The organism is Streptomyces sp. NPDC051576, from assembly GCF_040681835.1.
Classification (GTDB): Bacteria; Actinomycetota; Actinomycetes; order Streptomycetales; family Streptomycetaceae; genus Streptomyces.
This window is the reverse complement of the sequence record NZ_JBFAZO010000001.1, coordinates 675142-731156: the sequence shown is the minus strand read 5'-3', so window position 1 is coordinate 731156 and position 56015 is coordinate 675142. Positions and strand designations below refer to the sequence as shown.

At 69.7% G+C, this 56015-nt stretch carries 55 protein-coding genes (2 of these 55 only partly in view); 17 read left to right on the top strand and 38 right to left on the bottom strand.

All coding sequences use genetic code 11. The annotated features are described in order from the left end of the window. Positions 1-406: the 5' portion of a glycoside hydrolase domain-containing protein gene (locus AB0M63_RS03555; RefSeq protein WP_366018226.1), read on the bottom strand. 1997 nt of this gene lie to the left of the window's left edge; the window shows 406 of its 2403 coding nt (coding positions 1-406); it begins with the start codon at positions 404-406; the stop codon falls past the left edge of the window. 384 nt (positions 407-790) lie between these two features. Then, positions 791-3100, bottom strand: a complete 2310-nt coding sequence (locus tag AB0M63_RS03550) for a transglycosylase domain-containing protein (protein WP_366018225.1) — start codon at positions 3098-3100, stop codon at positions 791-793. A gap of 312 nt (positions 3101-3412) precedes the next feature. On the opposite strand from AB0M63_RS03550, the gene AB0M63_RS03545 reads away from it, so the two are divergent. From AB0M63_RS03545 to AB0M63_RS03535, 3 genes are read left to right on the top strand one after another with little or no spacing between them, the layout of a single operon-like run. Continuing rightward, positions 3413-3937 carry a PadR family transcriptional regulator gene (locus tag AB0M63_RS03545; protein ID WP_355903568.1) on the top strand — a complete coding sequence of 175 codons (525 nt, stop codon included), beginning with the start codon at positions 3413-3415 and terminating at the stop codon, positions 3935-3937. Next, positions 3934-4626, top strand: coding sequence for an ABC transporter ATP-binding protein (locus AB0M63_RS03540; protein WP_355903565.1), 693 nt, complete (start codon positions 3934-3936; stop codon positions 4624-4626). Before AB0M63_RS03545 ends, AB0M63_RS03540 begins: the two co-directional genes overlap by 4 nt. Beyond that, the gene (locus AB0M63_RS03535) at positions 4623-6962 is read left to right on the top strand and encodes an FtsX-like permease family protein (RefSeq protein ID WP_366018224.1); all 2340 of its coding nucleotides are present in this window, start codon (positions 4623-4625) and stop codon (positions 6960-6962) included. Before AB0M63_RS03540 ends, AB0M63_RS03535 begins: the two co-directional genes overlap by 4 nt. A gap of 32 nt (positions 6963-6994) precedes the next feature. On the opposite strand, the gene AB0M63_RS03530 is transcribed toward AB0M63_RS03535, so the two are convergent. The 7 genes from AB0M63_RS03530 to AB0M63_RS03500 form a co-directional block, all read right to left on the bottom strand. After that, positions 6995-7423 (bottom strand): hypothetical protein, encoded by a 429-nt coding sequence (locus AB0M63_RS03530; protein ID WP_019072752.1) that lies wholly within the window; start codon positions 7421-7423, stop codon positions 6995-6997. A 4-nt stretch (positions 7424-7427) separates the two neighbouring features. After that, positions 7428-7787 (bottom strand): roadblock/LC7 domain-containing protein, encoded by a 360-nt coding sequence (locus AB0M63_RS03525; protein ID WP_355903729.1) that lies wholly within the window; start codon positions 7785-7787, stop codon positions 7428-7430. A gap of 86 nt (positions 7788-7873) precedes the next feature. Continuing rightward, a complete protein-coding gene (locus tag AB0M63_RS03520) occupies positions 7874-8779 on the bottom strand; it encodes a MarR family transcriptional regulator (RefSeq protein ID WP_366018531.1) in 906 nt (301 codons plus the stop codon). Positions 8780-8957: 178 nt separating this feature from the next. After that, positions 8958-10301 (bottom strand): AI-2E family transporter, encoded by a 1344-nt coding sequence (locus tag AB0M63_RS03515; RefSeq protein ID WP_366018223.1) that lies wholly within the window; start codon positions 10299-10301, stop codon positions 8958-8960. Between the two features lie 137 nt (positions 10302-10438). Next, positions 10439-11137 carry a lytic transglycosylase domain-containing protein gene (locus AB0M63_RS03510; RefSeq protein ID WP_355903555.1) on the bottom strand — a complete coding sequence of 233 codons (699 nt, stop codon included), beginning with the start codon at positions 11135-11137 and terminating at the stop codon, positions 10439-10441. A 399-nt stretch (positions 11138-11536) separates the two neighbouring features. Beyond that, positions 11537-12862: a PhoH family protein gene (locus AB0M63_RS03505; RefSeq protein WP_355903552.1), complete on the bottom strand. Its 1326-nt coding sequence runs from the start codon at positions 12860-12862 to the stop codon at positions 11537-11539. 310 nt (positions 12863-13172) lie between these two features. Beyond that, positions 13173-13946 carry an isoprenyl transferase gene (locus AB0M63_RS03500; protein WP_355903549.1) on the bottom strand — a complete coding sequence of 258 codons (774 nt, stop codon included), beginning with the start codon at positions 13944-13946 and terminating at the stop codon, positions 13173-13175. A gap of 634 nt (positions 13947-14580) precedes the next feature. On the opposite strand from AB0M63_RS03500, the gene AB0M63_RS03495 reads away from it, so the two are divergent. Further along, positions 14581-15741 carry a winged helix DNA-binding domain-containing protein gene (locus tag AB0M63_RS03495; protein ID WP_366018222.1) on the top strand — a complete coding sequence of 387 codons (1161 nt, stop codon included), beginning with the start codon at positions 14581-14583 and terminating at the stop codon, positions 15739-15741. Between the two features lies 1 nt (position 15742). Here the strand turns inward: AB0M63_RS03495 and AB0M63_RS03490 are convergent, their stop codons facing one another. Beyond that, positions 15743-16525: a methyltransferase domain-containing protein gene (locus tag AB0M63_RS03490; RefSeq protein ID WP_366018221.1), complete on the bottom strand. Its 783-nt coding sequence runs from the start codon at positions 16523-16525 to the stop codon at positions 15743-15745. Positions 16526-16599: 74 nt separating this feature from the next. Between AB0M63_RS03490 and AB0M63_RS03485 the strand changes: the two genes are divergently transcribed. Then, positions 16600-17094 carry a DinB family protein gene (locus AB0M63_RS03485; RefSeq protein WP_355903723.1) on the top strand — a complete coding sequence of 165 codons (495 nt, stop codon included), beginning with the start codon at positions 16600-16602 and terminating at the stop codon, positions 17092-17094. 8 nt (positions 17095-17102) lie between these two features. Here the strand turns inward: AB0M63_RS03485 and AB0M63_RS03480 are convergent, their stop codons facing one another. From AB0M63_RS03480 to AB0M63_RS03470, 3 genes are all read right to left on the bottom strand, one after another. Further along, entirely contained in the window at positions 17103-17975 is an 873-nt protein-coding gene (locus AB0M63_RS03480) for an LLM class flavin-dependent oxidoreductase (protein ID WP_366018220.1), read from the bottom strand. Positions 17976-18011: 36 nt separating this feature from the next. Then, entirely contained in the window at positions 18012-18593 is a 582-nt protein-coding gene (locus AB0M63_RS03475; protein ID WP_366018219.1) for a dihydrofolate reductase family protein, read from the bottom strand. Positions 18594-18655: 62 nt separating this feature from the next. After that, a complete protein-coding gene (locus AB0M63_RS03470) occupies positions 18656-19387 on the bottom strand; it encodes a prepilin peptidase (RefSeq protein WP_355903537.1) in 732 nt (243 codons plus the stop codon). A 123-nt stretch (positions 19388-19510) separates the two neighbouring features. Here AB0M63_RS03470 and AB0M63_RS03465 point away from each other — a divergent pair, with 123 nt between their 5' ends. Then, positions 19511-19876 carry a DUF192 domain-containing protein gene (locus tag AB0M63_RS03465; RefSeq protein ID WP_366018218.1) on the top strand — a complete coding sequence of 122 codons (366 nt, stop codon included), beginning with the start codon at positions 19511-19513 and terminating at the stop codon, positions 19874-19876. Here AB0M63_RS03465 and AB0M63_RS03460 read toward each other — a convergent pair. From AB0M63_RS03460 to AB0M63_RS03445, 4 genes are all read right to left on the bottom strand, one after another. Further along, a complete protein-coding gene (locus tag AB0M63_RS03460) occupies positions 19821-20369 on the bottom strand; it encodes a hypothetical protein (protein WP_355903533.1) in 549 nt (182 codons plus the stop codon). The genes AB0M63_RS03465 and AB0M63_RS03460 overlap by 56 nt on opposite strands. Continuing rightward, positions 20366-20884 carry a hypothetical protein gene (locus AB0M63_RS03455; protein ID WP_366018530.1) on the bottom strand — a complete coding sequence of 173 codons (519 nt, stop codon included), beginning with the start codon at positions 20882-20884 and terminating at the stop codon, positions 20366-20368. Before AB0M63_RS03455 ends, AB0M63_RS03460 begins: the two co-directional genes overlap by 4 nt. A gap of 515 nt (positions 20885-21399) precedes the next feature. Continuing rightward, a complete protein-coding gene (locus tag AB0M63_RS03450) occupies positions 21400-22674 on the bottom strand; it encodes a hypothetical protein (RefSeq protein ID WP_366018217.1) in 1275 nt (424 codons plus the stop codon). Between the two features lie 47 nt (positions 22675-22721). After that, positions 22722-25142 (bottom strand): hypothetical protein, encoded by a 2421-nt coding sequence (locus AB0M63_RS03445; RefSeq protein WP_366018529.1) that lies wholly within the window; start codon positions 25140-25142, stop codon positions 22722-22724. A gap of 244 nt (positions 25143-25386) precedes the next feature. On the opposite strand from AB0M63_RS03445, the gene AB0M63_RS03440 reads away from it, so the two are divergent. After that, positions 25387-25899, top strand: coding sequence for a hypothetical protein (locus AB0M63_RS03440; RefSeq protein ID WP_355903528.1), 513 nt, complete (start codon positions 25387-25389; stop codon positions 25897-25899). A 17-nt stretch (positions 25900-25916) separates the two neighbouring features. Here AB0M63_RS03440 and AB0M63_RS03435 read toward each other — a convergent pair whose 3' ends face one another. The 14 genes from AB0M63_RS03435 to AB0M63_RS03370 form a co-directional block, all read right to left on the bottom strand. Then, positions 25917-26552 carry an OmpA family protein gene (locus AB0M63_RS03435; RefSeq protein ID WP_366018216.1) on the bottom strand — a complete coding sequence of 212 codons (636 nt, stop codon included), beginning with the start codon at positions 26550-26552 and terminating at the stop codon, positions 25917-25919. 7 nt (positions 26553-26559) lie between these two features. Next, positions 26560-27138, bottom strand: coding sequence for a hypothetical protein (locus tag AB0M63_RS03430; protein ID WP_366018215.1), 579 nt, complete (start codon positions 27136-27138; stop codon positions 26560-26562). 34 nt (positions 27139-27172) lie between these two features. After that, positions 27173-27763 carry a pilus assembly protein TadG-related protein gene (locus tag AB0M63_RS03425; protein ID WP_366018214.1) on the bottom strand — a complete coding sequence of 197 codons (591 nt, stop codon included), beginning with the start codon at positions 27761-27763 and terminating at the stop codon, positions 27173-27175. Then, on the bottom strand, positions 27760-27993 hold the full coding sequence (locus AB0M63_RS03420; RefSeq protein WP_366018213.1) for a hypothetical protein: 234 nt from the start codon (positions 27991-27993) through the stop codon (positions 27760-27762). The genes AB0M63_RS03425 and AB0M63_RS03420 overlap by 4 nt, the downstream gene beginning before the upstream one ends. A gap of 160 nt (positions 27994-28153) precedes the next feature. After that, on the bottom strand, positions 28154-29008 hold the full coding sequence (locus tag AB0M63_RS03415; RefSeq protein ID WP_355903514.1) for a response regulator transcription factor: 855 nt from the start codon (positions 29006-29008) through the stop codon (positions 28154-28156). A gap of 59 nt (positions 29009-29067) precedes the next feature. Then, the gene (locus tag AB0M63_RS03410; protein WP_366018212.1) at positions 29068-30612 is read right to left on the bottom strand and encodes a histidine kinase; all 1545 of its coding nucleotides are present in this window, start codon (positions 30610-30612) and stop codon (positions 29068-29070) included. A 24-nt stretch (positions 30613-30636) separates the two neighbouring features. After that, the gene (locus tag AB0M63_RS03405) at positions 30637-31524 is read right to left on the bottom strand and encodes a DUF5936 domain-containing protein (protein WP_366018211.1); all 888 of its coding nucleotides are present in this window, start codon (positions 31522-31524) and stop codon (positions 30637-30639) included. 13 nt (positions 31525-31537) lie between these two features. Beyond that, positions 31538-32479, bottom strand: a complete 942-nt coding sequence (locus AB0M63_RS03400; protein ID WP_366018210.1) for a type II secretion system F family protein — start codon at positions 32477-32479, stop codon at positions 31538-31540. A gap of 11 nt (positions 32480-32490) precedes the next feature. Further along, the gene (locus tag AB0M63_RS03395) at positions 32491-33831 is read right to left on the bottom strand and encodes a CpaF family protein (RefSeq protein ID WP_355903502.1); all 1341 of its coding nucleotides are present in this window, start codon (positions 33829-33831) and stop codon (positions 32491-32493) included. 25 nt (positions 33832-33856) lie between these two features. Beyond that, complete coding sequence (locus AB0M63_RS03390; protein ID WP_355903499.1) at positions 33857-34231, bottom strand: TadE/TadG family type IV pilus assembly protein; 375 nt, start codon at positions 34229-34231, stop codon at positions 33857-33859. A 1-nt stretch (position 34232) separates the two neighbouring features. Beyond that, a complete protein-coding gene (locus tag AB0M63_RS03385) occupies positions 34233-34637 on the bottom strand; it encodes a TadE family protein (protein WP_355903497.1) in 405 nt (134 codons plus the stop codon). A 4-nt stretch (positions 34638-34641) separates the two neighbouring features. After that, positions 34642-35892: an AAA family ATPase gene (locus tag AB0M63_RS03380; protein ID WP_366018208.1), complete on the bottom strand. Its 1251-nt coding sequence runs from the start codon at positions 35890-35892 to the stop codon at positions 34642-34644. A gap of 9 nt (positions 35893-35901) precedes the next feature. Beyond that, positions 35902-36615: a Flp pilus assembly protein CpaB gene (cpaB, locus tag AB0M63_RS03375; protein ID WP_355903491.1), complete on the bottom strand. Its 714-nt coding sequence runs from the start codon at positions 36613-36615 to the stop codon at positions 35902-35904. A 102-nt stretch (positions 36616-36717) separates the two neighbouring features. Then, complete coding sequence (locus AB0M63_RS03370) at positions 36718-37527, bottom strand: hypothetical protein (protein ID WP_355903715.1); 810 nt, start codon at positions 37525-37527, stop codon at positions 36718-36720. A 411-nt stretch (positions 37528-37938) separates the two neighbouring features. Between AB0M63_RS03370 and AB0M63_RS03365 the strand changes: the two genes are divergently transcribed. The 4 genes from AB0M63_RS03365 to AB0M63_RS03350 all read left to right on the top strand — a co-directional run bounded on the left by AB0M63_RS03365 (position 37939) and on the right by AB0M63_RS03350 (position 42985). Further along, positions 37939-39585: a glycoside hydrolase family 18 protein gene (locus AB0M63_RS03365; RefSeq protein WP_366018528.1), complete on the top strand. Its 1647-nt coding sequence runs from the start codon at positions 37939-37941 to the stop codon at positions 39583-39585. Positions 39586-39697: 112 nt separating this feature from the next. Continuing rightward, on the top strand, positions 39698-40984 hold the full coding sequence (locus tag AB0M63_RS03360; protein WP_366018207.1) for an MFS transporter: 1287 nt from the start codon (positions 39698-39700) through the stop codon (positions 40982-40984). A gap of 112 nt (positions 40985-41096) precedes the next feature. Next, a complete protein-coding gene (locus AB0M63_RS03355; RefSeq protein WP_366018206.1) occupies positions 41097-41615 on the top strand; it encodes a SigE family RNA polymerase sigma factor in 519 nt (172 codons plus the stop codon). A 107-nt stretch (positions 41616-41722) separates the two neighbouring features. Beyond that, entirely contained in the window at positions 41723-42985 is a 1263-nt protein-coding gene (locus AB0M63_RS03350) for a hypothetical protein (RefSeq protein ID WP_366018205.1), read from the top strand. Positions 42986-43012: 27 nt separating this feature from the next. Here the strand turns inward: AB0M63_RS03350 and AB0M63_RS03345 are convergent, their stop codons facing one another. From AB0M63_RS03345 to AB0M63_RS03325, 5 genes are all read right to left on the bottom strand, one after another. Further along, positions 43013-43651, bottom strand: coding sequence for a hypothetical protein (locus AB0M63_RS03345; RefSeq protein ID WP_366018204.1), 639 nt, complete (start codon positions 43649-43651; stop codon positions 43013-43015). A 107-nt stretch (positions 43652-43758) separates the two neighbouring features. After that, positions 43759-45234 (bottom strand): gluconate:H+ symporter, encoded by a 1476-nt coding sequence (locus tag AB0M63_RS03340; protein WP_366018203.1) that lies wholly within the window; start codon positions 45232-45234, stop codon positions 43759-43761. A gap of 111 nt (positions 45235-45345) precedes the next feature. Further along, positions 45346-45756 carry a RidA family protein gene (locus AB0M63_RS03335; protein WP_366018202.1) on the bottom strand — a complete coding sequence of 137 codons (411 nt, stop codon included), beginning with the start codon at positions 45754-45756 and terminating at the stop codon, positions 45346-45348. After that, positions 45753-46517, bottom strand: coding sequence for an IclR family transcriptional regulator (locus AB0M63_RS03330; RefSeq protein ID WP_366018200.1), 765 nt, complete (start codon positions 46515-46517; stop codon positions 45753-45755). Before AB0M63_RS03330 ends, AB0M63_RS03335 begins: the two co-directional genes overlap by 4 nt. Continuing rightward, a complete protein-coding gene (locus AB0M63_RS03325) occupies positions 46514-47521 on the bottom strand; it encodes a sugar kinase (protein ID WP_366018527.1) in 1008 nt (335 codons plus the stop codon). Before AB0M63_RS03325 ends, AB0M63_RS03330 begins: the two co-directional genes overlap by 4 nt. Positions 47522-47653: 132 nt before the next feature. Between AB0M63_RS03325 and AB0M63_RS03320 the strand changes: the two genes are divergently transcribed. Further along, on the top strand, positions 47654-48937 hold the full coding sequence (locus AB0M63_RS03320) for an amino acid deaminase (RefSeq protein ID WP_355903467.1): 1284 nt from the start codon (positions 47654-47656) through the stop codon (positions 48935-48937). Positions 48938-48962: 25 nt separating this feature from the next. Beyond that, positions 48963-50585 carry a D-aminoacylase gene (locus AB0M63_RS03315; RefSeq protein ID WP_366018199.1) on the top strand — a complete coding sequence of 541 codons (1623 nt, stop codon included), beginning with the start codon at positions 48963-48965 and terminating at the stop codon, positions 50583-50585. 1 nt (position 50586) lies between these two features. Here AB0M63_RS03315 and AB0M63_RS03310 read toward each other — a convergent pair whose 3' ends face one another. Both AB0M63_RS03310 and AB0M63_RS03305 read right to left on the bottom strand, forming a co-directional pair. Beyond that, positions 50587-51411, bottom strand: a complete 825-nt coding sequence (locus tag AB0M63_RS03310) for a serine protease (RefSeq protein ID WP_355903461.1) — start codon at positions 51409-51411, stop codon at positions 50587-50589. A 118-nt stretch (positions 51412-51529) separates the two neighbouring features. Continuing rightward, complete coding sequence (locus tag AB0M63_RS03305; RefSeq protein ID WP_366018197.1) at positions 51530-52180, bottom strand: hypothetical protein; 651 nt, start codon at positions 52178-52180, stop codon at positions 51530-51532. Between the two features lie 126 nt (positions 52181-52306). Between AB0M63_RS03305 and AB0M63_RS03300 the strand changes: the two genes are divergently transcribed. The 4 genes from AB0M63_RS03300 to AB0M63_RS03285 all read left to right on the top strand — a co-directional run. After that, positions 52307-53518, top strand: coding sequence for a pyridoxal phosphate-dependent aminotransferase (locus tag AB0M63_RS03300; protein WP_366018196.1), 1212 nt, complete (start codon positions 52307-52309; stop codon positions 53516-53518). A gap of 112 nt (positions 53519-53630) precedes the next feature. After that, positions 53631-54029, top strand: coding sequence for a hypothetical protein (locus AB0M63_RS03295; protein WP_355903452.1), 399 nt, complete (start codon positions 53631-53633; stop codon positions 54027-54029). Positions 54030-54142: 113 nt separating this feature from the next. Next, positions 54143-55222 (top strand): substrate-binding domain-containing protein, encoded by a 1080-nt coding sequence (locus AB0M63_RS03290; protein ID WP_366018194.1) that lies wholly within the window; start codon positions 54143-54145, stop codon positions 55220-55222. 13 nt (positions 55223-55235) lie between these two features. Then, a protein-coding gene (locus tag AB0M63_RS03285; protein ID WP_355903445.1) for a toxic anion resistance protein crosses the window boundary here: on the top strand, positions 55236-56015 show its 5' portion. The gene runs 438 nt beyond the window's last position; 780 of the gene's 1218 nt are visible here — the first part of the coding sequence; it begins with the start codon at positions 55236-55238; the stop codon falls past the right edge of the window.

Genomic DNA, 56015 nt, shown 5'->3' with positions numbered 1-56015 from the left:
TCGCCTTGAGGACCTTGGGCTGGACCACCCCACCATCGCGGACGAGGCCCATGTTCTCCTTCATCAGGTCGACCGATGCGGCGGCGACGGAGTCGAAGGACACCACCCCGGTGTCCCCGCCCCAATAGCCCTTGCAGAAGAGCCCGTGACGGATGATTTTGACGATGTTCGCTTTCGTCTGCCAGCCGATTCCGATGTTTCCCAGGGCGGCCACCGCCGAGAGGGTGCCTGCACCGAAGTTGGCCACAACAGGGCTGATTCCCAGCTCGTGTTGCAGACCCATCGTCAGGCTGTACATGGTGGACCAGCCGGTCTGCCCGTTCTCGGGGCATGCCGCGTATCCCGCCACCGAACCGTAGGTGGCGTTGACCCACTGCTGGGCGGCAAGAACTTTTTCGTCGGCCATGAGGCAGCCTCTCCTCGCTGTTCGGGGATCGCTGATGGGCGCACGGGACGGTTACGAAGGGGGAACCTGCGCATACGTGGACATGCGCCGTGTGCGCGCATGCGTGTGCCGGCCCTCAGGCTTGACGACGTGTCCCCCCGCTGCCGACCGGTATCTCCGGTGGGTCAACTCCCTTTGCGGGCAGCCTGGTTGGGACCCCCGCGAGGAGATCAACTTAGTCACAGGTGGAACCCGAGGGTCAAGAGATACCCATGGAGATCGGAAGTTGGCCTGAATCAGCCGGACGAGTGCGGCACGTACCGGATCTTTCGACTCCCTGTGTTTCTGAGCACACGTGAAGGGCGCCCGGCGGTGTGCCGGGCGCCCTTTCCGCTGTCCACCGCGCTACTGGCCGAACTGGTCCAACGGGTTGTCCGAGATCTCGTCGGTCGGAGTCACCGGTGGACTGGTCGTCGGCGTCTGGCTCGGGGTCTGGGACGGGGTCTGGCTCGGAGTCTCCGAGGGCGTCTCGCTCGGAGTCTCCGACGGGGTCTCGCTCGGCGTCTCGGACGGGGTCTCCGAGGGTGTCGGGGTCGGGGTCGGCGAGTAGGTCGGCTGGACCGCCGCGCCCTGGTCGGTGTCCAGGTCGAACTTGTTGTTCGCCTTGGTCACTCCGAACATGTACGTCGCCCAGATCTGCGCCGGGTAGCCACCACCGTTGATACGGCCGCCACCCGCGGTGATCAGGCCGGTCGCGCCAGTCAGCGGGACCTGGGCGCCACTGCCCTTCTTCTCACCGAACAGGCCCACCGAGGTGACCAGATCGGGCGTGTAACCGGTGAACCAGGCCGACTTGTTGTTGTCGGACGTACCCGTCTTGCCCGCGACCTGCTGCCCGTCGCGCTTGCTGTTCTCGGCCACCGACACCTTCGCCGTACCGTCGTCGACCACGCCGGTCAGCACCGAGGTCACCGTGTCCGCCGCCTGGACCGGGATGACCTGGGCGCCGATCGGGTTCGGCATCTTCACCGTGCGCGTGTTGTGCGCGACCGACTTGATGATCGCCGGGGTGACCTTCTTGCCGTGGTTGTCGAAGGTGGCGTAGACACCGGCCATCTCCATCGGGCTCGCGCCCATGGTGCCCAGGGTCTGTGCCGGTACGGCCTTCAGGTCGCCGGTGTCCATGCCCAGCTCGCCCGCGGTCTTCATCACCTTGTCCATGCCGACGTCGACACCGAGCTGTGCGAACACGGAGTTGATCGATTTGTTCATCGCCGTCTGGACGGTGACCTGGCCGTAGTCCGCGTCGTCCTCGTTCTCCGGCGCGAAGGCGATGTCGCTGCCCACGACCGGGCGCTTGCTGGTGCCGTCGTAGAGCGTGTTCGTCGTGATCGTCTTGCCGGACTGGGTCTTGGCCTGGTCGGCCAGGGCCGCGGCCAGGATCACCGGCTTGAACGTGGAGGCGGGCTGGTAGTCGGCGCGGGTGGCGTTGTTCGTGAAGTGCTGTGTGTAACCCACACCGCCGTACATCGCCACGACCGCGCCCGTCTTCGGGTTCACGGACACCGCGCCCGGCTGGACGTTCCCGTCGACCTTGCGCTTCTTGGCGTCGAGCTTGCTGGTCAACTGGGACTTGACGGACTTCTCCAGCTGAGCCTGCTTCTTCTTGTCGATGTTGAGCGTGATCGTCCAGCCGCCCGCGCTGACCAGCGCCTCGGCCTCCTTGGTGTTGGCGGCCTGACCGCTGGATATCAGCTGCTTCTCCAGCGCGCTGTTGGCCTCGGTCACCATGTAGCCGATCTGGCCCGCCATGCCGGCCTCGGCCTTGGGCGCCTTGGGCACCGGGAACGTCATGGCCTCGCGCTTGGTCGCGCTCAGCCAGTCCTGCCCGACCATGTTGTCCAGGACGTAGTTCCAGCGCGCCTGCACCAGCTTCTTGCCGGTGTCGCTCGCGATGGCCCAGTCGTACTGGTTCGGCGCCTGGAGGAGCGCGGCGAGATAGGCGCCCTGCTCGACGGTGAGGTCCTTGGCGTCGACCCGGTAGTAGGCCTGGGCGGCGGCCTGGATGCCGTAGGCGCCGCGGCCGTAGTAACTGGTGTTGATGTACCCGGCGAGGATGTAGTCCTTGGACTTCTCGCGGTCCAGCTTCAGCGAGATGACCATTTCCTTCAGCTTGCGCGTGACGGTCTGGTCCTGGGTCAGGTAGTAGTTCTTGACGTACTGCTGGGTGATCGTCGAACCGCCCTGTGCGCCCTTGCCGGACAGCGTGTTGAACAGGCCGCGCGCGGTGCCCTTGAGGTCGACGCCGGCGTCGCTGTAGAACGTCTTGTTCTCGGCGGCGACAAACGTCTCCTGGACGGCCTTCGGGACCTGGGAGAGGTCGACGTTCTCGCGGTTCACATCGCCCTTGCGGGTCAGGAGCGAGCCGTCGCTGTACTTGTAGACGTTGCTCTGGAGCTTCGCGTCGGCGTTGCCCGCGGGGATGCTGATCATCATGTAGAGCACGATGAACGCGCCGATGCCGAGCAGACAGAAGCCGAGGAACGTGCCGAGGATCTTCTTCCAGGTGAAGAGCCTGCGTATGAAGCTCTTACCGTCCTTGGCGCCCTTGCTGTCCGTGGCGTCCGTGCCGGCCGCGCTCGATGAGCGGCGGGTCTTCGGCGCGGCGCGGTGGCCACCGCGTTGTCGCGCTCGTCGCTCTTCCGCTCGTCCCATGAGTCCGTCTGCTCCGCTTCCGTATCGGCTGTCGCTGCGAGTCAGCTCAGAAAGCTAACACCGCCAGTTGTGACAAAGGTCTGCCGATCCTGTCTTTTACGGACGTGAGAATCAGCACCTGTCCCAACGGAACCGACGTACGAGAGGGCCCGAAGGTTGCCATGGCGGGGCACATCTCCGCGCTCCCGCGCACCGAGAACGCGGTGACAGAACCGTGACAATCGGCCCCGACCTGCGGGGCCGCACCCCCGGCCATGATCTGCACACGGTGCGTATACACACGGCGTATACACCCTGTGTAGTGTGCTCCGCATGTCCATCGGTCACACCCTTCTGGGGCTCCTGGAATCCGGCCCGCGCCACGGCTACGACCTGAAGCGGGCCTTCGACGAGAAGTTCGGTCACGACCGGCCGCTGCACTACGGCCAGGTCTACTCGACGATGTCCCGACTGCTGAAGAACGGCCTCGTCGAGGTCGACGGCATCGAGGCCGGCGGCGGTCCCGAGCGCAAGCGGTACGCGATCACCGACGCCGGCATCACCGACGTACAGCGGTGGCTCGCGACGCCGGAGAAGCCCGAGCCGTATCTCCAGTCGACCCTCTACACCAAGGTCGTCCTCGCGCTGCTCACCCACCGCGACGCGGCCGAGATCCTCGACGTGCAGCGCTCCGAGCATCTGCGCGGTATGCGGATCCTGACCGACCGCAAGCGCAAGGGCGATCTCGCGGACCAGTTGATCTGCGACCACGCCCTCTTCCATCTGGAGGCCGACCTGCGGTGGCTCGAACTCACCGCGGCGCGTCTCGGAAAACTCGCCGAGGCGGTGGCCAAGTGACGACGCATCCCGTTGGTTCCCTGCTCGCGGCCCACGAGCTGCGCAAGGCCTACGGTCCGACGACCGCGCTCGACGGCGCCGAGTTCTCCATCCATCCCGGTGAAGTGGTCGCCGTCATGGGGCCCTCCGGATCCGGGAAGTCGACGCTGCTGCACTGCCTCGCCGGGATCGTGCCGCCCGACTCGGGCTCGATCCTCTACAACGGGCAGGAGATGGCGACCATGAGCGACGCCCAGCGCAGCGCGCTGCGCCGCTCGGAGTTCGGGTTCGTCTTCCAATTCGGCCAGTTGGTGCCCGAGCTGACCTGCGTCGAGAACGTGGCGCTGCCGCTGCGGCTGAACGGCACCCACCGCAAGGAGGCCGAGCGGACCGCGCTCACCTGGATGGAGCGGCTGGAGGTCGACGACCTCGCGAAGAAGCGGCCCGGCGAGGTGTCCGGCGGTCAGGGGCAGCGCGTCGCCGTCGCCCGCTCGCTGGTCACCGGCCCCCGCGTGCTGTTCGCCGACGAGCCGACCGGCGCGCTGGACTCGCTCAACGGCGAGCGCGTGATGGAGCTGCTGACCGAGGCGGCCCGGTCGACGAACGCGGCCGTCGTGCTGGTCACGCACGAGGCCCGGGTGGCCGCCTACTCGGACCGCGAGATCGTCGTACGCGACGGCAAGTCCAAGGACATGGAGCGCATCGTATGAACATGCGTCAGTCTGCGGCCGATCTGGCCATGGGGGTGCGGTTCGCCTTCGGCGGCGGACGCGAGGGCTGGGTACGGGCCCTGCTGACGGCCGTCGGTGTCGGGCTCGGGGTGGCGCTGCTGCTGCTCACCACCGCCCTGCCGAACGCGCTGTCCCAGCGGAGTCAACGCGGCGACGACCGGCAGGACTTCACCTACAGCGGGAAGGTGCTGCCGAAGGCGGACAACACCCTCGTCGTCGCCGACACGGACACGACGTTCCGCACCAAGGACGTGCGCGGGCGGCTGCTGGAGCCCGACGGCGCCAAGGCGCCGCTGCCGCCGGGCGTCGCCAGGGTGCCCGCACCGGGCGAGATGGTCGTCTCGCCCGCGCTGGACAAGCTCCTCAAGTCCACCTCCGGAAAACTGCTGCGCGAGCGGCTGCCCTACCGGGTGACCGGCACCATCGCGCAGACCGGGCTCATCGGGCCCGGCGAACTCGCCTACTACGCGGGCGGGAAGAACCTCCTGGAGCACCAGTCCGGCGGCTCCGTCGAGCGGATCGACCGCTTCGGGCCCTCCCCGAACAGCCAGCCGGACGGGCTGGATCCGGTGCTGCTCCTGCTGGTCCTGATCGTCTTCGTCGTACTGCTGCTGCCGGTCGGCGTGTTCATCGCGGCGGCCGTGCGCTTCGGCGGCGAACGCCGGGACCGGCGGCTCGCGGCACTGCGGCTGGTCGGCGCGGACGGGCGGATGACGCGCCGGATCGCGGGCGGCGAGGCGCTCGCGGGGGCGCTCCTCGGGCTCGTCTTCGGCACCGGGTTCTTCCTGCTGGGGCGGCAGTCGGCGAATCTGCTGGAGGTGCGGGACATCAGTGTGTTCCCGAGCGACCTCAACCCGTCGCCCGCGCTCGCCCTGCTCGTCGCCGTCGCCGTGCCGGCCGCGGCCGTCCTGGTGACGCTGTTCGCGCTGCGCGGGGTCGTCATCGAACCGCTCGGTGTGGTCCGCAAGGCGAAGCCGCCGCGGCGCCGGCTGTGGTGGCGGCTGCTGCTGCCGCTGGCCGGCCTCGCGATGCTGTACCCGATGACCGGCAAGGGCGACAGCAACGGGAACTTCAACCAGTGGCTGGTGATCGGCGGCACGGTCCTGCTGCTCGTCGGGGTCACCGCGCTGCTGCCCTGGGTCGTCGAGGCGACCGTGGCCAAGCTGAACTCCGGCTCGGTGTCCTGGCAACTCGCCGTCCGCAGGCTCCAGTTGAGCAGCGGTACGGCCGCCCGCATGGTCAACGGCATCGCGGTCGCGGTGGCCGGGGCGATCGCCCTGCAGATGCTGTTCGCCGGGGTCGAGGGCGACTACACCAAGGAGACCGGCAACGACGTGAACCGGGCCCAGATGGAGGTCTCCGTGAACAGCGGGGTCCAACTGTCCCAGGCCAAGGCGCAGTTCGCGCGGACCGAGGGCGTGCGCGGCACGTCGGCCGTCTCGCTCACCTCGCTCGGCGACCGGGCGAGGAACCCGAACACCGAGTTGGAGGTGGCCGTCGGCAGTTGCGCCGAACTGCGCGAGGTGGCCCGCCTGACGTCCTGCGCGGACGGCGACATGTTCAAGATCCTCGGCGGCGACTACGACGACGACACGGGGAAACTCGCCAAGGCGGGCGGCACGTTGTACTTCGACCCGGGGTACGACGGTTCGACGAGCGTCTCGCACCCGGTGTCCTGGAAGGTGCCCGCGGGCCTGCGGACGGCCGCGCCCCGCGAGGATCCGACCGGTAACGTGCGGGGCGGTCTGCTGATCACCTCGGGCGCGCTGCCCTCGAACGCGACGAAGGGCCTGAGCCAGAAGGTGTTCGTCTCGCTGGACCCCTCGGTGGCGGACGCGGACGACCAGGTGCGCAACACGGCCGCCCGCCTCGATCCGCAGACGGAGGTGTTCACCCTGGCGGCCACCCAGCAGTCGGACAAGTTCCGGTCCATCCGCACCGGGCTGCTCGTCGGCGCCACCTGTGTGCTGCTGCTGATCGGGGCGAGCCTGCTGGTCTCGCAGTTGGAGCAGTTGCGCGAACGCAGGAAGCTGCTGTCGGCGCTGGTCGCCTTCGGCACCCGGCGGCGCACACTGAGCCTGTCGGTGCTGTGGCAGACGGCGATCCCGATCGGCCTCGGCCTGGCCCTGGCCACAGCGGTGGGGATGACACTGGGCTCGGTGCTGCTGAAGATGACCGCCACACCGGTGCGGATCGACTGGGCGAGCGTGCTGGCGATGACCGGCATCGGCGCGGGGGTCGTCCTGGCGGTGACCCTGCTGAGCCTGCCGCCGCTGCTGCGGATGATGCGGCCGGACGGGCTGCGCACGGAGTAGGGCCCGTCCGCAGCCGTCCGCCCGCCGGTGTCTCAGAGGCCGTACTCCCGCACCACCCGGCGGACCTGGGCGAACAGCATGCCCACGTTCACCGACTTGCGGCAGACGACCACAGCGACGACGTCCTGCTGCTCGGTCATCCGTACGAACAGATGAGTGAGGTTCTCGCTGTTGACGAGGATCTCCTGGAAGAAGTGGTGGTCACTGGTGATCCCGCGACGCTCCTTGAAGACGTCCTCGATCATCACGACCGTCCGGCCCTGGAACAGGTCGAGGGTCGCGCCCGCCAGCAGGTCGAGGACCTCTGGCGGGTGGTTGTCGATGGTCTCGTACGACAGCAGCATGCCGGTGGACATGTCGACCACACCGGAGGCCACACAGTCGGGGGCGTCGGTGCGGAGGGTTTTGACCAGGCCCATCACCTGGTCGGAGAATCCTGGGGTCATACGTTTCGTCGCCATCCCTTCACACTCCTTCTGACGCCTTCTCAGTGAGGATCGACTCGATGCGGTCGAGCGCCGGCCGGGCCGCGAGATGCAGCCGGTCCACGTCCATCCCCTCGTCGCCGAGCACCACCATCAGGGCGGTGTCGCCGACGGCGTAGGTCGCGGCACAGCCGTGGCTGCCGTAGGTGACCGTCTGGCGCAGCGTGCCGCGGTCGGTGGCCTCGGCGGTGCGCCGGGCGAGGCCGAGGCCGGCCGCGGCGAGGGCGGCGAGGGCCTCCGGGTCGATCGAGTCGGCGGTGTCGGCCGCGATGAGCAGTCCGTCGGCCGCCGTCAGTGCGGTGTCGGTGATTCCGGTCACCTGTTCCCGCAGTCCACGCATTTCCAGTGCCAGGGCTTTGTGATCCACGTACTCAACTCCCCTATGACTGATCGAAAATTGTTCACGGTGTTTCATTTCAGGGTGTTTCATTTCGGGGTTCCGTTCCGCAGGCGGAAGAACCCTTTCCAACCCGCCCCGCTCTTTTCGGGGACGAGAGATTCGGTGATGCCGCTGGCGCCCGGATTCCGGCGGGGCAGGGCGGTGGGCGCGGTGAACTGCGGTGGCGCGGGCGCCGGTTCACGACGGGTCACGGCGAGCCCCCCGGGCGGCAGTCGCACCGGGATCGGCACCGGGATGTCCGCGCATTCCAGGAGGCCCTCGGCGAGCATCCGCGCGACCTCGGCGGTGACCGGGTAGACCCCGCGCCCGGTACGGAAGGCGAGATCGCGGGCGGTACGGCGGCCGTCGACGTGGGTGAGCAACTCGCGTTGCAGGCTGCCGAGTCCGGCCTCGTCGGGGAGGTACGCGGGCGGCCGGGGCCGTTCCCGGTCGGGGCGTACGGGGTGCGGCAGCGCGGCGATCGCGGCGAGTTTCCGGGTCGCGTCCTGGAGCAGCCGGACCGGGGACTCACCGAGCCTGACCGGGGCCAACGGCTCGGCGTCCGGGGCGCGTTCGCAGTCGTCGACGTCCCCGGCGACGACCGCGAAGGCCGCGTCGTGCAGGGCCAGCACACACACGATCCGCAACTGGGCGGCGCCCGCGTACCCGTGGGCGATCAGCCCGTCCAGCGGCCAGCACGAGCCGCCCGACTCCCTTACCAGGTCGGCCCATTGCTCGCCGTCGATCCGGCCGGAGCGCAACAGCAGGGCCTCCGGGCCGGGAGCGCCGGGACTCTCCACGGCCACGACGAGTCCGCCGCGCAGATGGAAGATCCCGCCGGGTCTGCCGGACACCCGCAGTCCCCCGGTGAACTCCTCGCGCCCACAGGCCGAAAGAGCCGTCGCGAGCAGGTCGTGACCGACCCGGCCGAGGGAATCCCGAATGCCCGCCATCACGCCCCTAGGCTTTTCGTACACGCACCTGACGTGTAGCGCTGAGGGGTGAAGGTTTATCAGTCCGAGCGCATATTCCGGACGAGGTTCTCGCTACCTGCCTGCGGCTGACGGAAGTTGAGAATTCCCGCCGTTCGATTTCCTTTGTCCGACGCTCATTTGACCGAACGAGGGTGGGTCAGGACTGCGTCGGCGGTTCGGGCTGTGGGGGTTCCTCCGGCGTCGACGACACCGCCGTCGCGCCCCTCGGCCGGGGGGATTGCCTCGGTGGTGGTTCGGTGCCCTGGGAGTAGGCCTTCAGATAGCTCACGACCGTGTTCGTGACCGCGACCAGCGGGACGGCCACCACCGCTCCGCCGATGCCCGCGATCATGCCGCCGGCCGCGACCGAGAGGACCACCGCGAGCGGGTGGACCCGGACCGCGCGGCCCAGGATGAACGGCTGGAGGATGTGGCCCTCGATCTGCTGGACGAGGAGGACGACGGCCAGCGTCAGCAGGGCCGTGACCACGCCCTGGGTGACCAGCGCGACGACGACCGCCAGCGCGCCGGAGGCCACCGCGCCCACCAGCGGGATGAACGAGAACAGGAAGATGAAGACGGCGAGCGGCACGGCCATCGGTACGCCGAGGAAGTAGATGCCGATGCCGATGCAGATCGCGTCGATCAGGGCGACTATCACCGTGCCGCGGACGTAGGCGGTCAGTGTGCGCCAGGCGCGCGGGCCCGCGCCCGCCATCGCCGGCCGGGCCGCCGCGGGCACCAGCTTCAGCGCCCACTGCCAGATGCGCGGGCCGTCGTACAGCAGGAACAGGGTCGAGAAGATCGCCAGCAGGATGCCGGTCAGGGCCTCCACGATGACCTGGACGCCCTCCAGGCCGAACGACGTGATCTGGTCGGTGTTGGCGCCGATGGCCTCGCGGAGGTTCTTCGCGATCTGGTTGATCTGCTTCTCGGTGACGTGGAACGGGCCCTTGAGCAGCCAGTTGCGCAGGTCGTCGACGCCGTTCTGGACCTGGTCGGAGAGGTTGTCGATGTTCGCCATGACCTGCCAGGTCACGAACCAGCCGATCAGCCCGATCACCACGAAGCCGAGGATCGCGGTGAGCGCGGTGGCCACCCCGCGCGGAAAGCCGTAGCGGATCAGGCGGGCCACGGTCGGCTGGAGCAGTGCCGTGACGAGCAGGGCGGCGGCGAAGGCGAGGACCACGAGTTGGACGGCGCTGATGACGCGCATCAGCACCCAGAGCGTGCCGGCCAGGATCAGCAGCCGCCAGCCCGCCTCGGCGGCGACGCGCACTCCCCAGGGCACGGCGAGCGCGGGGTCGGGGCGGTCCCGGGCGATGGTGACCGGTACCGGTTCGGGGGCGGGCGCGGGTTGTGGGGGTACGGCGTCGGCGGGCGGTTGGGGCTCGGCCTCGGTGTGCTCCTTCTCCACCTCGGCGCGACGCTCGTCCAACCGCTCCCCCATCTCGCTCAGTCCGGCACCGAGCCGGCCGAGCCACCCTGGTACGCGCGACATGATCCGCCCTCTTCCCCCGTCCGTCCCCACCACTCCCCCCTGGAGTCGTTGCGTGTCCGACCGTACATGGCCGAAGCCCCTCCCCGTAGGACGGGGAGGGGCTCGGAAAGGTTGAGCGGCCGACGCTCGGGCGGGGCCTAGTAGTAGTGGTTGGCCTGCCAGAACGTCCAGGCCTCACAGGGGCTGCCGTAGCGCCCGTTCATGTACTGGAGGCCCCACTTGATCTGGGTGGCCGGGTTCGTCTGCCAGTCGGAGCCGACGGACGACATCTTGGAGCCGGGCAGGGCCTGGAAGAGACCGTAGGCGCCGGAAGAGGCGTTGACCGCGCGGTAGTTCCAGCTCGACTCGTGGTCCACGATGTTGCTGAAGCACGCGTACTGGCCGCTGGGCACCATGGAGGCGGCCATCGACTGGATCTGCGAGATCGTGTAGGAGCTCTGGACGGGGAAGCTCGACGAGGAGCTGCTGGCCTTCGCGGCCGCTTCCTTCGCCTCCGCCTTCTCCTTGGCCAGCTTCTCCGCCTTCTCGGCGGCGGCCTTCTTGGCGACCGCGGTCTTGGCGGCGGCCAGGCGGGCCGACTCCTCGGCGTCCTTCTTGGCGCTCGCGTCGGCCTGGATGGCCTGCGCGTCGGCCTGCTGCGTCAGCGAGGCCGTCTGCACCTGGGCCTGCTGACCCGTGGGGATGTCCGCCAGGAGCGTGGTGTCGGCTGCCGTCGTCTCGGCGTCATTGTTCTGCGCCTGAGCGACGCTGCCCGAGGCAACGCCTACGACGCTTCCGACGGCGGTGACCGCGGTGGCCGAAGCCACTGCGAATCCCCGGACCGAAATCCGGCTCACACGGTTTCCTTCCAGCATCGTCCGCTTCGGTGACCCTGGCGGACGCAATCGTGCCCCTGAACGCTGGCCTCCCAACTGCGGGGTCACGGGAGGCACGGGCCCGGTGGGCAACTCCCGCGAGGGGAGCGCCGCGTGAAGAGCGGGCGGCATACGACTTCGCTGTGGAGTTGGTGGTGGTGCCTATGTGGTGCGTACCGCTGGGGGTACACGTGTGTCGTATGCGGGGCCTGACAGGAGTGAGACTCTGCCGTAACCGGACGCCGGGTGGCAATTCTGAGTTGCGTGTGAAAGCTCACATCCCGTTTGCCCCCTGGGATTTGGAGAAACAGCAGGACGCGAAAGCGCCGCCCCGCTAAGCTCTTCGGCTTCGCGGGACGGCGCCAACTGGTCAGGAACAGCTCAGATTTGGCCGTCCTCCAGCATTTCGGTCACAAGCGCCGCGATCTGGGACCTCTCGGACCTGGTCAGAGTCACATGCGCGAAGAGCGGATGCCCCTTCAGCTTCTCCACCACGGCGACGACCCCGTCGTAGCGGCCGACCCTCAGGTTGTCCCGCTGTGCCACGTCATGGGTGAGGACCACCCGTGAGTTGGCGCCGATCCGGGACAGCACGGTCAGCAGGACGTTCCGCTCCAGGGACTGCGCCTCGTCCACGATCACGAACGCGTCGTGCAGCGAACGCCCGCGGATGTGGGTGAGCGGCAGGACCTCCAGCATCCCGCGGGCGGTGACCTCCTCGATGACCTCGCGGCTGGTGACCGCGGACAGCGTGTCGAAGACCGCCTGCGCCCAGGGGCCCATCTTGTCGGCCTCGGAGCCGGGCAGATAGCCCAGCTCCTGTCCGCCCACCGCGTACAGCGGCCGGAAGACCATCACCTTCTTGTGCTGGCGGCGCTCCAGGACCGCCTCCAGGCCCGCGCAGAGCGCGAGCGCGGACTTGCCGGTGCCGGCCCGGCCTCCCATGGACAGGATCCCGACGTCCGGGTCGAGCAGCAGATCCAGCGCGATGCGCTGCTCCGCGCTGCGGCCCTTGATGCCGAACGCCTCCCGGTCGCCGCGGACGAGGCGGACATTGCCCTCGGCCGTGATCCGGCCCAGCGCCTTGCCGCGCTCGGACTGGATGGTGAGACCGGTGTGGACGGGAAGGTCGGCCGCCTCCGGGACGTAGACGTGGCCCTCCTCGAAGAGGATGTCCACCTGTTCGCCCGGCAGGGTCAGTTCGGTCATTCCGGTCCAGCCGGAGGAGCCCGTGATGGCGAGTTCCGCGCGGTACTCCTCGGCGAGGAGTCCGACGGACGACGCCTTGATCCTGAGCGGAAGGTCCTTCGACACGACGGTGACGTCGTACCCCTCGGCCTGCAGGTTGCGGGCGACCGCGAGGATGCGGGAGTCGTTGTCCCCCAGGCGGTACCCACTGGGCAGCACGCTGGGGTCCGAGTGGTTGAGCTCGACCCTGACGGTGCCGCCGAGTTCCCCGATCGGGATGGGGGCGTCGAGGCGACCGTGCCGGACCCGGAACTCGTCCAGCAGGCGCAGGGCCTGTCGGGCGAAGTAGCCGAGTTCGGGATGGTGCCGTTTGGCCTCCAGCTCTGTGACCACGACGATCGGCAGCACGACTTCGTGCTCGTCGAAGCGGTTCAGCGCGTTCGGGTCGGCCAGCAGAACGCTGGTGTCGAGAACATAGGTGCGCCGGTCAGGCATACGGCGCTTTGTGCTGGTCACCACGGAAGGACGTACCCCCTCGGAAGAGGTCGGGGAGCGACGGAGAGGAGCTGGACCGGTCCAGGCCGCATTGCGCGGGCCGGGGACCGGCCCTCCGTCTCGCCCGTACTGACCGCACGGTCGGGCTGGTGCAAAGGGCCTCCCGGGCGGACGGCCCCGTGCCGTCCGCTGAGATACGACACCCGTGGTTCGGGCGTCGACCTGCTTGGCTTATGCCCTCGAACATGCGCGGCCATGCCAGGGCATATGACGGCGCCCTGGTGAACTCCTTGTTACTTCTGCACCAAACGGGGTAGACGCGACGACTTGCCCGTCATCCGCCGTAACGCCGGTGTCGCGCCGCGTAGTCACGCATCGCGCGCAGGAAGTCGACCTTGCGGAAGGCCGGCCAGAAGACCTCACAGAAGTAGTACTCGGAGTGGGCCGTCTGCCAGAGCATGAATCCGGACAGCCGCTGCTCGCCGCTGGTGCGGATCACCAGATCGGGGTCGGGCTGGTCGCCGGTGTAGAGGTGCCTGCCGATGAGGTCGACGTCCACGTGCTCGGCGAGCTCCTCCATCGAGGTGCCCTTGTCGGCGGCGTCCAGGATCATCGAGCGGACCGCGTCGGCGATCTCCTGGCGGCCGCCGTAGCCGATGGCGACGTTGACGAGTATCCCGTCGACGTGCGCGGTGGACTCCTCCGCCTCTTTCAGGACGGACTGCATCCGCGAGGGCAGCAGGTCGAGGGTGCCGACGTGGTGCACGCGCCAACGGCCGTCCGCGGCGAGGGAACTGACGACGTTCTCGATGATGCCGAGCAGCGGGCCGAGTTCTTCCGCGGGGCGGTCGAAGTTGTCCGTCGACAGCAGCCACAGGGTGACGACCTCGACGTCCGTCTCGCTGCACCAGCCGAGGAACTCCTCGATCTTGTCGCCGCCGGCCTGGTGCCCCTGGACGGTGGTGGAGCCGGCCGCCTTCGCCCAGCGCCGATTGCCGTCCATGATGACGCCGATGTGCTTGGGCACCTGGGCGTGGTCGAGATGGCCTCCCACCCTGCGTACGTAGAACCTGACCAGCAGGCGGCGCAGGGTGTCGCGCAGGTTCACGTGTTGTCAGCCCCTCCGTGGATGGCAGTCCCCGGCTGTGCAGCCTACCCCCGCTGGAGCCCTGTTCCCCCAAGGGGTGTCTGGGCTCATCCCGGTTCGGCACGAAGGTCGGGCTCGGGGTCGAACGGCATCGCGCGGCGTCAACACCGCACGGCACAAAAAATCGGGCCGGTCCGTGGGGGGGATACGGACCGGCCCGAGGGGGGGTTTCCACCATAACCCTTCGTAAGTGATGCTGCGTGCATCGGCGTGCCACAACTACTCTCCGAAGTCGGCCGACAACGCGTCGAGGGGTCCGGAAGCCCCGATTCCGGCCCTGATCATGGCTGGTTCACAGCGGATTCCAAGGAGAACGTGGAGGAACGTGGGGGTTCCCCGCCACACGTCGGCACTTCACTCTCATGGGTGACACCGTCAGCGAACGTCCGCTTGACGGGCAGGGGCACCGCGCAGCCCCCTCCACCGCGCGGTGCCGACCGCGCAGCTTTGCTCACGCGAATTACCTTGGTCTGAACTTACGTGAGGAGACGGGCGGGACGCGAGTCGATCTCGATAACGATGTGGAAACCGCGTGCACATCGCGTGTGCGTATGGCGGACGCGGTACGACCTAGTTCGGCCCTAGCGTGCGCGGCATGACCTCGACGATCACGTGGAGCCGGGCGAGCGCCCGCCGCCTCGCACGACAGTTCCTGGACACACCGGCCGAGACCGGCACACCGGTCGCCGACGTGGTGTCCGCGATGCTCGGCGCGCATGCGCAGGTGCTGTCCGCGGCGGAGGTGTCGGTAGGGGTACGGGCGGCGGACCGCACCAGGGCGGACGTACGTACGGCGCTCCGTCCGGACGACGGCTCCTCCGCCTCCCTCCTGAAGACCCACGGCCCGCGCGGCACCGTCCACCTGCTGCCCACACGCGAACTGCCCCTGTGGAGCGCCGCGTTGCCCGCGATCCCGGGCACGGGCCGGTTCGCCTCCGACATCCGCCTCACCGACGAACAGGCCACGGAGGTGGTCGAGGCCATCGCCGAAGCCCTGACCGGCTCGACGCTGACCATCGACGAACTGGACGAGGAGGTCGTCGCCCGCACCGGTGCGTGGGCGGGCGACCGCGTCATGCCGGCCTTCCAGGACATGTGGCCCCGCTGGCGCCAGGTCCTGCACCGGGCAGGCCAGTCCGGCGCGCTCTGCTTCGGCCCGGACCGCGGCCGCAAAGTCACCTACACCCGCCCACCCCGCTTCACCCCGCTCCCCACGACCGAGGCCCTACGAACCCTGGTCCACCGCTATCTGCACGCCTACGGCCCGGCGACCCCACGCGATTTCGCCAAATGGCTCGCGGCACCGGGAACTTGGGCAACGGCCCTCTTCGAGACCGCCGCCACCGACGGCGCCATCGAGGAGGTCGACTTCGAGGGCACCCGCGCGTGGGTGGTGGCAGGCGACACGGAGTTCCCTGACCGCCCGGTCCAGGGCGTACGCCTGCTGCCCTACTTCGACGCCTACGTCATCGCCGCCCAGCCCCGCGAAACGCTGTTCCCCGGCGCCGCGTACGAACGAGCCCTGGCGCGCGGCCAGGCCGGCAACTACCCCGTGCTGCTGCTCGACGGGGTGGTCGCGGGGGTCTGGCACCAGCACCGACGGGGACGGCGGACGACGGTGACCGTGGAGCCGCTGGGGAAGCTCACGGCGGGGCAGGTACGGGAGTTGGGCGAGCGGGTGCGGCGGGTGGGTGAAGTGCTGGAGGCTCGGGCGGAGTTGGTGATCGGGGAGGTCGTGTCCGGACCGCACGCCTGAGTCACCCGTGCGGTTTGCGGGCGTCGAAGAGGTGGCGGGTGCTGTGGGCCACGAACGGGCCCGTGGTCCGGATCTGCTCGTGCAGGGCGCGGAGTTGGGGTTCGTACGCCTCGACCGTGAAGTCGGGGACCATCCAGATCACCTTGCGGAGGAAGTGGACGACGGCTGCGATGTCGTGGAACTCCATGCGCAGCCGCTCGGCTCGCAGGTCGACGATCTCCAGGCCCGCCGCCTCCGCACCGGCCCGCTCCCGCTCGGGGTCGCGGGCGCTCACGCCATCCGGCTGGGGGCCGAGGAAGTGCTCGACGAGTTCGAAGACGCTGCGGGGGCCGACGTGTTGGGCGAAGTAGGTGCCGCCCGGGCGCAGGACGCGGGCGATCTCGGGCCAGTTGGCGCGGACCGGGTGGCGGCTCAGGACGAGGTCGAAGGAGGCGTCGGCGAAGGGCAGCGGGGCGTCCTCGGCCGCGGCGACCACCACGACACCGCGCGAGCGGAGCAGGGCGGTGGCCTTGGCGACGTTCGGCGGCCAGCCCTCGGTGGCGGCGACGAGCATCGGGGGCTGCGCGGCCGCCCGGCCCAGCGCGAAGTCGAAGGCCTCCCCTCCCCCGGTCTGGACGTCCAGGGCGGTCGTGGCGCGGGTGAGGCGGTCCCCGGCCGAGCGCGCGTACCCCCACGAGGGGCGCGCCTCGGTGGCCCGGCCCTCGAACCAGGAGAAGTCCCAGCCCTCCGTGGGTACGGCGGCGGCTTCCGCGACGAGGTCCTCGAAGCTCCCGTTGTTGTCCATGGGGCGATGGTCGCAGGGCATTGTCAGTGGGCGCTGCTAATTTCGGAGGCATGGCCAACGACGGAGCTACCGGCATGCCGTACCACTGCGACGAGAAGGCGACGCTGCGCGCGAGCCTGGACCGGGTCCGGGACGCGGTGCTGTGGAAGCTCGACGGACTGGACGAGGAGCAGGCCAGACGGCCGATGACCCCGTCCGGCACGAGTCTGCTCGGGCTGGTCAAACATCTCGCGTCGGTGGAGTACGGCTATTTCGTGGAGAGCTTCGGCCGCGAGGTCGAGCCCCTGTGGTTCGACCCGTACAAGGACGAGGACATGAGGGCCTCGCCGGACGAGACGACCGAACAGATCGTCGCCTTCTACGGCCGTGCGCGCGCCGCCGCCGACCGCGTGATCGCGGAGCTGCCGCTGGACGCGGTCGGCCGGCCGAGTTGGCGTGAGCACTCGGTGTCGCTGCGCTGGGTGCTGGTCCAACTGATCGAGGAGACAGCGAGACACGCGGGTCACATGGACATCGTGCGGGAACTCATCGACGGCGCCGCCGGGGACCATCGGCCTTCGCAGGCGTAGCGCGGGGGTCAGGGAACCAGCGCCCTGACCTCCTCCGCCGCGAAGCGTACGAAGCCCTCCGGGTCGGGTTCGTCGCCGGTGGGCTGGAGGACGACCGTGTCGGCGCCGGCCTCCGCGAGCCGTTCGACCGCCTTCGCGACCGTGCCCGCGTCACCGGCGACACCGAGGTCGGGGACCGACTCCAGTCCCTCGTCGGCGAGTTCGGCACGGAGCCGGGCGGCGGCGTCCGGCCCGGTGGCGGTGAGGAGATAGACGACGACCTTGTGCGGCTCGGTGCGGCCGGCCGACTCCCGTCCCTCGTCGATGAGTTGACGTGCCCTGCGGACCCCGTCCGGTGCGGTGGCCGCGGTGAGGATCGTGCCGTCGGCCGCGGCGCCGGAGAGTCGGAGGGTACGGGGGCCGGTGGCACCGGCGAGGATCTCGACGGGACCGTCAGGCGGCCAGTCGAGGCCGACGTCGTCGAGCCTGACGTAGCGGCCCTCGGTGGTGAGCCGCTCGCCGCTCAACAGGGCGCGCAGCGCGTCGAGATGCTCGCGCAGCAGGGTCACCGGGGACTCGACGCGCGCCCCGACCTGCCCCATCCAGTCCTGTACGCCGTGCCCGACGCCGAGGATCGCGCGCCCCGGGAACAGCCGGTACAGCGTGGCCGCCTCCATCGCGGTGATGGCGACGTTCCGCAGCGGGACCGGCAGCAGCCCGACCCCGACCCGCACCCGCTCGCTCCACGCGAGCGCCGCCGCGGCGGCCGAGATCCCGCCCTCCCGGAAACAGTCCTCCCAGAGCCACAGTTCTTCGAGCCCCGAGGCGTCGGCGAGCCGCACCACCTCTCGGAGCCGCTCGGGAGGCAGTTGGGGCCGGAACACCGCGCCGAGTCCAGTCATGGGTCTCTTCCTACCGGTCGGAGGCACGGCGGACAACTACGCGTCGCCGTCGCGTGCCCGCTCGTAGCGCAACAGCACGACCCCGTTGCCGAAGGTGCGGTTCTCGACGAGGCGGAGGGCCAGGCGGTTGTCGGCGACGGGGAACATCGGTTTGCCGCGGCCGAGGAGGATCGGGTCGACGTAGACCTTGATCTCGTCGACGAGGTCGAGCCGGAGGAAGGTGGCGGCTAGGTCGGCGCCGCCGAGGCCCAGGTCGCCGCCGGGTTGTTCCTTGAGGGCCCGCACCTCCTCCGCGACGACCTCGGGCACGATGGTCGTGTTCCAGTCGGCGGGGCCGGGCGGCAGGGTCCGCGAGTACACGATCTTCGGCTTGTCCCGCCAGATGGCGGCGAACTCCTTGATGGGCGCGGGGGCTTCGGGGTCGGCGTCGGCCGTGGGCCAGAAGTCCGCCATCAGTTCGTGGGTGACGCGGCCGTCGAGGAAGGCGCCCAGGGGCCTGAGGGTGTCGTTGAAGTGCTGGTGGAGTTCCTCGTCGACCATGTGCCAGCCGATGTCCCGGTCGGGGCCCTCCATGTAGCCGTCGAGGGACACGGTCATCATCAGACTGATCTTCCGCACGCTCACATCACCTCGTTCGTCGCCGGCCCGGCCGCCGCGCATGACGCGGGTTCGCCACCGTCTCACGCCGCCGCGAACGCGCCCAGCACCAGACCCGTGAACGCGCCGCCGAGCATGAACGGCCCCAACGGAATCGCCGTCTTACGGCCCGCCCGGCGCAGGGCGACCATGCCGAGGCCGTACAGCGCGCCGTACAGCACCCCCGCGAAGGCGCCCGCGACGAGCACCGACCAGCCGTACCAGCCGAGGGCCGTGCCGAGGCCGAGGGCGAGTTTCACATCGCCGAAGCCCATGCCGGCCGGGTTGATGAGGAACAGCACCAAGTACCCGGCCCCGAGGGCGAGTCCGCCGAACAGGGCGGTGGGCCAGGAGCCGGCGTCGGCGGGCAGCGCGGCCGCGATGCCGAGGAGGGCGAGGGTGGCGGCGGCGAGGGGGAGCGTGAGGACGTCGGGGAGCCGGTGCACCCGGTAGTCGACCAGCGCGAGCAGGACGGCGACGGGGGCGGCGAGCAGCCAGACGGCGAGTTCGGGGCGGGGTCCGGTGGCCGCGGCGAGGGCGGCGCAGATGAGGGCGGTCGCGGTGGAGACGGCGGGAGTGCTGGGGCCGTAGCCGCCGCAGGAGCAGCGGGCCCGGCCCAGCCACCCGCCGAACGTGCCGGTGATCGGATGACCGTCGGGGCACTGCCCGTTCCAGGGCTCCTCGGGTTCCACGGCGAGGCGGTGGGCGGCGCGGGGCAGCAGGAGGCCCGCCCCCGCGCCCCACAGGGCACCCACGACGATCAGAATCAGACGCACGCGGGGACGATATCCGGGGTGCGGTGGGCGGGGCATGGGTCCGTGGGCCCATGTGGGGCCCACTACCGGGTGGATACGGTCGGTCGACACCGGATCCGTTGTGGCGCAGGAGGGTGACGCGACATGGGACGACGCTGGAGTGACGGGCGGGGGAAGCTGGTCGTACAGGGGGCCTCGGGCGCGGTCACCGTCCCACTGGAACTCGCGACCTCGTACCGGGCCCGCACAAAGGGACTGCTCGGCCGGGACGCCATCGACGGGGCGATGCTGCTGTCACCGGCGAGCAGCGTGCACACCTTCCGGATGCGGTTCCCGATCGATGTGGCCTACCTGGACCGGAACCTGAAGGTGATCGCCGTCCACACGATGAGGCCGGGGAGGCTGGGGTTGCCTCGGCTGCGGTCGCGGCATGTGGTGGAGGCGGGGGCGGGGGTCATGGCGGGGTGGGGGGTGAGGGTGGGGGCTCGGGTGAAGGTGGAGAGGGAGTAGGCGGAGTGGGCGGAATGGGGGGTGAGGGCGGCAGGTCCGGCACCGGTTCTGCCGTCTCGTACACGCGGAACGGGAAGAGGGCGGCGTCCGTGCCGTACCCCGTCTCGATCGGCTCGATGCTGCACCTGACCGAGCGCCCGTCGGGGACCGCCGCCCAATACGCGCTCGGCGGGTACGACTCCGCGGGGTAGAGCACCGAACTCCCCACTCCGGCCGCGATACCGCGGGCGAGGTCCGCCTCCGTGAGGTCGCCGGCGGCGGAGGCGGTGACGCTGATGTCCAGGGAGAGCGCCAGGTCGCCCGGCGGCAGCGGGCAGTAGGTGCAGAGCACGGGGGCTGCCCAGTCACGGCCTTCCATATCCCAGTCCTGATGCGCCACGTCGACCGCATCCTCGGGCAGGCGGAGCAACTCGGCGAGGGCGCGGCGGAGTTCGGCGGGCTGCGGCTCCGCCACTACGAAGAGGTTCGCCAGGAGCAACTCCAACAACTTCATCCGTCCAGGTCGGGTTGGGTGGGGTCGGGCAGGACTTCGGTGATCGGGTGGTCGGCGACGACGGCGCACAGGATCATGGGGGCGTCGCCGTCGGACTGGTTGAGGGAGACGGCCAGCCAGCGTGTGGGTACCGGGCCCCAGACCGTCAGGTCGCCCAACAGGTCCTCGTCGCACAGTGCTTGGAAGAGGGCGGGCATCGGAGTTCCCGCGATGTGGCGGAAGAGCGGTTCGCGCATGCCGACTTGGCGGTGCTGGCCGTATCGCGCATCCAACTCGCCTACCAGGGAAGCCAGTTGGGTCTCAGCAGCCTCCTCCGCCTTGTTCCACTCGGGTGCGTACACACCGGTGAGGGCCCTGCCCACAAGGAGCGGTGCGATCACGAAGCCCTCGCCGCGCGTTGCGGTCCACTCCCCCGTGGCCGGATCGCCCTCGCTCGTCGTCGGCCCGGTCGTCGGAACGGGGCCGGTGAGCAGCGCGTCGACGGCCCCAAGCGGCCGGCCGGGTTCCGGGGTCAGCGCCCCGTCGGCCGTGCCGGGCGGCCCTCCGCACTCCGACTCCCACCGGCGCATGTCCTCGGCATTCCCGACTCTGATGCCGAAGGGCCACGTCGGGTCGAAGAAGAGCCAGTAGCGGGACTCGAGTTCGAGGGCGAGGCACTTGACCACACCCTCCTCGGGCTTCGAGTCGACGTCGGTGAAGGAGCGGACGGTGGTGCAGCGGAGGCGGTCCCAGCCGTCGCCGAAGAGCTGCTCGCCCTGGGAGGCGAGGGCGAGTTCGTCCCCCTCCTGCTCCTCGACGGCCGCGAAGAGTTCGACACCGTCCAGGGTGACCGAGTCGACCACCCTGACCTCCAACTGGCCGAACCCTCCGACCGATTCCAGACGCAGGGCTCCGTCGTCGAGGAGGACGAAGACGACAAGCGGCCGCGGGGCGAAGCGGGGGATCGTCCCGTCCCGGTCGATCCGGCCCGGGACCAGGACGTCCGTGACGTACCGCTCCCGCAGGACGCCCGCGATCCACTGCCAGGAGGTCATCGCTCCTCCGGCGGCAGTACGCCCTCGGCCGCCAGCCGGGCCAGGGCCTCACGGCTCGCGGGCACGGTGCCGTGCCAGCGGAGCATCGCCACGGCCCGCTCGGCGGCGACGCCGTAGCGGGCGTACCGCTCGGCGAGTTCCATCGCCCACGGGGTGACGAGGGTCTCGTCGTCGACGCACATGCCGAGCCAGGTGAAGACCTCCCCGGCGATCCAGCCGCCGATCCACCTCACCCACACCTCGACGAAACGCACGGCCTCCGCGCTGTCGGGGTCGTGCGGTACTCCGGGGACACCGAGCAGCGCGCACTCCTCCAGGGCCTCGGTCATGCGCTCCTGGGTGACCAGACGGGCGTACGGCATCAACTCCCGCATGACTTGCCGGACTTCGAGCCAGGCGGGCGGCTCCTCGTCCTCGGCGCCGGTCCAGTCGGGGTCGGGGACCGGGTCGGGCACGGGCTCGGTCGGTGCGCCGGCCTGGAGGATCGCGCGGGCGCGGGTGATGTTCTCGTCGGTCTCCGGGAGTTCGGCGGGCCACTGGAAGCCTGCGCCCCAGCTGTAGGGGAGTTCGCGTACGGCGGGGGGCAGCAGGGGGTGTTCGGCCTGCGCCGGTTGCCGTGCGCGGGCCTCGTAGCCGGGGCGGCGCAGCAGCATCAGGGAGTCCCTCGCCCAGGCGCGACTGTCCTCGCTCACTCTGCCGTCCCGGACGAGACGCAGCAAGGACCGCTCACCGTGGGGCGTACCGAGGTGCCGCAGGAGGCTCACCGCGTCGTGGGCCGCGAGCCCGTTCACGACACACCGCTCGGCGGCCGCGGCGGTACCTGCCCCGTCGTAGGGCTGCTGTTGGAGCCAGTGCAGCACGTCATGGGTCCAGCCCGAGAGTACGCCGCGGGTCAACTCACCTGTGATCAGGTCGAGTTGTTCCTCGATCCACCAGGTCGGCACCGGCGGCCGCGCCGTGACCGCCCATTCCCCCAGTACGGCGCTGACGCGCTCACGGGTGAACTGGTCCACCGTCGGCATGACTTGGGCCAGCCGGTGTCCGGCCTCCTGGCGGATACGGTCGTAGAGTTCCCATGACTCATCGCTCCAGACGCGCGCGGGCGACGGCGACGGGTCGACGAGCGCGGCGGCCAGCGCGTCGAGAGCGGCACGCTCGTTCGTCTCCGTGTGCGCCAGGTCGTGCAGCTTCTGCCGCCGCCCCCGGGTCAGGTCGTTCCACGGGGGCGGCAGCCGACGCATGGCCGAGGGCAGCAGGTGTTGTGCGGTCACGGTCCGGCCGCTCCGTTCCTCTCGTCGTCCGCTGTGTCCACGCCGCATCAGGAAACACCCAGGTACTGCATGGCGGTCTTCGGGTCCTTCATCTTGCCCGAGTCCCGTGCCGCCTGCCGTTCGGCAGGAGTCTTGCTGCTCCACGCGTCGTTCATCGCCCTGAGCTGCTGCGGCGAGATGTCCTGACCGGCGACGCGCAGGTCGAGGCCGTTGTCGGCGAGGGTCTGGGCCGGCGTACCGTCCGGAACGGTGCCGGTCTTCCTGTCCTTCTGGAAGCCGTCGAACACCTTGTCCCAGCCGTCCTGCGTCTCGATCTCGTAGCGGGCCCTGCGGCCGGGGTCCGCCTTCTGCCAGTCGGCCAGTTTCTGGGCCTGGGCACGGATCGAGGCCTGCGTGGCGGCCTGTCCCGTGTTCTTGACCTCCACGACGTTGAGAGTGCCGTCCTTGCCCTTGTAGACCACGTCGGCGTCGTCGATGCCGGTGAGATCGGCGGTGGTGCCGTCGCCCATGTCCACCGTCTGGCGGCCCTTCTTCGCACCGACTCCGGCGTAGACCTTGGTGCCCTCGGCGGCGTCGTCCGCGGCGCGCGTCGCGGCCCTGACCTCGGCCATGGCTTCGGCCAGTTGGTGGCGGTCGCCGGCCCTGAGCACGGGGCCGCCGAGCGAACCACGGCTCTGGCTGTCGATGGTCGTGTTCTTCAGCATGTCCGCCAAGTCCTTGAGGGACTGGGTGAGTTCGACCTTCCCGATCTCCCCCTTGCTCAGGTCCGGGCCGTCCTTCGCCTTGGCGACGAGGTCGTCGATCTTCCTCTCGTCGAGCTGGAACCGGTCGCCCTTGGGCGTCTTCGCCTTGTCCTTGGCGTCCGTGATGGCCTTCTTCGCCTCGTCGGCGGCATGCTGCAAGTCCGCGGTGCGGGCTGCCACGTCGGCCTCGTCCGCCTGCTTACGGGCTTCCTCCGCCTCCTTCTTCGCGTCCTCGTCGCAGCCGTCCTCGGCGAGTACGACGTACGGGGAGCCGCCGGCGGCGAGGACGGTGGTGCCCGTGCCGGAGGAACCGGTGAGGCCGCCGTCGCTCTTCGGGCCGTTGCCGTCGTACGGGATCCGGCGGCTGGGTGCGCCGATCGTGCAGCCGGTCTTCTCGGCCTTCTTCTCCGCTTCCTCGGCGGCGGCGTCGGCTTCCTTGGCCGCCTTCTCGGCGCCCTCCACGTCACCGGCCTTTGCCGCCTTCTTAGCGTCGTCCGCCGCCTTGGCCGCCTTCTCGGCGAGTTCGCCGAGCTTCCCCAACTTGCCGATCTTGCCGAGGTCGCCGACCTTCTCGACGATCTTGGCGCCGTCGTAGCCCGGGATGAAGAGTGAGCCGACGTTCCAGAGGACGTGGCTGACGGCGCGGGTCTTGTCGCCGTTCTTCCAGTCCTTGGCTACGTCGTCGCCGATGAACACGTCGTAGAGGACCGTGCCGCCGGTCTTCACCGAGGCACTGCCCCAGTCCCACAGGGCCCCGCCGTAGTCGCCGTCGGACCACTTCTTGCCGGCGTTCTTGGAGTTCTTCACCCAGTCGTCGCCGAGCTGCTTGCCGTAGTCGCCGATGCCCTTCACGGTGTCGACCGGGTGGCGGACCATGTCGTAGATGCCGGTGAGGTCGCCCCAGACGCCGTCGACGAACAGACCCTGGCCGACTTGTTTGACCTGGTCGCCGGCGCAGCCGAAGAAGGCGCCGACGCCGGAGAAACAGCCGTCGTCGTCTTTGTCTTTTTTATCGCCGGCGGGGTCGGTGGTGGTGGTCGTGCCTGTGTCCGTACCCGTGCCGTCTGTGGTTCCGGTGCCGCCCGTGGAACCGCCGTTGCTGTTGCTGTTGCCGTTGCCGTTCTGGGCGGTCACATCCGTGGTGCCGCCGGTCGGACCCGGGCAGGCCATGCCGGTGACCTTGCAGACCTCCGACTGGATGCCGTTGAAGATCTGCGTGCCGAGGCCGCTGACGAGCAGGGCGGTGATGACGGCGGCGACGATGGCTATGAACCCGGCGTACTCGACCGCCGTCTGCCCCTCGTCCCGGCGCCAACGGATCAGCCGCGCCAGGGAGAACGGGCGGCGCTCGACGCGCTCCAGTCCGGCGAGGCCGTACCACTGGCGGCTCTCCGGGCGGGACAGGAAGTAGAGGATGACGATCGGCAGGAAGAGCTGGAGGCCGCCGCGGGCGGATCCGGAGACGAGGTTGACGACACCGCCGAGGATCAACCAGCCCTGTACGGCGAGGAGTCCGAGCCTGACCCGGGCCCCGCCCTCCCAACTCCGCCGGGCCAGCCACCCGCCGAGGACACCGGGCGCGGCGGCGTACGCGACGAGGGCGAGAACCTGTCCGTCGAGCACGTCGTACGACGCGGCGGTCATCAGCAGACCGAGCCCGCCGACGACGGTGACCGCGAGGAGCGCGTACACCAGCACCAGCGCGGTGGCGAGCGGCACGGGCATCTCCTGCCGCCCACCCGTCCCACCGCGCCCGCCGACTCCGACTCCCCCGATCGAGGCCATGACTCCCCCGTCCCCTGCCATCGCTCGACTTCGCTCACAAGTCCACTGGAGCTTCCAGAGGTTAGGGACGGGACGGATGCCCGAGATGGGCCCGTGGACCCAAATCGGTACCCAAGTCTCGGGTGGGCCCCGGGAGGTGCGGGGGCGTTTGTGCCGCGGGCCGCGACCTTCGTAGGTTGGCCCCATGGGACTCTTCGACAGACTGACCGGCACCCAGCACCCGACGCAGGGGGTGTCGCCGGTTCCGGGGGAGGAGTTGCGGGCGGCGCTGCTCGGTCTCAACCGGTCCGAGGTTCCGTACGTCGTCCGTTACGGCGGCGGTGAGCAGTGCGACCTGCTGGCGGAGTGGCGGTTGGCAGAGCCCGCCTGGGAGCAGGTCTTCGTCCGGTCCGAGATCAGTCACGCCGTGCGGATCCGGATGCGGCTGGACCACAAGGCGCACGAGGTACGCGCTCTTGAAGAGCAGTGGGAGCTGAGCCGGGTGGGCACTCCGACGACACTCCAGGTGTCGTCGGAGTACACCCGCGGGCCGAGCCGGACCGTCAGCCGTCAGTGGACCCTCGGGCGGGGCGCCGACGGTGGTCTTGAGGCGACGGAGACCTTTCGTTTCGACAGTGCGGAAATGCGCGAACCGCTGCGCGACACCGTCCTCGGGTCCGGGTGGACTTGGCGGGGAGTCGTGTTCGGCAAGCTCTGAGGCCCATCAGCCGACCATCAGCTCTCCGTGCGCGGGAACGTCACCTCGACCCTTCGGTTCTTCTTGCGGCCGGCCTCCGTGGAATTGTCGGCGATCGGGTACTGCTCGCCGTAGCCGCGTACCTCGAAGGTGATGCTCGGGTTGTTCAAGTCCGAGTCCAGGACCGCCTGTACGGCGTCCGCGCGCTGCTTGGACAGGACGTCGCCGTGTGCGGACGAGCCGAGGTTGTCCGTGAAGCCGAAGACGCGGACCGTGGTCGCGTTCTGCTTCTTGATCTCCTCGGCGATCGCGTCGATACGGGACTTCGCCTCGGCGCTCAGTTTCGCGCTGTCCTTGCTGAAGAGGACCTCGGCCTGGAGGGCGAAGGTGACGTCCGAGTTGGTGTCCTCCCGGCGTTCCTCACCGCCCTGGTCCTCCACGACGGACTTGATGTCCAGGACCTTGGGGTCGGCGAGCGTCGCGCCTTCGGGGAGTTTCAGGTCCGGGTCGTTCGGGTCGACCTTCACCGGGGCGGAGGCGGAGGCCTCGGTGCCGGGTGGGACGCTCGGGCTCGGGGTGTCGTCGGCGTGGGCCGCGACCGCGCCGACGATGTTCGCGGCGACCATGATGGTGGCGGCGGTGACGACGAGGGCGAGACGGGGAGTGGTGGTCACTGTGGCCTCACCCGGAGATCTTGATGGTGCCGGTGGGGAAGCCGGGGAGTTGGAAGTCCACATCGGTTGTGGTGCTCGGCGGCGCCGGGAACTGCATGAACACCGCAAGCGATTCACCGGCCTTCAGAGCGGGGAGTCCGGTGGTTGTAAGGGGGCGGCCATCCGTGTCGCGCAGCACGTAGTAGCGCTTCTTCCCCTTTGAGTCCACGAGCGTGGCGCCACCGAGCGAGCTGCCGTTCTTGATGATCTCGGTCTCGTTGCCGCTGAGGTTGGAAGGGATGACGGCGGTGTCGGCGCCGTCGTTCTTCATCGTGCCGTTCACCGTGACGAAGCCGCCGGAGTCCCGCTTCGCGGAGGTGATCTGAAGGAGCAGGCTGTTCGGGCCCTTCAACTCGGCCAACGGTTGATCCGACTGCCCTTCCTGAGCACTCGGGTTGGATCCACCGTCTTTGGTGGCGGACGCCGACGCATCAGGCTTCTTGTCGTCGCCGCCACCACCGCAGCCGGCCACACCGACGGCCAGACCGGCCGCAACGGTCAGCGCGACCAACCCCCTACGGGCCTTCGCAGTGAACCGAATGCTCATCACTCTGCTTCCTTCGTCACTCGTCGTTCGCTTGTCAGTCGGCCAGATGGACGTCGAAGAGATCCTGAGGTCCCGGGAGGTTGGTGAGATCGTCCGGGTTCAGGTCCCAGTTCCTGTCCTTGCAGGTGAGCTGCGGCAGTGCGTTGGCCCCGGCACCCTGCGTCGGGAGGGTGAACGTACAGAGCGGCTCGATCACGGCTGTGGCGGACGCATGCGCGTAGCGGTTCTCGGTTCCGGGAACGAGGGACTCTCCGACAGGCTTGTCGGTCTGCACCTCGACCGCGTAATCCAGGAGGCCCGGATTGCATGCGGTGCTGTGCGCGTCGTTCTGCCCGGCCAGCTCATCGGCACGCCAGCAGAAGTTGTCCGCCCCCTGGCCGTCGAAGATGGCCTGCCACTTGGTCGGGTCGAGTACGTCCCCCACCCACATCCCTGCGAGTTGGTCCCGGGTCTTCTGAGCCGCCGCGAGTGCCGCCGCGTCAGCGGCTGTTTGGGCGCCGTTGCGATTTACCGCGGCCTGGCCGACCGCAAAGTAGGCGAACGCAAGGAAGAGCAGGCCCCCCACCACCGTGATGTAGATGGGGAAGGCCTGCCCTGCATCGCCGAATTTGCGAGATCGCCTCAAGGAGCGACCTTGGCGACCTGTGCCTTGATCTTGTCGAGAATCGTCTGGCCGATGTCCGTACCCGTGATCGCCAGCACAATAGCCACCACCACCGCGATGATCCCCAGGTACTCCACCGCGGTCTGCCCCTTGTCGCCCGCGCGCCGCCGCACCGCTGCAGCGGTCGTGTTCTTCCAGCCGTTCACCCGCACCTTGGTCGCAACGGCGGTCTTCAGCATCAGGTCGCTCATGGTGTTCCCCTCCGAATGACGCGTAACCGGCTTCCTCGTCGCCGGTGCCGCTTTCGACACGAGAACGGTATTCCCGGAAACCCGGTGCGCAAGAGGGCCCCAGGGCCCAATCCCGGGCCCAATGCGAGTCCCGGCCGGTGTGCCGTCCCGTCATCGCGGCTCACCCCAGCCCTCGGGCCGAACCCGGCGCCGTACCCAGCCACTTGGCGGCGGCCTCGGAGCGGCTGGTGCTGTGGAGTTTGGCGAAGATGCGGTTGATGTGGTTCTTGACGGTCTTCTCGGAGATGAAGCAGGTGGCGGCGATCTGCTGGTTGTTCATGCCGGACGCGATGTGGTCCATGATCTCCGCCTCCCTCGCGCTCAGTTGGAACCTCGCCCTGTATGACGACGACTGTCCCACATCTGGTTGCACTTGCGAAAGGTTTTCCGAAGAACTTGATGGCGCGAATGTGGAGCCAACAGCCGTTGAGCCCAAGCCCTCCGGCAAAAGACCGACCGAACCTTGCGCTTGCCTGAGTTGCGCCAGCAACGCCCCCGCCGCCGACGGCGTGAAGTGGGCCCTGCCCTGCTTGATGTCCCTTACGGCGGCGACCAGTTCGTCCGCCGTGAACTCGCCGTGGACCAGATAGCCGCCCGCTCCCCGGCGCAGCGCCTCCTGGACGATCTCCGACTCCCTGCTGTACGTGAGCATCACGACCGGGGCGATCCGCACCAGGTACGGGAGTGCCGAGATGCCGTCCACGCCCGGCATCCGTACGTCCAGGAGGACCACGTCGGGGCGTTGGAGATGAGCCGCCTCGTAGGCCTCGCGGCCGTCCGCCGCCTCCGCTACGACCGTGATGTCCGCGCGGCCCGACAACAGGGCCGTCAGCCCGGCCCGGACCACCGGGTTGTCGTCGGCCACCACGACCCGGAGGGGCGAACTCGGCGCCGGAGGAGGGAAGTTCGGGAACGGGTTGGGTGGTGTCGGTGGCGGCTGCGGAGCGCCGGGGTGGGGCGTCGTCTGGTCCGGCATGGCTGCCTCCTCTCGGGTCGGCTGTGGGGGGATGAGTACGGTTTGCTACGGCTTCCTGCTCATGTCGTCGCTGTCTTCGCTGTCGGCGCTGATGTCAGCGCTCCGAGGGGGAGTTCGAGGCGGACCTCCGTGCCGCTCGCGTGGCCGCCCCTGCCGATGCGGATGCGTGCGCCCACCGATGCCGCCCGCTCGACCATGCCGACCAGGCCGAAGTGGCCTGCCCTGCGGAGCTGTTCGAGGGTGGTGCCCGGGGGCAGGCCGCGGCCGTCGTCGTAGACGCTGATGCGGAGGAGGTTGTCGTGGACTCCGGCCCGTACGTCGACCTTGGTGGGGGCCGCGTGGCGGTGGGCGTTCTCCATCGCCTCGGTCGCGATGGTGAGGAGTTGGCGGGCCACGGCGGGCGGGACCGGTGGTACTCCGTGGTCGCCGGTGGGGCGGTAGGTGGTGGGGAGGCCCGTTCGCGTGTTGAAGTCCCTTGTGCGGGCCGCCAGTTCTACCAGGACGTCCGTTCCCTCGTCGGGGTCTGCCTCGCGTCGTAGGTCCGCCAGGAGTTCACGGGATTCCGCCGCCGCCCTGCGGGCCGAGCGGGCCACCAGTTCCGCCTGTTGTCTGATCAGGGTCGGGTTCATGCGGTCCGCGCCGGCCGAGCCCGCCAGGCCGTCCGCCGCGAGTGCCACGCCGTGCAGGGTCTTGGCCACCGAGTCGTGCAACTCGCGGGCCAGGCGCGCCCGTTCGGCCCCCACCGCCTCCGTCACGGCGAGCCGGGCCTGGACCGTCGTCAGGGCGGTGGTGGCCTCGCCGAAGCGGAGCATCAGGTTGCGCAGGGTCACTCCCACCGCGCCGGCGATGACGCACAGGCCGGGGAGCAGGAACGTCTGCGCCACGACCCGGTGGGCGTCGGCCGCGGCGGTCTGCGCCAGCAGCAGGATCAGGGCCTGGAGGCTCGCGAAGCAGCCGGCGCCCCGCCAGCCGTAGACGATGCCGGCCAGCAGCGGGGTGCAGACGCTGACGTAGGCGAGGGTGCTGGTGGGGCCCGCGGAGACCAGGAGCAGGGCGCCGAAGAGGGTGTCCAGGACGAGGAGGGAGGGGTGGCGCAGGAGGAGGGGGCCGAAGCGTTCCCAGTCCCGGAAGAGGACGTAGGAGGCCATGAAGGTGACCACCACGGCCGCGCCCACCAGGCGGGTGGCGAGGCCCGGGTTGGCGTTGAGGAGGGCGGAGGGGGCGGCCAGCGCGATCATCGCGAGGCGGAAGCCGAAGACCTGTCTGCACATCGCCTGCAAGGCGCTGACCTGGATGGGGAGAGCGATCCGGGCGCCGGCGTCCGGGCCGGGTGCGGGGGTCGGCTCCGGTGGGACGGGGGCGGCTTCGGCGGGCAGCTGTTCCAGCCGGGGTTCGGCCGGCGGCCTCGGGACGCCGGGGAGCGGGGACCCTGCCGGGACCCAGCCCGGCGGCAGTGCGGGCGTGACCGTCGTGACCGGTATGTCCGACGCCCCCGAGCGCACATGGTCGGGGAGGACGGTGCCGGCCGGTGGTGTCGTGATCTCCGGCGGTTTCGGGCGCCGTCGCAGCAGTCCCGTCCGTTCACGTTCGTCCGTCGTCGCCATCGTTGAATTCGCCCCCGTTCCCGTCTACTTGCCCGTGATCGTGCTGAAGTCCGTGCCGGAGCCGAGGAGCAGGCCCGCGCCGAGGAGGAGCATGGTGGCCGGGACCATGAACGTGGTGATCATCATGGTGGCCTTGGGGACCGCCCTGGCGGCCTTGCGGCGGGCGTTCTGCGCGTCCGTGCGGCGCATGTCCTTGGCCAGGGCGACCAGGGTGTCGACGATCGGCGCGCCCAGCTCCTCGCCCTGCTGGAGTGCCGTGACGAACATCGCGACCTGCTCGCTGTCGTTGCGCCGCCGCAGCTCGGCGAAGGCGGCGCGGCGGCTCATGCCCAGGTCCATCTGGCGCAGGGTGATGCGGAGTTCGTCCGCCCAGGGGCCCTCGTACTTCGACGCGACGCGGTCGAGTGCCTGGCGGAAGCCGAGGCCGGCGCTCACCACCACCGCGAGGACGTCGAGGAAGTCGGGCAGGGTGCGTTCGATGACGTCCTTGCGGATGCGGATCGCCGACCAGATGCCGACCTCGGTCCAGAACGCGGCGAAGGCGAACAGGACGAGGGCGAGGAGGTAGTTCCCCTTCACCAGGAACACCAGGCCGCCGACGCCGCCGAGGAAGCCGTAGACCGCCCGCCGGGCCGCGTAGCGGTCGATGGTCAGGCCACCGGGGTTGCCCGCGAGGTCTATCTTGCGGCGGTACTTGGCGACCTGCTTGGGGCCCATCAGGCGCAGGACCATGGGCGCGTAGCGCATGCCGAGGCGGTCGACGAGGGAGTCGACGGCGCCTGTGCGCGTCGAGCCGACCTCCAGGGCCAGCACCAGGTCGGTGGGGAGTTTCGCGTCCGCGCGGTACATGCGGATGCCCGCGAAGATGCCCCACACGCTGAGGCCCATGACCAGTCCGAGTACGAGTGCCATCAGGTCTCTCTCCTCAGACGTCGATGCGGGACAGGCGGCGGATGAGGACGAAGCCGACCGCGTACAGCCCGAAGGCGATGATCACGCAGGCCTGGCCGATCGGGGAGCCCGTCATCCGTTCCAGGGCACCGGGTTTGACGCTGTTCATCAGGAAGAGGGCGCCCACGCCCATCACCGGAACGGCGTACGACGTCATGTTGACCTGGGAGAGCTGGGTGCGGACCTCGCGCCGGGTCTCCTTGCGCTCCTCCAGGGTCTCGGTGAGGTTGCGCAGGGCGCTGACGACCTGGCCGCCCGCCCGGTTGGAGAGCACCAACGTCGTGACGAGTACGACGAGTTCGCGGGACGGCAGGCGCTCCGCCAGCTCGCTCAGCGCGTCGTCCATGGAGGCGCCGACCGCCAACTGGTTGGCGACCTTGCCGAGTTCCTCCCCGGCCGGTGCCTCCAGCTCCTCCGCGGCCATGCTGATCGAGGTGCGCAGCGCGAGGCCGGCGTGGGTGGCGTTGGCCATGATGCGGGCCAGCTCCGGGAGTTGGTTGATGAACTTCTCGATGCGCTTCTGGCGCTGCCAGTTGAGGAACTGGATCGCCACCCCGATCCCCAACAGCCCCGCTATGGGGCCGAAGAAGGGGGCCAGGGAAGCCTGGCCGATCAGCCAGAGGGCCGCCACCGTGGCCATCATGTAGACGAAGAACTCGCCCGGGGTCATGTCCAACCCCGTTGCCGCGAGCCGCAGTTCGAGTTTCCGGCCGAGCCTGGTGCGGCGCAGCCGGCGGTCCAGGTTGCGGAAGCGGCGGGTGCGGCCCATCTGGATCTGGCCGGTCGAGGACAGCCGGTCGACCAGGGCCGCGCGCTGTGCCTTGCCCATGGCGTAGGCGTGCAGACCGGCCACGCCCAGGACGCAGGTCAGCAGGGTGATGCCGGTGGTGAGCGTGACGATCGTCTGGAGTTCCATGGGGTCGGTCCCTACCTACTGGCTTCTCGGAGGGCTAGCTGTTCCGCGGTGTGGGCCACGCCGAAGGCCTGTGGGAGGGGCTGGCTCGCCATGTAGAGGCGGTCGGCGGTGCGCCGCGAGAGCGGGAAGTACTCGAAGGCGCCGTAGACCCGGCCGTCGGCGGAGATGGGCTGGGGGGTGAACCGGGCCACCGTCGCCAGCCGGTACGGCTCGCTGCCGTGGCTGTCGAGGAGGGCGATCTCGGTGATGCGGCGGGCGCCGTCGGTGAAGCGGGTGAGCTGGATGATGACGTCGATGGCGCTGTTGATCTGGTCGTGCAGCGCCTCGAAGGGGATCTCGACCTCGGACATGGACGCCAGGGTCTTCAGGCGCATCAGCGCGTCCTCGGCGCTGTTGGCGTGGACGGTGGCGAGGGAGCCGTCGTGGCCGGTGGACATCGCCTGGAGCATGTCGAGGGACTCGCCGCCGCGGACCTCACCGACCACGATCCGGTCGGGGCGCATCCGCAGCGAGTTGCGGACCAGGTCGCGGATGGTGACCTGGCCCTTGCCCTCGACGTTCGGGGGGCGTGCCTCCAGGCGGATCACATGGGACTGCTGGAGCTGGAGTTCGGCGGAGTCCTCGATGGTGATGATGCGCTCTGTCTCCGGGATGAGGCCGGAGAGCGCGTTGAGGAGTGTGGTCTTCCCGGTGCCCGTGGCACCCGACACGATGATGTTGAACTTCGCGTGCACCAGGCCCGCGAGGAGATACAGCATGTGCTCGTCCAGCGAGCCGAAGCCGACCATCTCCTGGAGCGTGAAGGAGCGCGGGAAGCGGCGGATGGTGAGGGTCGCGCCGGTCAGCGAGAGCGGCGGGATGATCACGTTGACGCGCTCGCCGGACGGCAGTCGCGCGTCGACCATCGGATTCGACTCGTCCACCCGGCGGTTGACCGTCGACACGATGCGCTCGATGGTCTGCATGAGCTGGTCGTGGGAGGGGAAGCGGAGCGGCAACTGCTCGACGCGGCCGCCGCGTTCGACGAAGATCGCGTCCGGGCCGTTGACCATGATCTCGGTGATCGACGCGTCTTCGAGGAGCGGTTCGAGGATGCCGAGGCCGAGCGCCTCGTCCACGACCCGGCGGATCAACTGGGAGCGCTCGACCGTCGAGAGGACCGGTCCCTCACGGCTGATGATGTGCCCGAGCACCCGCTCCAGCCGGGCCCTGCGCTCGGCGGCGGCCAGCGCGCTCATCTCCGCGAGGTCGATCTCCTCCAGGAGTTTGGCGCGGTAGGAGGCGACCATGTGGCCGTCCTCGCCCCGATGGCCGTTCTCCTCGGGATGGTTGACGCGTTCCCGCAGACCCATGAGTCCAGTGCTCCTTGCTCCGCGTTCAGTGGTCGAGCGGCATGGTGGCGGTCTTGCTGGCGGTGCCGAAGTCCCAACCGGGCACGATGGACGGGATGTTCACGGTGGAGGTGACCCGGACGGAGGTGCCCAGGTCCGTCCGGCCGCAACTGGTGCCGTCGGCCAGGAAGCCGCTGACCGCAGCCCTGCAGTCCTGCTGGTAGTCCTGCTCCAGCGAGGCGGCGCGGGCCCCGGCCCGGGCAGCCGTGCCGGCCTGGATCGCGGTGTAGGCGATCAGCCCGAGTTGCACGCCCGCCAGCGCGACGAGGAGCAGGATCGGGATGAACCCGAGGTATTCGATGGCGACTTGGCCGCGGTCGCGCACGCGGAGCCGGAATCGGAATCGGAGGTCGTAGGACATCTCAGTTCGTCGCCTCCTCGACCGCGCCCGCGTGACCGTGCACCTCGAAGGGGAAGGCGATGGAGCCCGGGAAGAGGACGGGCACCTTGAGGGTGACGTCGGCCGTGACGAACCCTGTGCCCCCGCAGGTCACCGTGGCGTCCCCCCTCCACGCGTCGGACAGGTCGTCGAGGCCCGCCTGTTGGCAGGCGGCCTGCCGCTCGCCCCGGGTGGCGGCCGTGCCCGCCCGCACCGCCTCGTCGGCAGCATTCCCCGCGAGCGTGTAGGTGTACCCCACCAGCACGAACTGCCACATCAGCACCAGCGTCACAATGATCAGCGGCGTCATGCCGAGGAACTCGATGGTGACCTGGCCCCGGTCCCGCCCGCGCGAGGACATCACAGAAGCGATCACGGACATACGCATCCCCTCACTCCCTACGACGCCGGAAGCTCACCGAGCCACGGTCGCCGCCGCCCCGTGACCGGCCGCCCCGCTGGGCGACTTCGGGCACCTTGACCAGTCCGAGTTCGCCCGCGAGACCCCACAGCGCCTGTTTGACCACGCTCTTGTTGTCGAGTTCGTGCAGGCGGCCCGCGTCCACCGCGCCCTGGAGTTCCTTGAAGTTGGCGGGGATCGCGGTGGCGGCGACCGCCGTGCCGGTGATCCGCTGGATCAGCGGGGGCTGGATCTCCGTACCGCGTGTGTGCCGGTTGACGACGATGGTCGTCTCCTCGGCCTTGCGGATCTGGAGCCGGTCCCACATCCGGACGGTGCGCTTCGCGGCGCGTACGGCGACCACGTCCGGGGTGGTGAACAGCAGGGCCGTGTCGGCCATTTCGACGGCCGCCGCGCTCGCGCCGCTCATCTGGGCGCCGCAGTCGATGACGACGACCTCGTAGCGGGAGCGCAGCGCGCTGACGATCTGGCGGGCGGCCCGGTCGGTGACCTCCTCGCCACGTTCGCCCTCGCCGGGGGCGAGCAGCAACGCGACCCCCGTGTCGTGCCGGAACACGGCGTCGGCCAGGACCCGCGGCGAGATGTCGGTGATCGCGGCGAGGTCGACGACCGAGCGGCGGAACTGGACGTCCAGGTAGGAGGCGATGTCACCGGTCTGGAGGTCCATGTCGACGAGCGCGGCGCTACGGCCCGACGCCTGTGCGGCGAGGGCGAGTTGGATCGCGGCGAGGGTGGCGCCGACCCCGCCCTTGGCGCCGCTGACCGTGACGACGGTGCCGCCGACGCCGGTGAACACATCGCCGCCGTGGCCCAGATGACGCCGTACGCCCACGGACCAGGCGGCGACCGCCTGGACCCGGTTGGCCAACTCCTCGTAGCTCAGCGGCAGCGCGATGAGGCCGCGGGCGCCGGAGTCCATGGCGGCCTGGAAGAGGCCGGGGCTGGCGTCCGTGGTGACGAGGATGACGCCCACCGCGGGGAAGCGCAGCGCGACCTCGCGGACCAGCTCCAGGGCGGGGACGGGACCGATGCGCTCATGCACCACCACGACCTCGGGCAGCTCGTCGACGGACTCGGCGGCGAGCCGGGCCAGGGTGTCGATGAGCTGGGTCGAGTCGGCCACCGGGGCCACCGGGTCGGCGTCCGGGAGCTGGCTGAGCAGGGTCGTGATGGCGCGGATGGCATCCGCGTCACCGACCGCCGGGAGAATCCTGGTGGGCATGCGGGCCTCTCACTTGTCCTTCGCGAGTTCGTACGTCCGGTCCTGCTCGGGCACGGTCGTATCGCTGCCGGGCGCCACCAGCGCGAGCCGCACCCGCTCGGCGAACGACTCGGCGTAGGTGATCCGCTGGGCGTCGAGCGTGGTCAGCGCGAAGGTGATCGGGACGGCGTCGGTGGACTGCTGCTGGTTGCGGTCGCTGCTGCTGCCCGGGTCCAGTGCGGTGATGTGGCCGACGTCGATGACCTTCGCGTTGGTCACGATGATCTTTGACTGGTCGGGATCACCCTCTTTGGCGCCCGCGAAGGTGGCGTACACGTTGACCGTGGAGCCCGGGGTGATCTTGCCTGCGACGCCGGTCGCCGCGTCGATCATGATGGCGACCTCCTGCTGCCCGGGCTGGAGGGCCGGCTGGTCCACGATCATGTCGCTCTGCAGCAGGGAGCCCTTGCGCAGGGTGGTCACCGCGATCTTGCCCGAGATCTGGCGGAGGTCCGTCACGGCGTTGTCCGACAGCCACCGCTTGGGCATCTCGATCTTCTCGAACTGGGCGGCGCTGAGGGCCGTGTAGGGCGCCACGTTGTTCTTGACCTGGTAGGCGGCGACCTCGGGTCCCACCTTGGACTTCACGTCGCTGATGACGGAGAGGACGCCGGCGAACGCGCCGAGGGCGCACAGGACCGACAGGAGCAGGAGTATCACGCCGCGGCGCTGACGGGAGTTCATGAACCGTACAACCTCATTGGGGATATCGGTCGAGCGGAAATGAGCGGATCGAGCGAGATCGAACAGATCGTGTGCTGTAAGCGTGTCCTGTGAGTTGAGGACTTATCCGGCGGGTGTTTGGTTCTCGTGAACGGGTGGTGTCGCCGAGCAGAAGACACAACGGTCGCCGATGACGTCGATACCGCACCAGTGGCACACGGATTGCCGTACCGAGGTGACCAGTTGGTACAGCACCGACAGGTCGGGCAGATAGGTGCAGAACTCGATCAGCCTGCCCGTGCCCCACCAACTCGCCGACTCGGCGGGCAGGGTGGCCTCGCGCAGTCCCATCGCGTTCCACGCCGGGGCGAGGGTGGTGCCGATCCAGTCGGACTGCAACTGCCCCTTGGCGACCAGCATCCAGGTGCCGAACTCCGGTCCTTCGAGGGTGACTCCGGGGCCGATCCTGACGAGCTGCGGCTCGGGGTGGGCGAGCACCGCGAACTGGCTGCCGGGCACCCAGGACTTGGCGTGCGACCGGAGGCCGACGGGGACCCGGTCCAGCTTGGCGACCGAGCCGAGGACCGCGCCGGCGTGGATGTAGTGCGTGAGCAGCCGGCCGGCCGAGGCGAGCACTCCGGGGCTGAGGTCGCAGGACGCGAGCTGCCTCAACTGGCGGGCCAGTACGGCGAGTCCGAGCGGGGGGAGATTCGGACGGAACAGGGCGATCCGGTCGCTCTCCAGGATGGACCGGATGGTGTGCAGCCGTCGGTCCACACCTTCGGGCACGGCCTGCGAGGACACGACGACGACATGCCCGTGCTGGTCGATGAGGGCCTGCATCTCCGACAGCGCCTGGTCCAGCGGTCGTTGATCCAGGTCCCGCAGGACGACGGCGGGCAGGGTCCGTTCGTCCTGTGGTGGCAGCGCCATGTCGGCGCTGGTCACGGCAATGGCAGTTGGCACGCGCAGCTCCCCGTCTCACGCCTGTCGGCGTGCCGGTATTACTCCGGCACACCGAGTCGACTTCATTGCGTGACTACCTCAGCACTGTAACCACGCCCCAGTGACCGGAGAACAGCGTTTGTGCAGCCGTACCGCAACTGTCATTACGCACAACACGTCAAAACGGGGCAGGTCGAGCAGTTGATCGGGGGCCGGACACCGAAACCCGTGCGGGGGAAGTTGGTCTGGACCTCTTGACAGCACAATTGGTCTGGACCAACTCTGGACTCCAGCGGTGGCCACCGTCCCCAGTCCCCTCCAACTCCCCCACCGGAGGCATCAGTGGACCGCGCACCAGGCAAGCCCAGCAGAAACAGACGCCTGTGGGCCGGGGTCGCCATGGCCGCCCTGGCTCTCTCCTTCGCGGGCACCGGCCAGGCGTCCGCCGCCGACATCAACAACGCGAAGAACTCCGGCTTCGAGTCGGGCCTGACCAACTGGACCTGTACGGCGGGCAGCGGCACGACCGTCTCCTCCCCGGTGCACAGCGGCGCGTCCGCGCTGAAGGGCACCCCGGCCGGGCAGGACAACGCCCAGTGCACCCAGTCGGTCGCGGTCAAGCCCAACTCGACCTACACGCTGAGCGCTTGGGTGCAGGGCGGCTACTCCTACCTCGGCGTGACGGGCACCGGCACGACGGACGTGTCGACCTGGACCCCTGACACCACGGCCTGGAAACAACTGTCGACGACGTTCACGACGGGCGCCTCGACCACCTCCGTCACGGTGTACACGCACGGCTGGTACGGACAGGCCGCGTACTACGCGGACGACATCTCGGTCTACGGCCCGGACGGCGGCGGTGGCAGCGACCCCGCGCCCACGGTCCCGGCCACGCCGACGGGTCTGACGGTCGCGTCCACGACGTCCTCGTCGGCCTCCCTGGCCTGGAGCGCGGTCTCGGGAGCCACCGGCTACAACGTCTACCGCGACGGCGCGAAGATCACGGCGGTGACCGGAACATCCGCCACGGTCACGGGACTTACGGCCTCCACCTCCTACTCCTTCCAGGTCACGGCGACCAACTCGGCCGGTGAGTCGGGGAAGTCGACGGCGGTGACGGGCACGACGACGGCCACGGGCGGCAACGGCGGCACCGCTCTGCCCAAGCACGCGGTGACCGGCTACTGGCAGAACTTCAACAACGGCGCGACCGTCCAGAAGCTCTCGGCCGTCTCCTCCCAGTACGACATCATCGCGGTGGCCTTCGCCGACGCGACCTCGACGCCGGGCGCGGTCTCCTTCACGCTCGACTCGGCCGGCCTCGGCGGCTACACGGTCGACCAGTTCAAGGCGGACATCGCCGCCAAGCACGCGGCCGGCAAGAAGGTCGTCATCTCGATCGGCGGCCAGAACGGCACGATCTCGGTGAGCGACTCGACGTCCGCGACGAACTTCGCCAACTCGGTCTACTCACTGATGCAGACGTACGGCTTCGACGGCGTCGACATCGACCTGGAGAACGGTCTCAACGCCACCTATATGACACAGGCGTTGAGGTCACTGTCGGCGAAGGCGGGCTCGTCCCTCATCCTCACGATGGCCCCGCAGACGATCGACATGCAGTCGACGTCGAACTCGTACTTCCAGACGGCCCTGAACGTGAAGGACATCCTCACGGTCGTCAACATGCAGTACTACAACAGCGGCACGATGCTGGGCTGCGACGGCAAGGTCTACGGCCAGGGCACGGTCGACTTCCTCACGGCCCTCGCCTGCATCCAGTTGCAGGGCGGCCTGGCCCCGTCCCAGGTGGGCCTCGGCCTGCCGGCCTCGACCAGCGCGGCGGGCAGCGGCTATGTCTCGCCGACCATCGTGAACAACGCCCTCGACTGCCTGACGGCCGGCACCAACTGCGGCACCTTCAAGCCGTCGAAGACCTACCCCGACCTGCGGGGCGCGATGACGTGGTCGACGAACTGGGATGCGGCCGCGGGCAGTTCGTGGTCGAACTCGGTGGGGGCGCATGTGCACGCGCTGCCGTAGCGGAGCCCGTTGAAGGGTTGGACGGGGAGTGCGGCCGCCGGGTCGCACTCCTCACCGCTCGGTTAGGTTGACACGATCACCCGTGACGTCGACCTCCCGGCAGGTACCCCGTATGTCATTACCCCCGCCCCCGTCTCGCCCCTCGCGGCTCGGGCTGCTGCGCGATCCGGACTTCGGGCGGCTGTTCGCGGCCACCGCGCTGGGGCAGTTGGGCGACCGTGTCATCTTCCTCGCCCTGCCGCTGGTCGCCATCGTGGCGCTGGACGCCGACGAGTTCCAGGTCGGGCTGCTGACCGCGATGACCACGGCGGGCTCGCTGCTGGTCGGGCTGCCGGCGGGCGCGTGGGTGGACCGGATGCGGAAACGGTCGGTGATGATCAGCACCGACCTCGCCCGGGCGCTGGTCCTGACGACGGTGCCGGTGGCGTGGTGGGCGGGCCTGCTCACCGTGTGGTGGCTGTACGCGGTGGCGCTGGTCCATGGGGTGCTGACGGTCTTCTTCGATGTGGCCTACGTCAGCTATCTGCCGCATCTGGTGGGGCGCGACCACCTCGTCGAGGGCAACTCGAAGCTGTCCGCCATCCGCTCGGTGACGAGCATCAGCGGGCCCAGCGTGGCCGGGCCGCTGGTCGGCTGGGTGGGCGCACCCGCGACGCTCCTGGTGAGCGCGGCCGGGATGGCCATGTCGGGGTTGCTGGCGATCACCATCCGCAAGCGCGAGCCGAAACGGGAGCCGGTGCCGGGCGATCAGCCCCGGCTGGCTCGCGACATCAAGGAGGGCCTGAGCTTCGTCCTCAAGTACCCGGCTCTGCGCGCCATCATGGTGAGCGACGCGATGTTCAACCTCTTCCTGGTCATGTACCAGACCATGCTGCTGGTCTTCCTGGACCGGAAGTTGGGCCTCTCCTCGTCGACCATCGGCCTCATCCTCTCCGGAATGGGCTGCGGCGCGCTGCTGGGCGCGCTGTCGGCGGCCAGGGTCGCGCGCCGGGTCGGACAGGGCCGGGTCATCTGGCTGGCGTCACTGGTCACTTGTCCCCTGACCGCCCTGATGCCGCTGGCACGGCCCGGCTGGAGCGTATGCGTGGCGGCGGCCGGCCTCGCCTCCCTCTCCCTGGGCGGAGTCATCCGCGTGGTCGCCCAGTCCAGCTTTCAACAGTCCCTCACCCCGGACCGGTTGCTCGGCCGGGTGAGCGCGACGGCCCGCTTCGTCTCCTGGGGCGGAATCCCCCTCGGCGGCCTGCTGGGCGGAGCGTCGGGCACCGCCTTCGGCGCGACGACGACCCTGTGGATCGGCACGGCGGGCATGACCCTGAGCGTCCTCCCGAACATGCTGTCACCGCTGCGCACGATGCGGACACTGCCGGTGGGGGACGAACTCGACCCGGTGGGCCGGTAGTTCACCTCACCTCAGGCCCCGTTCGTAACCTGAAACATTTCTGTGGGTCCACCGCGTCAGTACAAGTGAGGGCGCGGCAGGCGACAGCCCGCGGGGGCCGGGGGGAACGGGTATGAGACGACAGGAACGGGACGATGAGTACGAGGAGTTCGCCGCCGCGCGGGCCGGACATCTCTATCGGTCGGCCTGTCTGCTGACCGCCGGGGACACACATCTCGCCGAGGATCTGGTGCAGGAGACCCTCGGCCGGCTGTACGTCGGCTGGGGACGGATGTCCCGGGTCGGCAATCCCGCCGGGTACGCGCAGACCGTGCTCACCCGGACCTTCCTCACTCATCAGCGGCGCCGCAGCAGCACCGAGCGCGCCACCGACGTACTCCCCGATCTGCCCGACCCCGGCGGCTCGGGCGGTGACACCCCGTTGCGGCTGACCCTGCTCCAGGCCCTCTCCCGGCTGCCCGCCAAGGACCGGGCCGTGATCGTCCTGCGGTACTGGGAGGACCGGTCCGTGGAGGAGACCGCCGACGTCATGCACGTCAGCTCAGCCGCCGTACGCACCCGGTGCGTCCGCGCGCTCGGCCGGCTGCGGGAGCTGCTCGGCGAGAGCCTCGACGAATACGCGCGCCCCTGAACACCCAAGTCCCTTAAGCCTCTTACACCCCTTACGTCTCTTACGTCTCTTACGTCTCTTACGTCTCTTACGTCTCTTACGTCTCTTACGCGAAACGGTGGTCCGCCATGCCCGACGCCCAGTACAGCGAACCCCTCGACCCCTTCGAGGAACGGCTCACCGCCGGCCTGCACCACGCGGGCAACGCCTTCGAGACCGACCGGGCCGCGCTCGCCACCGCCGGTGCCCTCAAGGGACGCCGACGTCTGCTGCGGCGCCGGAACGCCGCGGTCATGGGCGGGGCCGCCGGTATCGCCCTCGTCGGAGTCGGCGGGGCCCTGCTGCTGCCGAGCGGACACTCCCCGGAGGCGCAGGGCTCCGCGGCCACCTCCACCCTGGCCTCCGCCTCCGCCTCCGCCCCCACACCCGTCCCTGCCAACACCTTGATCAGTACGCTCGAAATGCTGCTCCCGGACGGCAAGTTCTCCAAGGCCGTCGCCCGCGGCACCGACGAGGAACCGGGGCCGTACGTCCAACTCGTCTACGACGACGGGAAGGGCGCGTCGGCCGTCAGCGTCAGCCTGGGCCGGGTGCGGCCGGGGAGCGATCAGGCGCGGCAGACGACCACGTGCCCGGGGAAGGCGTTCGCGCACTACGACGCGTGCGACACCAGCCGGTTGGCGGACGGGTCGGTGGTCATGGTCCTTCAGGGGTACGAGTATCCGGACCGCCGGGTGGACACCAAGTGGTGGAGCGCCGAACTGGTCACCCCGCAGGGGCAGCACGTCGGTGTCAGCGAGTGGAACGCCGCCGCAGAGAAGGACGCGCCGATCAGCAGGAGTCAACCGCCGCTGTCCGCAGGGCAGTTGAGGAAGCTGGCCGCCGCACAGGAGTGGCGGGACGCGATCGACGCGATTCCGGTCGATCCGAACACACCGACCACTCCGGCGAGTTCGGACGTCGGCGGTACGACCAGCCTGCTGTCCGTGACCTCCACCCTCAAGACCCTGCTGCCGAACGGCCTGACGGTGTCCGAGGCCGGCGACACCGACGACGCCGGGTTCGGCTATCTCGTCGTCGACGACGGCAAGGGCAAGAGCCTCATGCAGGTCAACGTGCAGGCGGACATGTCGGACGTCGAGGACGACCTCTTCGGCTCCGGCGCGGAGGTCCTGTCGGACGGCACGAAGGTCGCCGTACACCAGGGGGCGGGTGAGAAGGGCGGTGCCGGGGTCGTGATGTGGACCGTCGACACCATCCGGACCGAGGGGACGCGGGTGGTGATCAGCGCCTTCAACTCCGGCGCCCAGGACACCACCGCGACCCGCACGACCCCGGCCCTGACGGTGAAACAGCTTCGGCAGATCGCCCTGAGCCCAGACTGGCTCTGACAACTCTGGGCCGGGACGCGCCCAGGCCTAGTCCTTGCGGACCTCGGCCTCCGCCTCCGCCAGCTCCGCCTCGTCTATCTCGGCCGACTCGTCGTCCTCGTCGTCGGCGTCCGCGCCGTCCTCGAAGTACGCGTCGAGAACCGCGTCGAGCCTCGTCTCCCATTCGGCGAACCTGCTGCGGGCCGCCGCCTCGATCTCGATCGGGTACCAGCGACGGTCGGGAGTGTGCACCGTGATGGTGAAACGCTTGCCGAAGCGCGGGGTCTCGGTCTCGACCGCGCCGATCTCGTCCCAGCGGAACTCGCAGTTCTGGTCGTCCAGGCGCAGTCGTACGCCCTTCGCGTCCGCGACGATCTCCGCACGACGGTCGGACGCCTCGAAGACCGGGCCGTCGCCTTCGCCGTCGTCCTCGGACGACTCCGCGTCGGCTTCGTCACCAGCCGGGTCACCGGCTTCGTCATCCGCTTCGTCGGCATCATCGCCCTCGGCGACGGCGTCCTCGACCTCGGCCTTCTCGACGTCGGCCTTCTGGGCCGGGGACTCCTCGCCCTCGGGCTCCTCGGGCTCCTCCGAGGACACGGCGGGTGCGGTGAGCCCGGGGATGAAGGCCGGGTCGAATCCGGCGCCCTCCAGGGGCTGGCTGCTCGAACCTATGCGCTGCTCCACAGCGGGAAGTATGGTCGACGATCCTGTGTCGGGCACAGCCAGCCCCAACTTCGTTATCAGACTCCTACAACAGAGTCCTGGACCACGGAGTCCTGGACCACGGAGTCCTAGACGAACACGCTCAGCACCGCCGCCACCGCGAACCCGGCGACCGACAGCACCGACTCCAGCACGGTCCACGTCTTCAACGTGTCCCGCTCGCTGATCCCGAAGTACTTCGCCACCATCCAGAAACCGCCGTCGTTGACGTGCGAGGCGAAGATCGAGCCCGCCGAGATCGCCATGATGACCAGGGCGACGAAGGCCTGCGAGTGGTCGCCCTCGGCGAGGAGCGGTGCCACGATGCCCGCCGTCGTCACGATCGCGACCGTCGCCGAGCCCTGGGCCACGCGCAGGACCAGCGAGATCAGGTACGACAGCACGAGCACCGGCAGGCCCACGTCGTGGAAGGTGTCGGAGAGTGCCTGGGCGACACCGCTCGCCTTGAGGACGGCGCCGAAGATCCCGCCCGCGCCGACGACCAGCAGGATGTTGCCGACCGGCTTGAGGGAGGCGGTGGAGACGGTCTCCAGGGACTTGCGGGACCAGCCTCGCCGTAGACCGAGAAGGTAGTACGCGAGGAGCAGCGCGATGGTCAGGGCGACGAAGGGGCTGCCGAAGAACTCCAGGACCGAGCGGCCGGTGGACGGGTCGAAGGCGATCGAGGAGAAGGTGGCCGCCAGGATCAGGACGAGTGGTGTGCCGATGATCGCGAGGACCGTGCCCAGCGGTACCGGCTTCTCCTGCGGTTCGACGCCGGCCGCGCGCTGTTCGTCGAGGACCGCCTGCTTGGCCTCGGCCGCCGCCTCGACCATGTCCTGCGGTACGGCGACGAAGATCCGCTTGCCGATCCAGGCCGCGTAGGCCCAGGCGGCGAGCACGGCGGGGAGGCCGCAGACGATGCCCATGAGGATCACCCAGCCGAGCTGGACGTGCAGGAGGCCGGCGGCCGCGACGGGACCGGGGTGCGGCGGCAGGAACGCGTGGGTCATCGACAGACCGGCGAGCAGCGGCAGGCAGTAGAGCAGGATCGACTTGCCGCCGCGCTTGGCGGCGGCGTACACGATCGGCGCGAGGACGAAGATGCCGACGTCGAAGAAGACCGGGATGCCGAAGATCAGTCCGGTGAGGCCCATGGCGAGGGGCGCTCGCTTCTCGCCGAAGAGGTTGAGCAGTCGGGACGCCAACACCTCTGCGCCGCCGCTGACTTCGAGGATCGCGCCGAGCATCGTGCCGAGGCCGATGATGATCGCGACATGGCCGAGGATGCCGCCCATGCCGGACTCGATGGTGGAGACGGCGTCCGAGCGCTGGACCGTGCCGAAGAGTTCGGTGACCGACAGGCCGGAGAGCAGGCCGACGGTTATGGAGACGGCCAGGAGGGCCACGAACGGCTGGAGTCTGACCTTGATGATCAGGAACAGCAGGAGCGCGATACCGAGGGCGGCGACCGTGAGCAGACCTGCGGTGCCGTCGAACAGGAGGAGCAGGCCTCCGGTGTGGGGTGGGGTCGCGGGGGCGGTGGCGGCGAGCGGTAGGGGCATGAGGGGGTCCTCGTGGTCGTAAAGGCATGGGACTTTCGGGCGTGGGGGATCGCGGCGCGGCACCCCGAGGAGTGCAGAACCGTCTTACGGTGTGCGGGAGTTGAGGGAGCGTCAGGCGTCGAGGACGGCCAGCGCGTCGATCTCGATCAGCAGTCCGGTGGGCAGGCCGACGTAGACCGTCGTGCGCGCGGCCGGTGCCTGGGTGAGGTGGTGCTCGAAGTACTCGTTGTAGATCGCGTTCATCTCCGCGAAGTGGTCCACGTCCGTCAGATAGACGCGGATCATCATCACGTCGTCCCAGCTCGCGCCGCCCTCCTCCAGGATCGCCTGGACGTTGGCGAGGGTCTGGAGGGTCTGTTCGCGCAGGGTGGGCCCGGCGGGCGTCGGGGGCTGCCCCTCGACCGCGGGCAGGAAGCCGACCTGGCCCGCGACCTGGAGGATGTTGCCCTTCCGGACGCCGTGCGAGAACTTCGCGGGCGGGGTGGTGTGGGTCTTGGGGGTGAGCGCGGTCTTCTCGGTCATGAGGAGGCTTCCTTGACGGGGGTTCGGCCGGAGTACTCCCCACTGATGGCGTCCGCCGTGCGGCGGACCAGCGGGAGCAGGGTGAGGAGTTCGTCGGCGGTGACGACGACATTGGGCGCGGAGACCGACATCGCGGCGACCACGCGTCCGTCGGCGCCCCGGATCGGCGCGGCGACGCAGTTGATGGACTCTTCGTGGCCGCCGAGGTCGGTGGCCCAGCCCTGTTCCCGCACCTTCTCCAACTCCCTGACGAAAGCGGGGGCGTTGGGCGTGGAGCGGGCGGTGTACATGGGGTAGTCGAGCTTGTCGGCGAGCACCCGGCGCTCGCTCTCCGGAAGATCGGCGAGCAGCAGCTTCGCGACGGCGGCGACGGTGATGGCGACGGGCTTGCCGATCCGCGAGTACATGCGCACCGGGTAGCGGCTCTCCACCTTGTCGATGTAGAGGACCTCGTTCTCCTCGTACACCGCGAGGTGGACGGTGTGCCCGCACTGTTCGTTCAGCCCTACGAGGTGGGGGTGGGCGATCTCGCGGATGTCGAGGTTCTCCATCGCCTCCTGGGCGAGGGCGATGAGGCGGGCGCCGAGGCGGTAGCGCTGGTCGGACTGGCGGTAGACGAGCCCGTGTTCGTGCAGGGTGCGCAGCAGCCGCAGGGCCGTCGACTTGTGGACGTCGAGGCGCTCGGCGACCTGGCCGAGGTCGGCGGGGCCCTCGGCGAGCAGCGGCAGGATGCTGAGCGCGCGGTCGACGGTCTGACTCATGGCGTACATACCTCCTCGTCGGCCCAGTCGGCGGCGTCGGTCCAGCCGGGGCCGAGTCGAAGTCTCCCCCACGCCTGGTCGTCGAGGGCGACCAGGCGGTCGGCGTGGTCGCGGTCCGGGGGCGGGGCGAGGTCGCCGGGGACGGTGAGGGCTGCGGCGGCCGTGAGGTGGCCGTGCCGCAGCCGGTCCCGTACTGGAAGTCCCCGCAGGGTCGCGGAGAGAAAACCGGCGGCGAAGGCGTCCCCGGCGCCGACCGCGGCCACGACGTCCACGTGCGGCGCGGGCACGAAGATGACCTGCCGCCTGTGGAAGACGGTGGCCCCGCGTCCACCCTGCTTCACGACGAGCGTCTCGGGGTCGGGGAACGCGGCCCGGACCGCCTCCGCCCCCACCAGCCCCCACACCTCGGCGGCCTCGTCCTCGCCGACGAAGACGAGGTCGGCACCGCGCGCCAGTTCAAGGAGCACGCTCGGCCCGTCGGCCGAACGCCCCAGCGCGGGGCGGTGGTTGACGTCGAAGGAGAGCAGCGGGCGGCCGGCTCGGATGGCGGTCAGCTCGCGGACCAGGCCGAGGCAGCCCTCGGAGAGCATCGGGGTGATCCCCGACAGGTGCAGCACCCGGGCCGCCCGCACCGCGTCCAGGTCCACGGTGTCGACGGCCATCGCGGAGGCGGCGGATCCGGCCCGGTAGTAGGCCACCTCGTGCGCGTCGGTGGCCCGGTCCCCGGCGGTGCGGAAGTAGATGCCGGTCGGGCGCGCGGGATCACGTCGTACGGCGGACACGTCCACGCCGTAGCCGCCGATCGTCTCGACGAGATGGTCGCCGAAGCCGTCGGCGCCGACCCGGCTGACCCAGCGGACGCTGTGCCCGGCGGCGGCCAGCACACAGGCGACATTCGACTCGGCGCCGCCGATGGCGCGGTCGAAGGACGGTACGTCGGCAAGGCGGCCGGGGCGGCTGGGTAGGAAGGTGACCATGGACTCGCCGAGTGTTACGACGTCGATGGCGGTGACTCCTCGTCGGTGCGCTGGGCGGCGGCTCCGTTGACCGGGTGTTGGGCGAGATGTTAGACAGCGGTAAGCGATATGCGCAATGAACGTTGCAGATACTGCAACTATCCAGTTCAGGGAGGCCCCATGGTCCGCGCCACCGGTACCGAAGCGCTCGCCCGGCTCGCCGGGGAACGCGTCGACCACCGTTTCAAGGGCCTCCCCCCGGACGCTGACGGCCGCACCCTCGCCGAGCTGGCGGCCGAGCGCCGCAACCTCTTCACCGACGGCTTCACCACCCCCGTCCTCGCCCTCTCCGCCGAGCGCCTGGAGCACAACCTCCGCCTCATGGAGACCTACGCGACCCGCCACCGCCTCGCCTTCGCCCCGCACGGCAAGACCTCCATGGCCCCCCAGCTCTTCCACCGCCAACTCGCCCACGGCGCCTGGGGCATCACCCTCGCGGTCCCCCACCAGGTGCGCGTGGCAAGGGAGTTCGGGATCGACCGGATCTTCCTGGCGAACGAACTCGTCGACCCCGCCGCCCTGAGGTGGATCGCCGCCGAACAGGACACGGACCCCGGCTTCCGCCTCATCTGCTACGTCGACTCCGTGCGCGGAGTGGAGTTGATGGACGCGGCCCTGCGCGGCGCCGCCCGCCCGCTGGACGTCGTCGTCGAACTGGCCGCCGGTGAGGGCGCCCGCACGGGCGTGCGCACGGAGGCGGAGTGCGCGGCGGTCGCGGACGCGGTGGCCGCCGTGGAGACGCTGCGGCTGGTGGGGGTCGCGGGATACGAGGGCGAGGTGCCGCGGGCCGACCCGGACCGCGTGCACACCTGGCTGCGCCGACTGACCTCGCTCGCCGTGGAGTTCGACAAGGCGGGGCGGTTCACCGGGACCGGGCTCGACGAGATCGTGGTCAGCGCGGGCGGCAGCGCCTGGTTCGACGCGGTGGCCGACGTCTTCGCCGAGCTGCCCGAACTCTCCCTCCCCGCCCTGAAGTTGCTGCGCTCCGGCGCCTACGTCTCGCACGACGACGGCCACTACCGCAAGCTGACCCCCTTCACCCGCGTCCCCGAGGAGGGCGCGCTGGAACCCGCGTTCCGGCTCTGGGCGCAGATCGTCTCCCGCCCCTCCCCCGACCAGGCCTTCGCCAACGCGGGCAAGCGGGACGCGGCCTACGACCTCGACCTCCCGCTCGCCCAGGTGGTGCGCCGGGACGGCACCGAGCGCCCGGCGACCGGCGTCGAGGTCACCGGCCTGTCCGACCAGCACGCCTGGCTGCGGACGACGCCCGAGGCGGACCTGGAGGTGGGCGACTGGCTCGGGATGGGCCTGTCCCACCCCTGCACGTCCTTCGACAAGTGGCAGTTGATCCCGGTGGCGGAGGCGGACGGGACGGTCGTCGACTACATCCGCACGTTCTTCTAGTCCGTACGTTCTTCCAGGAGGAGTCGTGGAGCAGCTCGTCATCCGGGACGCGGACGTCGTCGACGGCAGCGGTGCGCCCTCGTACCGCGCCGACGTCGTGATCGACCACGGACGGATCGTCTCGATCGTGCAGGAGGCAGCGGCGGCCGGCTGTCAACGCCCCAAGGCGCGACGGGAGGTGGACGCGGAGGGACTGGTCCTCTCCCCCGGCTTCATCGACATGCACGCCCACAGCGACCTGGCCCTGCTGCGCGACCCGGACCACAGCGCCAAGGCCGCGCAGGGGGTGACCCTCGAAGTCCTCGGCCAGGACGGGCTGTCGTACGCCCCCGTGGACGACCGCACGCTCGCGGAGGTGCGCCGGGCGATCACCGGGTGGAACGGGTACGGCGACGACATCGACTTCGACTGGCGCTCGGTCGGCGAGTACCTGGACCGCCTGGACCACGGTTTCGAGGGCCGGGGCATCGCGGTGAACGCCGCCTACCTCATCCCCCAGGGCACGGTCCGGATGCTGGCCGTCGGCTGGGAGGACCGGGAGGCGACCCCTCAAGAGCTGGACCGGATGCGGCAGTTGGTCGCCGAAGGCATGGAGCAGGGCGCGGTCGGCATGTCGTCCGGGCTGACGTACACGCCCGGAATGTATGCGAAGGACGCCGAACTGACCGAGCTGTGCCGGGTGGTGGCGTCGTACGACGGCTACTACTGCCCCCACCACCGCTCGTACGGGGCGGGCGCTCTGGAGGCCTACCAGGAGATGGTGGAACTGACCCGCGAGGCGGACTGCTCCCTCCATCTCGCCCACGCCACCATGAACTTCGGCGTGAACGAGGGCAGAGCACCGGAGCTGATCGCGTTGTTGGACGAGGCACTGGCGGCCGGCGCCGACATCAGCCTCGACACCTACCCCTACACCCCCGGCTGCACGACTCTCGTGGCGATGCTGCCGAGTTGGGCGAGCGAGGGCGGACCGGAGGCGATCCTGAAGCGGCTGGCGGACGACGACACCGCCGAGCGGATCCGCCATCACCTGGAGGTGATCGGGGCGGACGGCTGCCACGGGGTGCCGATCGAGTGGGACACGATCGAGATCTCGGGGGTCGCGAATCCCGCGCTGGCGGAGCACGTGGGCCGCCGCCTCGACGACTGGACCACCGCCCGCCGCCTGCTCCTGGCCGACCGGCTCGGCTCGACGATCCTCCAGCACGTGGGCCACGAGGAGAACGTCCGCACGATCATGCGGCACCGCGTCCACACGGGCGGCTCGGACGGCGTACTCCAGGGCAGCAAGCCGCATCCACGGGTGTACGGCACGTTCCCGCGCTATCTGGGCCACTACGTACGGGAGTTGGGGATCCTCTCCCTGGAGGAGTGCGTCGCCCACCTCACCTCGCGCCCGGCGGCGCGCCTGCGCCTCCCCGACCGGGGTCTGATCCGCGAGGGATACCGCGCCGACCTGGTCCTGTTCGACCCGGCGACGGTGGCGGCGGGTTCGACGTTCGAGGAGCCGCGTACGTTGCCGACCGGCATCCCCCATGTCCTGGTCGACGGCCGTTTCGTGATCGAGGACGGCCGGCGGACGGACGTGCTGGCGGGGCGGTCGGTCCGTCGCAGTCCCGTGCGACGGAACGCCAACCCCCTTCGCTGACCTACGGCTTGGGCAGGGTGCAGGTGCTCGCGCTGAGGTTCAGCACGTTGGCCGAGGTGAAGCAGGCCGGGATGTTGTAGGTCTCCTCGGCGTAGTTGATGCCCTGGCGGACGGTCACCGTGCCGTTCTCGTCGACCTCGCACGGGTTGTCGACCGTGCAGGTCTCGCCGTCCTCGTTGCCCGTGTTGTTGACGGCGACGACCTGGCCGGTGCTGGTGTCGATCACCGGCGACCCGGAGGTACCACCGATGGTGTTGCAGGCGGAGGTGTAGCGGACCGAGTCCTTCCAGGTCCAGTCGCCCTCCTTCAGCCGGTACACGAACCCGTCGACGTTGCAGCTGTAGATCGTCTTCCAGTAGCCGGAGACCACCTTGATGGCACTGCCGGCGGTCGGGTGCGTGGCGCTCACGGTGAGCGGGCTGATGTTGTACGCGCTCTTGATCGCCGCGTATGTGGTGGTGGTGCGGTAGATCGTCACGTCCGTGTCGGTCATCGTCGAGTAGACGACCTGGTTGGCGCGGAGCGTGGCGACCTTGGTGCCGGCCGAGTTCAGCAGCCCGAAGGTACGGCTGGAGGACTGCCCGGTGATGACCTCACCGGGGTCCGGGAAGCCGGTCTCCAGGCAGTGGCCGTTGGTCATGACCAGCGCCGGGGCGGTGTCGGTCGAGTTGGGGAAGCGGATGACCGAACCGGAGCAGTTGCTGAGCGAGACGGTGCCGGCGAAGTCGACGGTCACGGCCGCCGCCTGCGGCGCGGCGACCGCGGGTGCCACACCGGTCCCGGCGATGGCCAGGACGGAGAGTGCGGCAAGGAGAGGCTTGTTCATGTGGGGGTCCCCTCTACAGACACGAGCGACCGGAGATCTTCCGGCCGCCTACGGTCTTGTCATGCGCATTGTGAAGGGGTGAGTGCGCGAGGGGCAAGCAACTGTTTCCGGCCGCAGGTCACTTGGGCCGTTTGGTCGCTCCATGGCCGCGGCCGGGGTTACTGGCCCTGGGGCCCGCGGAGGTGGGTGTGGCCGACGGGGCGACCGACGTCGCGGCGGGAGACGTGGGCGTCGGATCTGCGGACGCCGGGCCGCCTGCCGGCGTACTCGCGCCGGAAGCCGGGGAAGAAGAGGGAGAGGCGGCGGTTGTCGCGGGCGCGGAGCTCTCGGGCGACGCCGAGGCGGCCTCCCCCGCCGGGGCACCCGTGGACGCCCCGGCCGTCGACACCTTCACGCGGTCGCCCTGCCCCGGCGACCCGTCCGAGGACGCCCCGGAGAGGGTGAGGCTCACGACCAGAGCGGCCACGGACAGAACCCCCGCCGCGCCGGCGGCGACGACGACACGGCGTGGGCGGCGAGCATCCCGCCGGGCGTCCCGACGGGTACGCGCCCGGCCACCCGGCGCCTCCGGGCCTTCCGCCGGTACCGGTGCCGGTACGGGTACCGGAGGAAGCTCGCGGGTCTCGTCGTAGGCGTTCTGCCAGCCGTGGGCGGCCGCGGGGTCGGCGTACGCGTCGTAGGACGGCACCGAATCCGCCTGCGGGTGGTACACGTTCGGCGGCTCGGGCGCGCCGTGTACCCCGTTCTCGGACTGAGTTGGCCTGGACATGGCCGCGCATTCTAGGGACAGGAGGGGCCTGCGAGACAGTTACCGGCGATAACGACCCAATCCGCCACGTCCCACGTGGTGGAAAACACGGCCCGGGCGGCGTTACCGGGCCGTAAGCTCCCAGACATGCAGGTGATCCAGTCGACGAAGCTCTCCAATGTCTGTTACGAGATCCGGGGCCCGGTTCTCGAAGAGGCGATGCGTCTGGAGGCGGCAGGCCACCGCATCCTGAAGCTGAACACGGGGAACCCGGCCGCGTTCGGGTTCGAGTGCCCGCCCGAGATCCTGGAGGACATCCTCCGGAACGTGTCGTCGGCGCACGGGTACGGCGACGCGAAGGGGCTGCTGGCCGCCCGTCGCGCGGTCGTGATGCACAACCAGACGCTGGGCATCGAGACGGACGTCGAGCACGTCTTCATCGGCAACGGCGTCTCCGAGCTGATCGTCATGGCGATGCAGGGGCTGCTCGACGACGGCGACGAGGTTCTCGTACCGTCCCCGGACTACCCGCTGTGGACCGCCGCCGTCTCGCTCTCCGGCGGGACCGCCGTCCACTACCGCTGCGACGAGCAGTCCGACTGGATGCCCGACCTCGCCGACGTGGAGCGCAAGGTCACCGACCGCACCAAGGCGCTCGTCATCATCAACCCGAACAACCCGACGGGGGCCGTGTACGACGAGGCGATGCTGCGCGGGCTGACCGACATCGCGCGCCGCCACAACCTGCTCGTCTGCTCCGACGAGATCTACGACAAGATCCTCTACGACGGCGCCACGCACACCCCGACCGCGAAGGTCGCCCCGGACCTGCTGACGCTCACCTTCAACGGCATGTCGAAGGCGTACCGGGTGGCCGGTTACCGCGTCGGGTGGGTGGCGATCTCCGGGCCGCGCGCGCACGCCGAGTCCTATATCGAGGGTCTGACGATCCTGGCCAACATGCGGCTGTGCGCCAACATGCCCGGCCAGCACGGAGTGGTCGCCGCGCTCAGCGGCCGGCAGACCATCCAGGACCTGGTGCTGCCGGGCGGGCGGCTCAAGGAGCAGCGGGATGTCGCGTACGAGCTGCTGACCCAGATCCCGGGGGTGAGCTGCGTGAAGCCGAAGGGCGCGCTGTATCTGTTCCCGCGGCTCGATCCGCAGGTCTTCAAGGTCAAGGACGACCGGCAGATGGTGCTCGACCTGCTGCGCCAGGAGAAGATCATGGTCGTCCACGGCACCGGCTTCAACTGGTCCGAGCCCGACCACTTCCGCGTCGTGACGCTGCCCTCGGTCGGGGATCTGCGGGACGCGGTGACCCGGATCGGGAACTTCCTGGACGGGTACAGCCAGCTCTAAACCTCGCAGCCCGTGGTTTCGGCCACTTCTTTCGGCAGTTTCTTGGGCTCGCACAACTTTAGACGAAATCCAAGCTAGGATGGTTTCCTGTCAGAGCACAGGAGACCACGCCATGTACGAACCGATCCGCACCAAGTCGGTCCACACCACGCTGGCCCGCACCCCCTCCGACTTCCCCCACCGGTCGCGCGAGGAGGAACTGGACATCCAGCTCGCGGGTCACCTCGCCGCGCTGCTCGCGGTCACCGACGAGCTGCGCGCGCTGGAGCCGTCCGCCGACCTCGACGCGGCGGCCGAACGGCTCGCCGGTCAGCTCACCCGCTTGCGCGGCGGCACCACACCGAGGCTCACGTCCGACGCCTCCTCCGGGTCCCACCTGGCGAGCCTGCACCAACGGGCGCATGTCCTCGCCGGGCGCGCCCTGGTGGTCGCGGCGTCCCGGGCGGACACCGCCGCGGCGATCCTGTCGGCCGAGCGGATGGACGCCCACCGGACCAGTGCGCTGACCTGAGCCGGTCGCCCAAGAGGGCACCGCCTCAAGCGTGTTGATCCGGGACCGGTATGACACGTGCCGTTCATCCGTTCTCGCGGGGAATGTTGGGTTCCGCGAGCACGCTGCCCCTCGTGAGACGTATCGCGGGAATCGTCCTCGCGGTGTTGCTGATCGGCGGAGTGGTGGCAGCCGTCGTAGCGGGCCGGGACAACGGGGACAAGGGCACGGCAACGAAGACCGTGCACGGTGTGATCGGTTCGGAGAAGGCGGACTTCTTCGCCGATCCCGATGTGGTGAAGGCCCTCGCCGCCAAGGGCTTCACCGTGCAGACGGAGACCTCCGGCTCCTGGGCCATGGAGGGGCTCGACCTCAAGGGGTACGACTTCGCCTTCCCCTCCAGCCAGGCGCCCGCCGACGCGCTCGCCGACAAGTACAAGGTGCGGCAGCCGTTGCCGCGGCCCTTCTACTCGCCGCTCGTCGTCGTCGCGCACCGCAGCGCCGCCCAGGTGCTCGCGGCCAACGGGCTCGCCACGCTGGACAAGAGCCAGGACCGGGGCACGCTGAAGATGGCCGCCTATCTGGACGCGGCGAAGCGGGACCGGACCTGGCAGCAGCTCAAGGGGGCCGAAAAACATGGGGAGTTGACCGGCACCCTCTACATCGCGTCCACCGACCCGGAGGCGTCCAACTCGGGTGCGCTGTACCTCGCCGCTGCCTCCTATGTCGCAGGCGGCGGCCGGGTGGCGGCCAGTAGTGCCGACGTCGATCGCACCGCGCCCCTGATGCACAAGCTGATCAGCGTCCAGGGCGCCCAACAGTCCAGCTCCGACGCGCCGTTCCGGGACTTCATCAGCGGCGCCGGCAATCCGCTGGTCCTCGTGTACGAGTCCCAGGTGGCCTCCCTGCTCCTGGACAAGCAGCCGGTCGGCGACCTCGTCGTCCTCTACCCGGACACCACGGCCAACAGCGACCACACCGTCGTACCGCTCACGCCCGAGGGCCGGGAACTCGGTCAACTCCTCAGCAGTGACCCGACGTTGCGCAAGCTGGCGGTGCGGCACGGGTTCCGGCCGCAGGGCGACACCGCCGAGTTCGTCGCGGCCACCGCCGCCCACTCCAGCTACCTCAACCAGACACTGACCGGCGTCCGGCAGGCGCCCGTGCCCACCTCCAAGGTGCTGCACGACATGGCGCGCCGGGCGCGCGGTTGACCGGGGGGACCAGATGAGCAGCAGTTTCAACACCAGTCAGAACAGCAGTCAGCACACCCTCAGCGGTGAGGACGTCTTCACGCTCACCCCGCCCGAGGCGGTGAAGCCGGTCCCGAAGGAGAAGGCCGGCGGGCTCGTGCCGGTCGACGACTCCGTCCGTACGGACATGGAGCGCAAGGCCACCGCCTACGTCGAGGGGCTCGCCGCCCTGGACGCCCGCTCGCCCGAGTTCGCGGGCAAGGTCGGGGAGATCACCGCGCTCGGCGCCGGGGAGATGCGCAGCGCGACGGCGCAGTCCAACCGCATGCTGGAGCGGACCGTGCGGAGTCTGCCCGCGAAGGGCGGGGACGCGCAGTCGCAGGTCGCCGGGTCACTCGTCGAACTGCGGCGCGTGGTCGAGGACTTGGACCCGCGCGACCTGCCCGCCTCGAAGGGACGCAAGCTGCTGTCCCGGCTACCCGGCGGCAACAAGCTGCGCGACCATGTCGCCAAGTACGCCTCCGCGCAAGGCACGTTGAACAAGATCGTGGGCTCGCTGCGCGGCGGCCAGGACGAACTCCGGCGCGACAACGCGGCGTTGCAGACCGAGCGGGTCCGCCTCTGGGAGACCATGGGCAAGCTCCAGGAGTACGTGGTCCTCACCCAGGCCCTGGACACGGCCGTCGAGCAGCACATCGCCGGTGTCGAGGCCACCGACCCCGGCCAGGCCGACACCCTGCGTGCGGACGTCCTCTTCCCGGTCCGGCAGAAGCACCAGGACCTGCTGACCCAGCTCGCGGTCTGCGCGCAGGGC

Bases quoted from the DNA above. Each gene is read 5' to 3' on its own strand.
- AB0M63_RS03335 (WP_366018202.1), bottom strand. From the start codon at position 45,756: ATGACCGAGAAGACCGCGCTCACCCCCAAGACCCACACCACCCCGCCC.
- AB0M63_RS03365 (WP_366018528.1), top strand. From the start codon at position 37,939: ATGGCCGCCCTGGCTCTCTCCTTCGCGGGCACCGGCCAGGCGTCCGCC.
- AB0M63_RS03545 (WP_355903568.1), top strand. From the start codon at position 3,413: ATGTCCATCGGTCACACCCTTCTGGGGCTCCTGGAATCCGGCCCGCGC.
- AB0M63_RS03350 (WP_366018205.1), top strand. From the start codon at position 41,723: ATGCCCGACGCCCAGTACAGCGAACCCCTCGACCCCTTCGAGGAACGG.
- AB0M63_RS03495 (WP_366018222.1), top strand. From the start codon at position 14,581: ATGACCTCGACGATCACGTGGAGCCGGGCGAGCGCCCGCCGCCTCGCA.
- AB0M63_RS03530 (WP_019072752.1), bottom strand. From the start codon at position 7,423: ATGGCGACGAAACGTATGACCCCAGGATTCTCCGACCAGGTGATGGGC.
- AB0M63_RS03410 (WP_366018212.1), bottom strand. From the start codon at position 30,612: ATGGCGACGACGGACGAACGTGAACGGACGGGACTGCTGCGACGGCGC.
- AB0M63_RS03330 (WP_366018200.1), bottom strand. From the start codon at position 46,517: ATGAGTCAGACCGTCGACCGCGCGCTCAGCATCCTGCCGCTGCTCGCC.
- AB0M63_RS03415 (WP_355903514.1), bottom strand. From the start codon at position 29,008: ATGCCGGACCAGACGACGCCCCACCCCGGCGCTCCGCAGCCGCCACCG.
- AB0M63_RS03355 (WP_366018206.1), top strand. From the start codon at position 41,097: ATGAGACGACAGGAACGGGACGATGAGTACGAGGAGTTCGCCGCCGCG.
- AB0M63_RS03550 (WP_366018225.1), bottom strand. From the start codon at position 3,100: ATGGGACGAGCGGAAGAGCGACGAGCGCGACAACGCGGTGGCCACCGC.
- AB0M63_RS03440 (WP_355903528.1), top strand. From the start codon at position 25,387: ATGGGACTCTTCGACAGACTGACCGGCACCCAGCACCCGACGCAGGGG.
- cpaB (WP_355903491.1), bottom strand. From the start codon at position 36,615: ATGAACTCCCGTCAGCGCCGCGGCGTGATACTCCTGCTCCTGTCGGTC.
- AB0M63_RS03300 (WP_366018196.1), top strand. From the start codon at position 52,307: ATGCAGGTGATCCAGTCGACGAAGCTCTCCAATGTCTGTTACGAGATC.
- AB0M63_RS03465 (WP_366018218.1), top strand. From the start codon at position 19,511: ATGGGACGACGCTGGAGTGACGGGCGGGGGAAGCTGGTCGTACAGGGG.
- AB0M63_RS03360 (WP_366018207.1), top strand. From the start codon at position 39,698: ATGTCATTACCCCCGCCCCCGTCTCGCCCCTCGCGGCTCGGGCTGCTG.
- AB0M63_RS03380 (WP_366018208.1), bottom strand. From the start codon at position 35,892: ATGCCCACCAGGATTCTCCCGGCGGTCGGTGACGCGGATGCCATCCGC.
- AB0M63_RS03370 (WP_355903715.1), bottom strand. From the start codon at position 37,527: ATGGCGCTGCCACCACAGGACGAACGGACCCTGCCCGCCGTCGTCCTG.
- AB0M63_RS03305 (WP_366018197.1), bottom strand. From the start codon at position 52,180: ATGTCCAGGCCAACTCAGTCCGAGAACGGGGTACACGGCGCGCCCGAG.
- AB0M63_RS03340 (WP_366018203.1), bottom strand. From the start codon at position 45,234: ATGCCCCTACCGCTCGCCGCCACCGCCCCCGCGACCCCACCCCACACC.
- AB0M63_RS03430 (WP_366018215.1), bottom strand. From the start codon at position 27,138: ATGAGCATTCGGTTCACTGCGAAGGCCCGTAGGGGGTTGGTCGCGCTG.
- AB0M63_RS03445 (WP_366018529.1), bottom strand. From the start codon at position 25,142: ATGCCCGTGCCGCTCGCCACCGCGCTGGTGCTGGTGTACGCGCTCCTC.
- AB0M63_RS03320 (WP_355903467.1), top strand. From the start codon at position 47,654: ATGGTCCGCGCCACCGGTACCGAAGCGCTCGCCCGGCTCGCCGGGGAA.
- AB0M63_RS03310 (WP_355903461.1), bottom strand. From the start codon at position 51,411: ATGAACAAGCCTCTCCTTGCCGCACTCTCCGTCCTGGCCATCGCCGGG.
- AB0M63_RS03405 (WP_366018211.1), bottom strand. From the start codon at position 31,524: ATGGCACTCGTACTCGGACTGGTCATGGGCCTCAGCGTGTGGGGCATC.
- AB0M63_RS03490 (WP_366018221.1), bottom strand. From the start codon at position 16,525: ATGGACAACAACGGGAGCTTCGAGGACCTCGTCGCGGAAGCCGCCGCC.
- AB0M63_RS03525 (WP_355903729.1), bottom strand. From the start codon at position 7,787: ATGCGTGGACTGCGGGAACAGGTGACCGGAATCACCGACACCGCACTG.
- AB0M63_RS03390 (WP_355903499.1), bottom strand. From the start codon at position 34,231: ATGTCCTACGACCTCCGATTCCGATTCCGGCTCCGCGTGCGCGACCGC.
- AB0M63_RS03295 (WP_355903452.1), top strand. From the start codon at position 53,631: ATGTACGAACCGATCCGCACCAAGTCGGTCCACACCACGCTGGCCCGC.
- AB0M63_RS03460 (WP_355903533.1), bottom strand. From the start codon at position 20,369: ATGAAGTTGTTGGAGTTGCTCCTGGCGAACCTCTTCGTAGTGGCGGAG.
- AB0M63_RS03400 (WP_366018210.1), bottom strand. From the start codon at position 32,479: ATGGAACTCCAGACGATCGTCACGCTCACCACCGGCATCACCCTGCTG.
- AB0M63_RS03520 (WP_366018531.1), bottom strand. From the start codon at position 8,779: ATGGCGGGCATTCGGGATTCCCTCGGCCGGGTCGGTCACGACCTGCTC.
- AB0M63_RS03480 (WP_366018220.1), bottom strand. From the start codon at position 17,975: ATGACTGGACTCGGCGCGGTGTTCCGGCCCCAACTGCCTCCCGAGCGG.
- AB0M63_RS03385 (WP_355903497.1), bottom strand. From the start codon at position 34,637: ATGCGTATGTCCGTGATCGCTTCTGTGATGTCCTCGCGCGGGCGGGAC.
- AB0M63_RS03515 (WP_366018223.1), bottom strand. From the start codon at position 10,301: ATGTCGCGCGTACCAGGGTGGCTCGGCCGGCTCGGTGCCGGACTGAGC.
- AB0M63_RS03535 (WP_366018224.1), top strand. From the start codon at position 4,623: ATGAACATGCGTCAGTCTGCGGCCGATCTGGCCATGGGGGTGCGGTTC.
- AB0M63_RS03485 (WP_355903723.1), top strand. From the start codon at position 16,600: ATGCCGTACCACTGCGACGAGAAGGCGACGCTGCGCGCGAGCCTGGAC.
- AB0M63_RS03395 (WP_355903502.1), bottom strand. From the start codon at position 33,831: ATGGGTCTGCGGGAACGCGTCAACCATCCCGAGGAGAACGGCCATCGG.
- AB0M63_RS03420 (WP_366018213.1), bottom strand. From the start codon at position 27,993: ATGAGCGACCTGATGCTGAAGACCGCCGTTGCGACCAAGGTGCGGGTG.